The following is a 57033-nucleotide window of genomic DNA, read 5'->3' as shown; positions in this document are numbered from 1 at the left end:
GCGGTGGAAACTCGACCGCCGTGCGGCCCCACACCAGCTGCACCAACTCCAGCACCACATACGACAGGCCAAAGGTGACCAGCAATTCAGGCACGTGGCCAAAGGGGTGAACTTTGCGCAGCGTCAGCCGCTCAAACAAAGCACCACAGGCCCCAACCAAAAGGGGGGCAATGACCAGCGCAGGCCAAAAGCCGACCCACTGCGAGATGGTGTAACCAAAATAAGCACCCACCATGTAAAAGCTGGCGTGTGCGAAGTTGAGCACGCCCATCATGCTGAAAATCAGCGTCAGCCCGGAGCTGAGCATGAACAGCAACAGCCCGTAACTGAGGCCGTTGAGCATGGAGATGATGAAAAACTCCATCACGAACTTTCCAGACCCTGCAAGGTCTAACTGCGTTACCGAAAGTGGGTTGGCCCACGGCCAACCCGGTCTCAATGGGGCCTGACAGCCCAAAAAAAAGCCCGATGAACCCTCAGGGGATCGGGCCTTGGCCCATCCGCCAAACCCTGGGCAACCCGGGCGGGTCACTCAGCGGTATGTGGCGGCAGGGGCAGCGCCTCAGCCAGGTCGCTTCATCTGGCAGCTGGTGGGCGTGCTGGAGACGTAAGACGGAAATTCCTTGACGGGGGCCAAGGTCATGCCGGTGTTTTCAGGGCTGTAGGGGTATTTTTTGTCGGCTTTTTGCCAAACGGTCATCCACAAGGGTTGCTGCAGCTGGTGGTCTGCTTTGCGGATTTCCACTTCACCGTGGTAGCTCTTGAACTTCAGGCCCGACATGGCGGCAGCCACTTTGACCGGGTCGGTCGACTTGGCTTTGGCCATGGCCTCACCCAAGGCGCTGTAAATGGAGACCACTGAGCCGGTATAGAAGTCATCGTTGAACTTCTGCTTGAACTCGGCCATCCACTTGCCCATGTCGCCGCCCATGTTGTAGTGGTTGTAAGAGATCTGGAACACGCGACCAGCACCGCCCTGACCCAGTGCGGTCGGTGTGCCGGTGACACCGGTGTAGTACGTGTAGAACTTGCCGGTGTAGCCGCCTTCGTTGGCCGCCTTGACCAGCAAGGCCAAGTCAGAACCCCAGTTGCCGGTGATCACGGTGTCGGCACCCGAAGCCTTGATCTTGGCAATGTAGGGCGAGAAGTCACGTACCTGGGCCAGTGGGTGCAGGTCTTCACCCACGATTTGGACGTCGGTGCGCTTGCGGGCCAGGTTTTCCTTGGCAAACTTGGCGACCTGGTGACCGTGTGAATAGTTCTGGTTGAACAGGTAGACCTTCTTGATGTCCTTGTCGTCCTTCATGAACGTGGTCATGGCCTCGATCTTCATCGAGGTATCAGCATCAAAGCGGAAGTGCCAGTAGCTGCACTTGCTGTTGGTGAAATCTGGGTCCACAGCGGAGTGGTTCAGGAAAATGATTTCTTTGCCAGGGTTGCGCTCGTTGTGCTTGTTCACGGCTTCGATCAGCGCACCGGCCACAGAGGAACCGTTGCCTTGAGTGATGTAGCGCACACCTTGGTCCATGGCGGCCTTGAGCGCGTTCAAGCTCTCTGCAGGGCTCAATTTGTTGTCAATGCCAATCACTTCGAACTTGACGCCCGCTGGGTTGGTCTTGCTGAACTTCTCGGCAAAAAACTGGAAGCTCTTGAGCTGGTTGCTGCCCACTGGGGCCATCAGGCCTGACAAAGGATCGATCCATGCGATTTTGACGGTTTCGCCCTTTTGCGCATAAGCGCCCAGGGAGCAAGCAGCCAAAGCGGCTGCGGCGATCAAACGGTGGGTGGTTTTCATTCAAGGTCTCCTGCGTTGTGAATCTGAACGATGTCAGCGTAACCGTTGCTGACACAAATGCGCTCGGGGTTTGCACCTATAGATACGGCCCACAAATAGGTTGATTTCTCGCCTGTTTCATGCGATCATTGCGCATGGATAAAGACGATGCGAGAAAACTAAGTTCTGCCGAGCAACATGAGAGGCGTCGGCAGGTGATTCGTGCTTACAAGCGTGGACGAACCAAGGCGCAGATCGCCGCTGACGTTGGCTTGAGCCACACGGCGGTGGGTCGAGTGATTTCGCGCTATGAGGCCGGAGGTCTTGCCGCGCTGGCGCCGCGCACACGCGGGCGACGCAGCGGCGAGAATCGTGCTCTGACAGACCAGCAGGCACAGGCCATCCGTCGGATCATCTGTGACCAACGCCCCGAACAGCTGAAGATGGATTTTGCGCTGTGGAGCCGCTCGGCGGTGATGCAGCTGATCGAGCGCGAGTGCGGCATCACGTTGCATGTGCGCTCGGTGGGCAAGTACCTAGCCCGCTGGGGCTTCACGCCGCAAAAGCCGATTAAGCGCGCCTATGAGCAATCACCGGCGGCGGTAAAGACTTGGCTTGACGAGACCTATCCGGCCATCGCCGAGCGCGCCAAGGCCCAGGGCGGCGAGATTCATTGGGGCGACGAAACCGCACTGGTAAACACCGACGTGCGCGGCAGAAGTTACGCGCCCCGAGGCAAGACGCCGGTGACAATGGCCATTGGCGGCACCCGGCACAAGCTCTCCATGATTGCCAGCGTCACCAACCAGGGCAAGGCGCGCTGGATGATCATTGATGAGGCGTTCAATTCGGACAAGCTGATCGAGTTTTTAGAGGCGCTTATTAAGGATGCGGGCAAGAAAGTATTCCTGATTCTGGACAACCTGCGCGTGCATCACAGCAAACCCGTGAAGGCCTGGCTGGCTGAGCGCAGCGACAAGATTGAGGTGTTTTATTTGCCCAGCTACAGCCCGGAACTGAACCCCGAGGAACGATTGAACGCCGATCTGAAGCACGTCATCGGTCGCAAGGTGCCCATACGTACCAAGCCAAAACTACGCGCCGCCGTCGAGGATCACATGCGCATCGTTGTAGCCGAACCGCAGCGCGTAAAAGCCTATTTCCAAGACCCCCATGTCAAGTATGCTGCATGAATCTATTTGAGGGCCGAATCAATAATGCTTATCACCCGCGCGACTTGCCCGAACGATTTGTCACCGTGCGGATTTGACAAACATCAAAGACCTGGCAACACGTAGTCGGCCAATTGCTCGCGCAGCTTGGTCTTGAGCATCTTGCCGGTGCCGCCCAATGGAATGGCATCAACAAAGACCACATCGTCTGGAATCTGCCACTTGGCGGTCTTGCCTTCATAAAAAGCAATCAACGCTTCGCGGCTGACTTCAGCGCCGGGTTTTTTGACCACACACACAATCGGCCGCTCGTCCCACTTGGGGTGACGCATGCCAATGCAAGCGGCCATGGCCACGGCCGGGTGCGCCATGGCGATGTTTTCCACATCGATGGAGCTGATCCACTCGCCGCCGGACTTGATCACATCCTTGCTGCGGTCGGTGATTTGCATGAAGCCGTCGGCGTCGATGGTGGCCACGTCGCCCGTTGGGAACCAGCCGTCCACCAAAGGGTTGCCGCCTTCTTGCTTGTAATAAGAGGCGATCACCCAAGGGCCTTTGACCAGCAGATCACCTGCGGCTTTGCCATCGTGTGGCAAGGTTTGGCCTTGCGCGTCCACGATCTTCATGTCGATGCCAAAGATGCAGCGACCTTGCTTCAAGCGCAGTTTCATCTGCTGCTCGGCAGGCAGGCTCAGGTGCTTGTTTTTCAGAGTGCAGACCGTGCCCAGAGGGCTGAGCTCGGTCATGCCCCAAGCATGCAGCACGTCCACGTTGTAGCTTTGGCGGAAGGCGTCGATCATGGCGGGCGGGCAAGCCGAGCCGCCAATCACGGTGCGGTTGAGGGTGCTGAACTTCAGGCCTGCGGGGGCCATGTGGCCCAACAGCATTTGCCACACAGTGGGCACGCCCGCGGCGAAGGTCACGCCTTCCGATTCAATCAACTCGTAAACTGATTTGCCGTCCAGCGCCGGGCCGGGGAACACCAGTTTGGCGCCAGCCATGGCCGCGCTGTAGGGGATGCCCCAAGCGTTGACGTGGAACATGGGCACCACGGGCAAGATCGAATCCCGTGCCGAAATGCACATCGAGTCGGGCAATGCAGCCGCATAGGCGTGCAGCACGGTGGAGCGATGGCTGTACAAAGCGCCCTTGGGGTTGCCCGTGGTGCCGCTGGTGTAGCACAGGCTACAGGCGGTGTTTTCGTCGAGTTGCGGCCAGGTGTAAGTGCTGCTTTGTTGGCCCATCCAAGCTTCGTAACTCACAAGGTTCGGGATGCCGGTGTCTGCCGGCATTTTGTCTGCGTCGCACAAAGCCACATAGTGCGTCACGGTTTGGCAATGCTTGTGCAAGGCCTGCACCAAAGGCAAAAACGTCATGTCAAAACACAACACCTGGTCTTCGGCGTGGTTGGCGATCCAGGCCATCTGCTCCGGGTGCAGGCGCGGGTTGATGGTGTGCAGCACTCGGCCCGAGCCGCTCACGCCAAAGTACAGCTCCAAGTGGCGGTAACCGTTCCAGGCCAAGGTGGCAATCCGTGCGCCCTGCGGCACCTTTTGGGCATCCAAAGCGTTGGCCACTTGTCTCGAGCGGCGGGCCACATCGGCCCAAGCGTAACGGTGGATATCGCCCTCCACGCGGCGCGAGACGATCTCGCTGTCACCGTGGTGCTTTTCAGCAAAGTCGATCAGAGAAGAAATCAGCAATGATTGCTGTTGCATCAATCCCAGCATGGGGCGCTCCTGTCAGGTGGGTGGTTTTCAAGCGATTCATTGTGCACCCGAGTTCGACCAGACACGGACCTAAAACCCGCCAAACAGCGGGTACTTGTCAAGGGCGTGACAATCGGTACCCATGTCATCTGCCCCTTTGGAATCCCCCGCCAGCGTTCCGCACGACGTGCCCGTGCTGGACTGGACGCACCGCCTGACCCAGCTGGGCCCCCGGTTTTTCACCCACTTGCAGCCCACACCTGTGGCCGCGCCGCGCTGGGCTGCCCGCAATGAAGCTTTGCGCGCCGAGTTGGGCTGGCCCAGCGCGCTGTTTGACGACGATCACCTGCAAGCCTTCGCCGGCAATGCGCTCATGGTCGGCTCACAACCCTTGGCCACGGTCTACAGCGGGCACCAATTTGGCCAATGGGCGGGTCAGCTGGGCGACGGCCGCGCCATCTGGCTGGGCGAAGCCGAATCCACCCAAGGCCCCCAAGAAATCCAGCTCAAGGGCGCGGGGCGCACGCCCTATTCGCGCGGCGGCGATGGTCGTGCCGTGCTGCGCTCCAGCATCCGCGAGTATTTGTGCAGCGAAGCCATGTACGGTTTGGGCATTCCCACCACCCGGGCTTTGAGCCTGGTCGCTTCACCTGAGCCTGTACGCCGAGAAACCATGGAGAACGCTGCCGTGGTGGCCCGCGTGGCCCCCAGCTTCTTGCGCTTTGGTCATTTTGAACACTTTTCAGCCCAAGGCGACACCGACAGCCTGCGCGCCCTGGCCGACCATGCCATAGCCCACCACATGCCCGAGTGCCGCGAGCGCGCCGCGCTGTGGCAGGGCAATGTGTACGCGGCGCTGCTGGACGAGGTGCAAGAACGCACCGCCAAACTGTTGGCGCAGTGGCAGGCTGTGGGCTTTTGCCACGGCGTCATGAACACCGACAACATGAGCCTCTTGGGCCTGACGATCGACTACGGCCCTTTCCAGTTCATGGACAGCTTTGACCCCGGTCACATTTGCAACCATTCAGACCATCAGGGCCGTTACGCCTATGGCCGCCAGCCCAATGTGGCGTACTGGAATTTGTACTGCCTGGCCCAGGCCTTGGCCCCGTTGATTGACGACCAAGAGCTGACGCTGCAGGTGCTGGAGGGCTACAAAACCCTGTTCCCCCGCTACCTGGGCGATGCCATGCGCGCTAAGTTAGGCCTGGTCGGCGACTTGGCCCCGGAATCCGAGCGCGAAGCCGACTGGACGCTGGTCGAGGACCTGATGCAGTGCATGGCGGCCGAAAAAGTGGACTTCACGGTGTTCTGGCGGCAACTCAGCCAAGCAGTAGTCAACCAATCAACCGATTCTGCTCTGACAGATGCAGGTTGGAGTGCGGTGACCGATCTGGTGCTGGATCGCCCTCGCCTTCTGACCTGGCTGGCGCGCTACACCGAGCGGGCAGGTCAAAGCCACTTCGCAGCCATGGGCCAGCAGATGCTGCGCACCAACCCGAAGTTCGTGCTGCGCAACCACCTGGCCGAAATCGCCATCCGTCAAGCGCAGGCGGGTGACTTCTCGGAAATAGACACCCTGTACAACTTGCTACAGTCACCCTACAACGAGCATCCGGGCATGCAAGCCTATGCCGACTTGCCGCCCGACTGGGCGGGCCAACTGGAAATCAGCTGTTCATCATGAGCAAAATCGAAAAATCCGCACAAGAGTGGCGCGAGCTGCTGGCCGCAAAAGGCGCAGAACCGGTGGCCTTTGCCGTCACACGCCAAGCCGCCACCGAGCGCCCGTTTACCGGCAAATACGAGGGCCATTGGGCCAGCGGCATTTACCGCTGCATCTGTTGCGACGCCGAATTGTTCAAATCGGACACCAAATTCGACGCCGGCTGCGGCTGGCCCAGTTTCTCGCAAGCCTCAACCGACGGTGCCATTGAAGAGCGCGTGGACACCAGCCACGGCATGCGCCGCGTGGAAACCGTGTGCGCGCAGTGCGGCGCGCACCTGGGCCATGTGTTCGAAGATGGACCTGCCCCCACGGGCTTGCGCTACTGCATGAACTCCGCTTCGTTAGACTTCGAGCCTTCCTGACCCCACACGACTTCACTTTTGGTGCAGCCTGCGCACCCATTTCATGAAATTCATCCTCGACTTTTTCCCCATCCTGCTGTTTTTTGGCGCGTACAAGATGGGCGACATCTACACCGCCACCGCCGTGCTGATGGGCGCGACCGTGCTGCAAACGGCCATCATTTACAAAATGGACGGCAAGCTGCAGACCATGCACAAGATCACGCTGGTCTTGGTACTGGGCTTTGGTGCCCTGACGCTGGGCTTGCATGACGAGCGCTTCATCAAGTGGAAACCCACCTTGCTGTACTCGGGCCTGGCGATTGCCTTGGCCGTGGCGCACTGGTTGTTGAAGAAAAACTTCCTGCACATGCTGCTGGGCACGCAATTGCAGCTGCCGCACGCCGTTTGGAACCGCTTGAACCTGTCGTGGATGTTGTATTGCCTTTTCATGGCCGCCATCAACGCCTATGTGGCGCACTACTTCAGCACCGAAGACTGGGTCAACTTCAAGCTCTGGGGCTACGTGTTCCCGGTGGTCTTCATTTTGGGACAGGGCCTGTACATCTCGCGCTATTTGCCCAAAGACGAGGACAAACAGCCATGAACCAGACAACTTTGCCCCTGAGCACCCAAATTCATGCCCGCCTGACCGAGCTTTTGCAACCCACCGAACTGCGAGTCATCGACGAAAGCGCTGCGCACGCGGGCCACATGGGTGCCAACGACAGTGGCCAAGGCACCCACATGCGGGTGTGCATTGCCTCACCCAAGTTTGTCGGCATCAGCCGCGTTCAGCGCCACCGCCTTGTGTATGATGCGTTGCAAGATTTCATTGACCAAGGCTTGCACGCCTTGGCGATTGAGCTGATCTGAACCGGGCCGTCACCCTTGGGTGGCAGCCCCTTTTTTTGAACCCTAGCCCCATCTCTGACACCCTGTCTCTTAGGAAAACACGATGAAAAAGCAAATGCTCAGCGCCGCTTTGGTGGCCTTGCTGGCGTCACCCGTTCTGGCGCAAAACTTGGCCGTGGTCAACGGCAAGCCAGTTCCTTCGTCGCGCGTCAAAGCGCTGCAGCAGCAAGTCGAAGCCTCAGGTCGCCCCGTCACGCCTGAAGTGCTGGACCAAATCAAGCAAGAGTTGATTGCCCGTGAGGTCTTCATGCAAGAAGCCAAAAAGCGCGGTCTGGATGCTTCTGATGAGTACAAAACCCAGATCGAATTGGCTCGCCAAACCATTTTGATTCGTCAATTGTTTGCCGACTATCAGAAAAAAAATCCAGTCACTGAAGCAGACATCCAGGCGGAATATGACAAGTTCGTCAAGGAAAACGGCGGCAAGGAGTACCGCGCTCGCCACATCCTGGTGGAAAAGGAAGACGAAGCCAAAGCGCTGATCGCCGAGATCAAAAAAGGTGCCAAGTTTGAAGACCTGGCCAAGAAAGCATCCAAAGACCCAGGCTCCGGTGCCAACGGTGGTGACCTGGATTGGGCCGCAGCGGGCAGCTATGTGCCTGAATTCTCTGGTGCCATGGTCAAACTGGACAAGGGCCAGATGACCGACGCCCCCGTCAAGAGCCAGTTCGGTTTTCACATCATCCGTGTGGATGACGTGCGTGATGCGCAGTTGCCCAAGCTGGAAGAAGTCAAACCCCAGATTTCACAGCAACTGCAACAGCAAAAGCTGAGCACCTACCAAGAAGGCCTGCGTGCCAAGGCCAAGATCCAATGATCTGAATCTGCCTGTATTCAAAAACGCGACTTCGGTCGCGTTTTTTGTTTGCGCGGTGCTCGGATGTGGGGCATTGAGAGGATTCAATTGGCGCCGTTGGGCAAAAGGCTTGGGCGCGGGCTGGGGTTCAGAGGCGCTTCGCTTTGCCACATCACCCCATCCCGCGCCCAAGCCTTTTGTGGGGCGTATCTGGAGGCGCACCCCAAAATGCCGGGCCCTTCAGCCTTCGCATATCTTCGCTGACCAGCAACTGAAGGCAGCACTGAAAATCCCACCTGAACAGGAACCACGAACACCCACGCCCTGAAGTGGTGGGCACTGGCCGGGGCGATGTGGCAAAGCGAAGCGCCTCTGAGCCCCGGCCAGTGCCCGCCAATTCAGGGCTCCCCAAAAGTTACAGGGCCACCCAAGAGTTACAGGGCTCCCGCATGCCTGAAAGACACAAGCTGGGATAATCCCAGCCCATGCAGCCTCACTACCTCGAACTCCTCGCCCCCGCCCGCACCTTCGACATCGGCATCGAAGCCATCAACCATGGTGCGGACGCGGTCTACATCGGCGGCCCGTCGTTTGGGGCACGCTCCACGGCGGACAACTCGGTGCAAGACATCGCCAAGCTGGTGCAATATGCCCACCGCTTCCACAGCCGCATTTTTGTCACGCTCAACACCATCTTGCGCGACGATGAATTGGAAGGCGCACGCAAACTGGCATGGCAGTTGTATGACGCAGGCGTGGACGCGCTGATCGTGCAAGACATGGGCCTGCTGGAGATCGACATGCCGCCCATCCAGCTGCACGCCAGCACCCAGACCGACATTCGAACGCCCGAAAAAGCCAAATTCTTGCAAGACGCGGGCTTGAGCCAAATCGTGTTGGCCCGCGAACTGACGCTGCCGCAGATCAGCGCAATCCGTGATGTGATCGACACCGAACGCACCGTGATCGAGTTTTTTGTGCACGGCGCTTTGTGTGTGGCCTACAGCGGCCAGTGTTTCATCAGTCATGCGCACACCGGGCGCAGTGCCAACCGGGGCGATTGCTCGCAGGCTTGCCGCTTGCCTTACGAAGTCAAAGACGCACAAGGCCGAATCCTGGCGCACGACAAGCATGTGCTGAGCATGAAGGACAACAACCAGAGCGAGAATCTGCGTGATCTGGTGGACGCGGGCATCCGCAGTTTCAAGATCGAAGGCCGTTACAAAGACATGGCCTATGTGAAAAACATCACGGCCCATTACCGCAAACTCTTTGACGAAGTGCTGACCGAACGCCCCGAACTGGCTGCCGCTTCGCATGGCCGCACCACCTTCAGCTTCGAGCCCGATCCGAACCAGAACTTCAACCGCGAGTTCACCGATTACTTTGTGCAGGGCCGCAAGGAAGACATTGGCGCGTTTGACACCCCCAAAAACCCCGGCCAGCCGATTGGCTGGGTCAGCAAAGTCATGCCGGAGCATGTTGAGATCACCACCGATGACCCCGCCACCGAGCTGCACAACGGCGACGGGCTTTGCTACTACGACCTGCAAAAAGAACTGGTGGGCTTGCAGATCAACCGCGCCGAGGCCGCCAAAGCCAAGGGGGTGTGGCGTCTGTTTCCCAAAGACCCGATGGACGGCTTCAAAGACTTGCGCCAAGGCGTTCAGGTCAACCGCAACCGCGACATGAGCTGGGTGCGCACATTGGACAAAAAATCAGCCGAGCGGCGCATGGGCGTGTGGATGCAATTGGCCGAAACAAGCAGCGGTCTGCAACTGACCCTGACCGACGAAGCAGGCCACACCGGCACAGCGCAAATGGCCATCGCCTGGCAAGCCCCAAAAGACGCGGCCCAAGCCGAGGACAAACTCAAAACCGCCTTGGGCAAACTGGGCGACACCCTGTTCGAGCCACTCGATGTGCAACTCGCCCTGCCCCGCCCCTGGTTCGTGCCGCCTTCACAGCTCAATGCCTTGCGCCGCGACGCTGTGCAGGCACTCGAAAACGCCCGCACCCAAGGTCTGCACCGCCTGCCGCGCGCGGTGCCGGTGGAGCCGCCCGTGGCTTACCCCGAAGACACACTCACCTACCTGGCCAATGTGTTCAACCAAAAAGCCCGCGACTTTTACGCCAAGCACGGCGTCAAGGTCATCGATGCGGCCTATGAAAGCCAGGAAGAGTTGGGCGAAGTCAGCCTGATGATCACCAAGCACTGCGTGCGCTTTAGCCTCAGCCTCTGCCCCAAACAAGCCAAAGGCGTGACGGGCGTGCAAGGCACGGTGAAGGCCGAGCCCATGCAGCTCATCAACGGCAAAGAAAAACTCACCCTGCGCTTTGACTGCAAGCCCTGCGAAATGCATGTGGTGGGCAAGATCAAAAAGTCGGTGCTCAATGCCGTGCCCGAAAGCCCGGTGCAATTTTACAAATCACGGCCTGTGGTGGGCCTGCACTGATTCACCAGAATCAGTCCAGCCAATCCCAAGCTTGCAGCTTGTAAGTTCCATCCAGCTGCCGCCAAACCTCGGCTTTGCTGTTTCGGGCGGCCCCGTCCAGCGTCACTTCCAGGTTCAGTTCAAAAAGGGTCCCCGCCACCACTTGCTGACGGGCCAGGCTGACCTCTTTGAAAAGCACCCGCGCCTTGTTTTGCACCGCAAAGCGCGCAGCTTCTTGCACATCGGGGTTGAAAGCGTCGGTTGGGGCCCATGCACCCGCCCTGACTTGGGTGGGCGGTACTTCCGAAGGCTTGTCGGGACTGCAAGCACTGACGCAAACCAAAGCCAAGAAAAACAAGACTTTCAACAAAGTCGATTCCAATCTCTCAACCCAACGGTTTGAAGAGTTCGTTCAAGTCCGACTCGCCAAAGAGTGGCTCTTTGCGCTGTACCGCGCCCGCATACATGTCTTGTGCCAGTTGGGCTTTGCGCTCTTGCAGGGCCAGCATGCGTTCTTCAATCGTGCCCTGGGCCACGAGTTTGAGCACCCAAACACTTTGGGTTTGGCCAATGCGGTGGGCCCGGTCGGTGGCTTGGTTTTCCACGGCAGGGTTCCACCACGGGTCGTAATGGATCACGGTGTCGGCCTGCGGCAGGTTCAGGCCCACGCCCCCTGCTTTCAGACTGATCAGGAACAGCGGCACTTGCCCGCTGGTGAACTGGTCAATGATGGCGTCGCGGTTTTTGCTTTGACCGGTGAGTTTGACCCAAGGGATGCCCAAGCGCGGCAGCTCTTGCTCGATCAAGCCCAGCATTTGGGTGAACTGCGAGAACAGCAAAATCTTGCGCCCCTCGGCCACCATCTCGGGCAGCATGTCCAGCAGTTGCTCCAGTTTGGCCGATTGCTGCACTTGGCTGGCCGCGCCCAACTTGAGCAAACGCGGATCGCAACACACTTGGCGCAGTTTGAGCAGCGCATCCAGAATGGTGATTTGAGATTTGGCCAAACCCTGTGCGTTCAGGGCATCGCGCACGGTTTTTTCCATGCCCAAACGGATGGTTTCGTACAGGTCAGCCTGTTGACCTTGCAGCGGCACCGGCATCAGGGTTTCAACCTTGGGCGGCAGCTCGCTGGCCACCACGTCCTTGGTGCGGCGCAGCATGAAGGGCGTGATGCGCTTGCGCAGTTGGTCCATTTTTTTGCTGTTGCCTTGGCGCTCAATGGGGTTGCGAAACAGCTCGCCAAAGCGCTTTTGGCTGCCCAAAAAGCCAGGCATCAAGAAGTGAAAGAGGCTCCACAACTCGCCCAAATGGTTTTCCATGGGTGTGCCCGACAGGCACAGGCGGTGCGCAGCGGGAATGTCGCCCACGGTTTGCGCCGCGTGCGTGTTGGCGTTCTTGATGTTTTGCGCTTCGTCCAGCACCAGCAAGTGCCAGTCAATCGCCATCCACAGCTCACGATCGCGGTGTAGCAAAGAGTACGGCGTGAGGACAATGTCAAAGCCACTCAGGTCTTGCGCGGTCTCATGCCGCAACAGGCCGTGGTGAATGTGGGTTCGCAGACCGGGGCAAAAGCGCGCCGCTTCGCGCTGCCAGTTGCCCAGCAAGCTCACGGGGGCCACGATCAACGCGGGTTGCGTGAGGCGTCCGGCTTCTTTCTCGGTCAGGATGTGCGCCAGCGTCTGCAGGGTTTTGCCTAAGCCCATGTCGTCGGCCAAGATGCCGGCCAATTGATGCGTGCGCAAAAACTGCAACCAGTTCAGGCCCTGCTGCTGGTATGGCCGCAAGATGGCTTGCAATCCAACGGGAACGGGCACCTCGGGCAGTCTTTCAAGACCGCGCATTTGCTGTACCAGATTCATCAGACTCTGAGCGCCCGCCCAGGCTACGCCCTCCCCCAACGAGGCCGCGGTGCGCAGGGCTTCGAGGCGCGACAGTCGCAGCTCATCTCCGCTCCAGTCGTGTCCACGCTCGGAGACCAGCTCCATCAAGGTGGTCAGCCATGGCTCAATTTTGGCAGTGGGCAACTTGACGAAGCCCTCGCCTTGCAGGTCGGGCAGGTACAAATACGGCGGCAAAGCGGCCTTTTCACCCTCGTCAGTCGCGCTGCTGATTTTCGCCAGCGTTGTCAAAATGGTGGGCACCCAAGGCAGGATGTTCACCCGTTTGCCGTCGATGTCCATGCCCAGCGACAAGTCAAACCAAGGCGAGGTTTCTGGCGCTTCCTCGTCACCGGACAAGTCGATGTGCACGTCGTCTGCCTGGCGCAACCAGGGGGTAGCGCCCGAGATGAAGTTCACATCCAGACCCACTTGGCGCAGCGGCGCAAAGTCGTTTTCGATCCACTCCAGCCAGGGCTGCTGCGACTGCTCGGGCGGCAACACCAGCATGTTGGCGTCGAAAGTGACCAGCCCCAAAGCAGCGACCGAATCCCAGACTTTGCGCTCAGTGGGCAGGTCGCGCAGCAACATGCGCGCTTGCAGGCCTTGCCCGACCAGGACGCGGTTTTGGGTACCCGGCCAAAAGCCGCGGTGGCCGTCGTAGTCAAAGGTCAATTCGGCCAAAAAGAGCCCCTGCAAACCACGGTCTGCAGGTTTCACGGGCGCGATGTCGAGCACGGCACGGGGCTTGACGCCGCGGATTTCGGGCATCTTCTGGATCACGGGCGGCAAAGGCACGGGGCCCAAGCGCTCCAGCAATTGGTTTTGGAACTTGAACGCCACGCTTTCGGGCATCACGGGCGAGTTGGACAACACTTGCAGCTCGTTGGCGCTCAGGCCCTGCGTGTCCAATGGGCCACAAAGGCCTTGCACCGTGTCCATGAAAAATGGCGGCTGGTTCAAACCGTACACCACACCTGCGCGCAGCGCTTGCATGCTCAACTGCCAGCCATCGGGCAAGTGGTCTTGGCCCTTAACCTCGCGCCACGTTCCCACCAATGCTTCTGGCGCGTCTTGCCAGCGCAAGGCGATGCCATCGTCCGAGACCAAACGACCGGTTTGGCTGCACAGCTGCAACAACAATTGGCCTGGCATGCCCTGCAGCTTGACCTCACTTTGGAAGCCGTAGGAGCTGAAGCTGCTGGCTGCGGGACAAGCTTTCAAGAGGTCAAAAATATCGCGGTCCAGCGGACTGCTGGTTTGCCAGATCGGGTCGTGCGGTGAAGGTTCGCTGCTCAGCTTTTTGGCTTTACCCCACTCCCCATTGCGCTTTTGTGCGGCGCGTTTCACAGCCAAGTGAAAGACGGGTTTGTAAGCGGTTTGCACCACAGACAGGCTGTAGACAAACTGATCGTGCGTGCTGCCTGGCAAGGTGTAAGCGGCTGGACCGTTGGCGTTTTCCAGGCGTGTCAGCCAGTCACGCACTTGGTATTCGGCGTGGCTCAGGGCCCGCTCTTTTTCCATTTGCGAGCGGCGCTCCAGCGCCTCGGGTGAGGGGCCGTTTGGTCCCCATTCGTTGAGCAGCGCCAAGCCTTGCATGGAGGCCAAGATGCCCAGAGCCGCACCGTGCTTGCAATAACGCCCTACCGGGCAAGTGCAGCCGCTGCGCCACTCGCTCAGGTTGCCGCCCGCGCTGACGCGCAGCTCGGCATTGACCGAATAGGGAAGCACCTCATTGCCTTGCACTTGGCCCTGCAAACGCCAGCCGTCGCCATCGGGCGAAAGCTGTGAAGACAAAACCTTGTCTTGCAGGTACAGCGTGGTACCGCGGGACCAAGCGCCCTGGTCAAAGTAAAAAGCCAGTTGCGAAGGCGGGAACCACTGAGCCGGGTTGTTGGACTTCATGCGGGGCAGCTCAACCCACCCACTTGCGGGCGTTTTGCCACACGCGCAGCCACGGGCTGCTGGAGGCGATGTCGCCACTCGTCCAGCTCATCTGCACATTGCGGAACACGCGCTCGGGGTGCGGCATCATGGCCGTGAAACGCCCGTCGGCGGTGGTCACGGCTGTCAGACCGCCCGCGCTGCCGTTGGGGTTGAAGGGGTATTGCTCGGTGGCCTGGCCGTGGTTGTCCACAAAGCGCATCGCGCCAATGGCTTGCGCTGCGCTGCCCCGGTGTTTGAAGTTGGCAAAGCCTTCACCGTGCGCCACGGCAATCGGCAAGCGGCTGCCCGCCATGCCTTGCAAGAACAGACTGGGCGATTCCAGCACTTCGACCATGGACAGGCGCGCTTCAAAGCGTTCGCTCTGGTTGGTGGTGAAACGCGGCCAGTCTTGCGCGCCAGGGATGATGTCGGCGAGTTCCGCAAACATCTGGCAGCCGTTGCACACACCCAAACCAAAAGTATCGGTGCGGCCAAAGAAGCCTTTGAACTGATCCGCCAGCGCCGGGTTGAAGGTGATGCTGCGCGCCCAGCCAATGCCTGCGCCCAGCGTGTCGCCGTAGCTGAAGCCGCCGCAAGCCACCAGACCCTGGAAGTCGGCCAACTTGGCGCGGCCAGACTGCAAATCGGTCATGTGCACGTCGTGCGACTCGAAGCCCGCTTTGTGGAAGGCGTAGGCCATTTCCACATGCGAGTTGACGCCCTGCTCGCGCAAGATCGCCACCTTGGGGCGCGACAAATTCAGGAACGGCGCGGCCACGTTTTCGGCAGGGTCAAAGCTCAGCGCCACATGCATGCCGGGGTCGCTGGCCTGGCCTGCGGCGGCGTGTTCGGCGTCGGCGCAAGCGGGGTTGTCGCGCTGTTGGCAAATCTTCCAGCTCACGCTGTCCCAGACCTGGTGCAAGTCTTCGAGCTTGGCGGTGAACACCTCTTTGGTGTCGCGCCAGATGCTCAGTTCGCCCACGCCTTTTTGGATGGTCGATTGAGTCGGACGGGTCTTGCCGATCACATGCGTGTGTTTGGACAAGCCGTGTTCGCGCAGGGTTTGCAGAACGTCATTGCGCTCAGCCGTGCGCACTTGCAGCACCACGCCCAGCTCTTCATTGAACAGGGCTTTGAGCGTGAGTTCCTCGCGGCGGGCGCTGACCTGGCCTGCCCAGTTCTTGGCGTCGCCGTGGTCGGCGCGGCTGTCAGAAATGCCGTCGCCCTCGGTGACCAGCATGTCCACATTGAGCGCCACGCCCACATGGCCTGCAAAAGCCATCTCGGCCACTGCCGCCAGCAAGCCGCCGTCACTGCGGTCGTGGTAGGCTAGGATCTGGCCCTTGGCGCGCAAGGCGTTCACGGCGTTGACCAGGCTGACCAAGGTTTGCGGATCTTCCAGATCGGGCACCTGGTCGCCAAACTGGTCCAGGACTTGGCCGAGCACGCTGCCGCCCATGCGGTTGTGGCCTTGGCCCAGGTCGATCAGCAGCAGGCTGGTGTCATCGGTCTTTGCGTCCAGCTGCGGCGTCAAAGTGCCGCGCACGTCAGGCAAGCTGGCGAAGGCGGTGATGATCAGGCTGACGGGTGAGGTCACTTTATGGGTCTGACAATCGGCTTGCCACTGCGTGCGCATCGACAAGCTGTCTTTGCCAACAGGGATCGAGATGTCGAGCGCAGGGCACAGTTCCATGCCCACGGCCTTGACGGTTTCGTAAAGCGCGGCGTCTTCGCCCGGTTCGCCGCAAGCGGCCATCCAGTTGGCCGACATCTTGACGCGGGGCAGCTCAATCGGCGCGGCCAGCAAATTGGTAATGGCCTCGGCCACGGCCATGCGGCCCGAGGCGGCGGCGTTGAGCGAGGCCAGCGGTGTGCGCTCGCCCATGCTCACGGCTTCACCGGCAAAGCCTTGGTAGTCGGCCAGGGTCACGGCCACATCGGCTACAGGCACTTGCCAGGGGCCGACCATCTGGTCGCGGTGCGTCAGGCCGCCCACAGCGCGGTCGCCGATGGTGATCAAAAAGCGTTTGGACGCCACGGTGGGGTGGCTCAGCACGTCGATCACGGCTTTTTGCAAACTCACGCCCGTCAAGTCCATGGCGGGCGACTGGCGAGTGACGGTCTTCACATCGCGGTGCATCTTGGGCGGCTTGCCCAGCAGCACGTCCATGGGCATGTTGACGGGTGATTCGCTGCCTTTGTCTTCCAGCACCAGTTGGCGGTCTTCGGTGGCCACACCGATCACCGCAAACGGGCAACGCTCGCGCTCGCAAAAGGCGGTGAACTGGTCCAGCGATTCGGGCGCGATTGCCATCACATAACGTTCCTGGCTCTCGTTGGACCAGATTTCTTTGGGCGACAGGCCGGACTCTTCGAGCTTGACGGCGCGCAAATCAAAACGTGCGCCTCGGCCCGCGTCGTTGGTCAGTTCGGGGAAAGCGTTGGACAAACCGCCTGCGCCCACATCGTGGATGGCCAAAATTGGGTTGTTCGCGCCCTGCGCCCAACAGTGGTTGATGACCTCTTGCGCACGGCGCTCGATCTCGGGGTTACCGCGCTGCACCGAATCAAAGTCGAGGTTAGCGGCGTTGGTGCCGGTGGCCATGGAGCTGGCCGCGCTGCCGCCCATGCCGATGCGCATGCCGGGGCCGCCCAATTGAATGAGCAAGCTGCCCGCAGGGAATTCGATCTTTTTGGTTTGCTCAGCATCGATCTGGCCCAGACCGCCCGCGATCATGATGGGCTTGTGGTAACCGCGCACCACACCGTCCACAGTCTGTTCGTATTCGCGGAAATAACCCAGCAAGTTGGGGCGACCAAACTCGTTGTTGAACGCCGCGCCACCCAAGGGCCCCTCGGTAATGATCTGCAAGGGGCTCGCGATGTGCTCGGGCTTGCCGCCCGGCTGGTCGCTCAAACCACCCCAGAGTTTGGACACGGTGAAGCCCGACAAACCCGCCTTGGGCTTGGAGCCGCGCCCGGTGGCGCCCTCGTCGCGAATCTCGCCACCCGCGCCGGTGGATGCGCCCGGAAAAGGCGAAATCGCAGTCGGGTGGTTGTGGGTTTCCACCTTCATCAGCACATGGTGCAAGGCTTGTTCGCTCTGATAAGCGGCGCCCTGCCCTGAAGTTTTCGCCACAAAGCGCTCCACCGTGTGGCCTTCCATCACCGAAGCGTTGTCCGAATAGGCCACCACCGTGTGCTGGGGGCTGAGCTGATGCGTGTTGCGGATCATGCCGAACAGACTCTTGGGCTGGGCCACGCCGTCGATGGTGAACTCGGCGTTGAAAATCTTATGGCGGCAGTGCTCGCTGTTGGCCTGCGCGAACATCATCAACTCCACATCGGTGGGGTTGCGCTTCAAACCCGTGAAAGCGGTGACCAAGTAGTCAATTTCGTCTTCTGCCAGAGCCAGGCCCCAGGTCTTGTTGGCTGTTTCGAGTGCAGCGCGGCCACCGCCGAGCACGTCCACATGGTCCATGGGCGCGGGGTCGAGTGCCGTGAACAAAGCAGCTGCCTCATCTCGGCTGGGCATGGCCGACTCGGTCATGCGGTCGTGCAGCACAGCGGCCACTTGGCCCAATTGCTCTGCAGTCAATTTGGCTGTGCTGAGCAAGCCCGACTTCATCACCAAGCGGTATTCGGTCAGGCGCTCCACGCGGCGCACATCAAAACCGCAGTTGTGGGCAATGTCGGTGGCCTTGGAGGCCCAAGGCGAGACGGTACCTAAGCGGGGGCTGACCAAGATCACGGGGCCGTCCACCGGTCCGGCATAGGGCTCGCCGTACGTCAGGAGTGCGGAAAGAGTCTGTTTTTGGGCCTCAGCCAAAGGCGCGGTCGTGGCGACCAGGTGGACAAAACGGGCCGAAATGCCCTGGATTTGCGGCGAAATGGCGGCCAAACGGGGCAAAAGTTGGGCAATTCGAAAGTCGCTGAGGGCGCTGGCGCCTTCAAAAGTCGTGATGTGCAGGGACACGGGGTGGCCTTGTAAAGAGACAGAAAACCGTCATTCCGGGGCCGCTGACTGGGGCTGGCCGGCAAAGGCGATATTTTAACGGTGTAAACCCTGATCTGGAGGAGCGATGGACCGATTCAGGACTCTCTTTTTCAAGAAGCAAAAAGCCGTTCAGCAGATGCAACACGACTTTTTGGTTACCCGGCAAATTGACCGTTCAACCCAGCACCGAAGTCGCTTCCATCTCGCGCCGAATTTTGTAGGCGTGGGTGCTGGTGTCCATGGCCACGTCGTCCCAGGTCAGGCTTTGGCCCTTGGCCACAGGGCGAATGACTTTCACGCCGTGCGCCAAGCCCAGGGGCACGCCGCCCATGCGTTTGGAAGTGGCGGCGGGCAGCAGCTTGCCCCAGACGGTGTAACCGCCCTCGCCGTCCAGCATGTCGCCGGGCTTCAAGTCGCGTTTGGCCGTGGCCACCACGTCGGCGTTCCAGCCGATGGCCACACCGGTGGGTTCGTTGCGCAAGGCGACACTGGCCACACTCACGCCCACTTCCAGGCCAATCAGGTGCCAGCGTTTGTAGAGCGTGAAGTAGCGGCCCGAGGGATCGGTGTGGGCGTTGTACTCCTCAAAGCAGTTCTTGATGTAGTCGGTCTCGGCTTCCACCGTGACCCACACGCCCATGCGGATGTCGTAAGGGATTTTCCGGCCGTCGGTCTCCAAGCTAGAGATGACCTCGACCATGCCCTTGCGCTCGAGCACGCCACCTTCCGAGATCGGGCGGGTGACGTAAGGGATGTCTTCCACACTGGCCGGTGGGTAGAGCAAACCGTTGCTGGGCACGCCCAAACCCGTGGCGTTGGACACGGCGGTGCTTTCAATCGAAGGCTTGGAGCCGTCCAAAAAGCTGTTGAACATTTTGGGGTTGAGGCCCCCGCGCTCGGCTTGTTCGGGCGTGAGGCCGTAATAGCCCCACACAGTTTCGGGGGTGGACTCGCAAAAGTGCGGCAGCCATTTGTGGCCCCGGCCTGCGGCCACGACCGGAAAGCCGCAGGTGCGTGCCCAGTCCACCAAATCGCAAATGAGCGCGGGCTGATCGCCAAAGGCGAGCGAATACACCACACCCGCCAGTTGAGCGCGGGTGGCGAGCAAAGGGCCACAAAACGCGTCGGCTTCCACCGTCACGTTGACCACATGCTTGTGATTCGCGAAGGCTTCCAGGATGTGGTCCACCGCATGCAAGGGCGATCCTGTGCACTCGACGACCACGTCCACCGCCGGGTGGCGCACCAGGCTTTGCCAGTCGTCGCCCACATGGGTGGTGCCGTTTTTCACGGCCTCGTCCAAGCTGCTGGCGGTCAGGCGCTCCGGGTTCCAGCCCACGCGGGCCAGGTTGGCGCGGGCGCCGTCGGGCGACAGGTCGGCAATGCCGACCAAATGCACGCCAGGGGTGCGCGGGATTTGCGCCAGGTACATGGAGCCGAATTTGCCCGCGCCGATCAGGCCGATGCGGATGGGGCGGTTTTCGGCCGCGCGTTGCAGGAGTTTGGCGTGCAGGTTCATACGGAGGCTTTCGGTTCATTCAATCAGGGTGCAGTTCAGCAAGCCATCTGATCCTGCTGATTCTTGAACTCACTTTACCCCCTCCCCGCGGATCTGGGTCGCCGCTGGATCCTCCATCAAGTCTCCCGCGTGACCCACCATCTATAACGGTTGCGTGCCCCTGCCAAAGCACGCAGGATCGCTCAATGGGATAATTAGGCCCATGAGCATAACCATCAAAAACGACCAAGACATCGAAGGCATGCGTGTGGCCTGTCGCTTGGCTGCCGAAGTTCTCGATTACATCGAGCCCTTTGTCAAACCCGGTATCACGACCAACGAAATTGACAAACTCTGCCACGACTACATGGTCAATGTGCAGCAGTGCATTCCGGCCCCCCTCAATTACGCGCCGGGCGGCTACAAGCCCTACCCCAAGTCAATCTGCACCTCCATCAATCACCAGGTCTGTCACGGCATTCCCAACGACAAACCCCTCAAAAAGGGTGACTCGCTGAATATCGACATCACCACCATCAAGGATGGCTGGCACGGTGACACCAGCCGCATGTTCCATGTAGGCGAAGCCTCGATCGCAGCCAAACGTCTGGCCAGCCTGACACACGATGCCATGTGGAAAGGCATCGAACAGGTTCGACCCGGCGCCCACTTGGGCGACATTGGTCACGCGATCCAGAAATTTGCCGAAGGCCACGGCTTTTCGGTGGTGCGTGAATTCTGTGGGCATGGCATTGGCCGAGGCTTTCACGAAGAGCCTCAAGTGCTGCATTACGGCAAGCCTGGCACCCTGGTCGAATTGGTGCCCGGCATGATCTTCACCATTGAGCCCATGATCAACGCGGGCAAACGGGACATCAAGGAAATGGGTGATGGCTGGACCATTGTGACCAAGGACCACTCTCTGTCGGCCCAGTGGGAACACACCGTGCTGGTGACCGAAACCGGGTACGAGGTACTGACCATTTCCGCCGGCATGCCACCACTGCCCGCCTTCATCCAAGACAAAACCACGGCCTGACATGAGCGACCAGGCCCAACAGGCCAGCCTGGCCACCTTGCGTGACACCTACAAACGCGACAAGGCGGCGGTTTTGCAAACACTGGCCAACAGCGGCGCGGCGGTTCGAGGCCTCAAGCAAACCCTGCGGCAGCTGTCCATTTTGGCTGACGGCTTGCTGATCCAGTTGTGGCAAAACGCCGGTTTTTCTCCCGAACTGAGCCTGGTCGCTGTGGGTGGTTTTGGCCGGGCCGAGTTGTTTCCGTCGTCCGATGTGGATGTGCTGGTGCTGCTCCCCGATGGCCAATCACCCGAGCTTTCGCCCGAATTGCAGGAACAGCTGGAGCGTTTCATTGGCAGCTGCTGGGACACGGGTCTGGAGATTGGCTCCAGCGTCCGCACCCTGAACGAGTGCCTCGCCGAATCGGCCAAAGACATCACGGTGCAGACTTCGCTGCTGGAGTCACGGCGGGTGACCGGCAACACGCGCTTGTTCACCGAGTTTCAGAAGCAGTTCCAAGCGGCCATGGACCCGCAGGCTTTTTTGGTGGCCAAAACACTGGAAATGCACCAGCGCCATACCAAGTACGAAGACACGCCCTATGCGCTGGAGCCCAACTGCAAGGAATCACCCGGCGGGCTGCGCGATTTGCAGGTGATTTTGTGGGTTGCCCGCGCAGCGGGTCTGGGCCACAGCTGGGACGAACTGGCCCGCAAAGGCTTGGCCACAGCGCTGGAAGCACGGCAGATCAAGCGCAACGAAGCGCTGCTGGGCCTGATCCGCGCACGCTTGCATTTACAAGCCCGGCGACGCGAAGACCGGCTGGTGTTTGACCTGCAGACCAATGTGGCCGAATCCTTTGGCTACAGCTCTGACGTGACACCCGAAGGGCGTTTGGCCTTGCGTGCAAGCGAAAAACTGATGCGCCAATACTATTGGGCGGCCAAGGCGGTGACGCAGCTCAATCAGATTTTGTTGCTCAACATCGAAGACCGGCTCAAAACCGATCGGGGTGAATCGGTCAGTGACTTCCGCCCCTTGAACGAGCGATTTTTTGAAAAAGCGGGCCTGATCGAAGTGGCCAGCGACGACCTGTACCAAAAGCACCCACATGCCATTTTGGAAACCTTTTTGCTGTATCAGCTCACGCCGGGCGTAAAAGGCTTGTCGGCCCGCACCCTGCGGGCGCTGTACAACGTGCGGGCCATCATGAACGGGCGTTTTCGCGCCGACCCGGTCAATCGGCAGACGTTTTTGCAAATTTTGCAACAGCCCCAAGGCATCATGCACGCGATGCGGCTGATGAACGAAACGTCAGTGTTGGGGCGCTACCTGTGGGTATTTCGCCGCATCGTGGGCCAGATGCAGCATGACCTGTTCCATGCTTATACGGTGGACCAACACATCCTGATGGTGCTGCGCAATGTGCGGCGCTTTTTCATGGCCGAACATGCCCACGAATACCCTTTTTGCTCCCAACTGGCCGCAGGCTGGGACAAGCCCTGGATTTTGTACACCGCAGCCCTGTTTCACGACATCGCCAAAGGCCGGGGCGGTGACCACTCCAAACTCGGCATCACCGAAGTTCGTACCTTCTGTCGCCAGCACTTGGTCGATAAAAACGACGCGCAATTGATCGAGTTTTTGGTGGGCGAACACCTGACCATGAGCCATGTGGCACAAAAGGAAGATCTCAGCGACCCGGAAGTCATCTCCCGGTTTGCCCAACGAGTGGGCAACGAGCGACGCCTGACAGCCCTGTATTTGCTGACCGTGGCCGACATCCGTGGCACCAGCCCCAAGGTGTGGAACGCCTGGAAAGGCAAGCTGCTGGAAGACTTGTACAAATCGACCCTGCGCGTGCTGGGAGGGCGGGCACCTGATGCCAATGCAGAGGTGGAAGCCCGCAAACGTGAAGCCTTGATTGAACTGGCGCGGCAAGCCCAACCGCACGAAGGGCACAAGGCCTTGTGGGACACGCTGGACGTGGGCTACTTCATGCGTCACGACGCCTCGGACATCGCCTGGCATGCGCGCCAGTTGTCGCGCCATGTGGCTCTGCCTGCTCCCGGCCAGCCCCGCACCATCGTTCGGGCCCGCATCTCGCCATTGGGTGAAGGCCTGCAGGTGCTCGTGTACACCCCCGATCAGCCGGACCTGTTTGCACGCATTTGCGGTCATTTTGACCAATCGGGTTTCAGCATCCTGGATGCCAAGATCCACACCACCCGAACAGGCTGGGCGCTGGACACCTTCCAGATCGTCACGTCCATGCTGCCCGAACATTACCGGGAACTGATGACCATGGTTGAGTCAGGCTTGGCGCAGACCCTGGAAAAGCAAAGCCCCCTGCCCGCCCCCACACGCGGCCGGGTGTCACGACGCGTCAAGAGCTTTCCGGTCACGCCACGGGTCAGCCTGCAGCCCGACGACAAAGGTCAGAACTGGCTGCTGAGCATTTCAGCCAGTGACCGCATTGGCTTGCTCTACAGCATCGCCAGCGTCCTTGCCCGCCACGGCATTCACCTGCAGCTGGCGAAAATCAGCACCTTGGGCGAACGCGTCGAAGACACATTCCTGATCAGCGGCGCAGAGTTGCAACAAAACAAGGCTCAAATCGAGATCGAGACCGAGTTGCTGGCGGCCCTGCAGGCTTAACCTTTCTTGCGCGGCGGCAAACCCGTGTGCTGCGTCAGCAACTGCCCCTTCTTGGGTTGTCCCATGCGCTTGGGCGCCGTCGACAAAGACACCGATGCCTTGGCTCCAACTCCCGTGCTGTTTTTGCGGCGGGCGCTCTGATAGCCTTCTTCGGCCAGCGGTTGCCAGTTCGGGATCAGGTGGTGTTTGCCGTTGCCAATCAAATCTGACCGGCCCATGGCTTTCAGGGCTTCGCGCAGCAGGGGCCAGTTGTTGGCGTCGTGGTAGCGCAAAAACGCTTTGTGCAGGCGGCGGCGTTTGTCGCCTTTGACCACGTCCACTTTTTCGCTGTCGCGGGTGATTTTGCGCAGCGGGTTGCGGGTGGAGTGGTACATGGCCGTGGCCGTGGCCATGGGGCTGGGGTAAAAGGTTTGCACCTGGTCGGCTCGGAAGCCGTTCTTTTTCAGCCAGACGGCCAGGTTCATCATGTCTTCGTCGCTGGTGCCCGGGTGGGCGGCGATGAAGTAAGGGATGAGAAACTGCTTTTTACCGGCCTCTTCGCTGTACTTGTCAAACATCGACTTGAAGCGGTCGTAGGTGCCGATGCCCGGCTTCATCATCTTGGACAGCGGGCCGCCCTCGGTGTGCTCGGGCGCAATCTTGAGGTAGCCGCCTACATGGTGCTGCACCAGCTCTTTCACGTATTCGGGCGACTGCACAGCCAGGTCGTAGCGCAGGCCGGAGCCGATCAAGATCTTCTTGATGCCCTTCAAGTTCCGCGCCCGGCGGTACATGTTGATCAGCGGGCCGTGGTCGGTGGTCAGGTTCTGGCAGATGCCGGGGAACACACAACTGGGTTTGCGGCAGGCGGATTCGATCTCGGGGCTGCGGCAGCCCAAGCGGTACATGTTGGCCGTGGGGCCACCCAGGTCAGAGATGACGCCGGTGAAACCTTTGACCTTGTCGCGGATGTCTTCCACCTCGCGGATGACGGATTCTTCGGAGCGGCTTTGAATGATGCGGCCTTCGTGCTCGGTGATGGAGCAGAAGGTGCAGCCGCCAAAGCAGCCGCGCATGATGTTCACGGAAAAACGGATCATCTCCCAGGCGGGGATCTTGGTCGCGTGGTCGTGGCTGCCGTTTTCATCGGCATAGCGCGGGTGTGGGCTGCGGGCGTACGGCAGGTCAAACACATGGTCCATCTCGGCGGTTGTGAGCGGGATGGGGGGTGGTGTGATCCAGACGTCGCGGGCGGTGTGACCTTCGCCATGCGCCTGCACCAAGCAGCGGGCGTTGCCGGGATTGGTTTCCAGGTGCAGCACGCGGTTGGCGTGCGCGTAGAGCACCGCGTCAGATTTAACCTGCTCGTAGCTGGGCAGGCGAATCACGCTTTTGTCACGCGGGGGTACTTTGTGGGTGCCTTTGCCCCGAAGACCAGATGAAAGGGCGGGGTTGGGCACAAAGGTCAGCGGCTGAATGATGGGCTGAATAGCGGCTTGCACGGTGCGGGCTTGGGCCACGGCGGCGGACAAATCGGCTTCAACGTTTTTAGCGTTGTGGCCCTCGGCCACTTCTTTGGCTTCTTCCTCGCGGGCGCAAGTGGCGCCCTGCTCTCGGGCTTGGTCCGAAATCATCAAATACGGGTTGATGTGCGCTTCCACATGGCCGGGGGTGTCCACACTGGTAGAGTCGATTTCGAACCAACCCTCTGGCGTTTCGCGACGCACAAAGGCGGTGCCGCGCACGTCGGTGATCTGCTGCACCGGCTCGCGGGCGGCCAGGCGGTGGGCGATCTCGACAATCGCACGTTCTGCGTTGCCGTACAGCAGCAGGTCGCATTTGCTGTCCACCACCACCGAGCGGCGGACTTTGTCAGACCAATAGTCGTAATGCGCGATGCGGCGCAAGCTGCCTTCGATGCCACCCAGCACGATGGGCACTTCGGGGAAGGCTTCCCGGCAGCGCTGGCTGTAGACGATGGCGGCGCGGTCGGGCCGCTTGCCGCCCACATCACCCGCGGTGTAAGCGTCGTCGGTGCGAATTTTGCGGTCCGCCGTGTAGCGGTTGATCATGGAGTCCATGTTGCCGCTGGTCACGCCCCAAAACAGGTTGGGTTGGCCGAGTTCTTTGAAGGCCTCGGCGCTGGTCCAGTCGGGCTGGGCGATGATGCCGACGCGGAAACCCTGGTTTTCCAGCATACGGCCAATGACCGACATGCCAAAGCTGGGGTGGTCCACATAGGCGTCGCCGGTGACGATGATGATGTCGCAGCTGTCCCAGCCCAGTTGGGTCATTTCGGCGCGGCTCATCGGCAAAAACGGGGCCGTGCCAAAGCGCTGCGCCCAGTACTTGCGGTAAGTGGTCAGCGGTTTGGCGTCGCGCGGAAAGAAAGAGACGTCGGTGAAGGCGTTCATGGGCTAGGTATCGGGGATAACCCGCTAGTGTAGGGGTTTGGGCTTGCACTTGATAGGCCAGCGGGTATTCATAAAACAAGCAAGGGACTGCGCTTCCACGACAATCCCGAGATGCCTTTTTCCCTCGTCACCCCCGCCCACCACGAGCTGGTCATCAAAAAAAGCCGCTTCATTGCTTGCATCGAACCTGTGAGCGGGCGTGCGCAGGCGCAGGCGCGAGTGGCACAGCTCAAGGCCGAACACCCCGACGCCGCGCATGTGTGTTGGGCTTTGCTGGCGGGCGGCCAATCCGCAGCCCACGACGATGGCGAACCCGGCGGCACGGCGGGTCGCCCAATGCTGGAGGTGCTCCGGCATCAAGACTTGGAAGGGGTGATGGCCTCCGTTGTGCGCTACTTTGGTGGTACCAAGCTGGGGGCGGGCGGCTTGGTTCGGGCTTACACCGATGCTGTGGCACAAGCCCTGCTGACGGCTGAAAAGGTACAGCGAATCGAGCAGACCCAACTGGCCTGCAGCGTGCCCTATGCGCTCGAAGGCTTGGTACGCCGCGAACTGGAGCTTGCAAAAGCCCAGTTGCAGGGTGTGGTTCACGGGAGCGTGGTGTCCTTTACCTTTGCACTGCCCGAAACCCACGTCGACACGCTGGTAGAACGCCTGAGCGAAAGCGGTCACGGCCAGCTGGTGTGGCTGGACGCCAAGCTGCCCGAGTAAGGCCACGAGGATAATGCCGCCCATGCCCGAAAACGACTCGCTGAACCGACCAAGCTCCAAAACCGATCTTTTTGTGTCCTTCTCCCTGTTGGCCTTGCAAGGCTTTGGCGGGGTGTTGGCCGTGGTCCAGCGCGAGCTGGTCGAGAAAAAACGCTGGATGACACGCGAGCAATTTGTCGAAGACTGGGCGGTTGCCCAAATCATGCCGGGCCCGAATGTGGTCAATCTGTCCTTGATGATCGGCGGACGTTACTTTGGCTTGCCAGGCGCATTGGCGGGCTTGGCGGGCATGCTGGCCGCGCCACTGGTGGTTGTTTTGTTGCTGGCTGCAGCCTTCGCAGGGGTATCTGATGCGCTTTGGGCGAAAGGCGCTTTGCGCGGCATAGGCGCGGTGTCGGCCGGATTGATCGCTGCCGTGGGCCTGAAACTGATCAGTGCCTTGCGCCATAACCCCATGGGCAAGCCGGTTTGTGTCGTCTTGGCAGCAGCCAGTTTTGCGGGTGTGGGCTTGCTGCGTTGGCCCTTGGTTTATGTGCTGCTGAGCACAGGACTTGTGGCCTGTGGATGGGCCTATTGGCAACTGCTCCAACAGGCCCGCCGCTCGGCCAACGCCCTATGAACCCGGTACTGCAACTCACCGCCACGGATTGGCTGAACCTTTTTAACCATTTTGCAGCCTTGTCACTGCTGGCCGTGGGCGGTGCGATCACCACCGCGCCGGACATGCACCGCTACTTGGTGGACGAAACACACTGGTTGAGCGAGGCGCAATTCACCTCCTCCATCGCTCTGGCGCAAGCTGCACCGGGGCCCAATGTCTTGTTTGTGGCCTTGATGGGCTGGAATGTCGGCATGAATGCCGGGGCCAGCTTGGGCGGGGGCTGGCTCAGTGCGGGCATGGGCAGTCTCGGGGTGATGGTGTCCATGCTGGGCATCATGCTGCCCTCATCCATCCTGACCTACACGGCCACGCGCTGGGCACACAAACACCGCGAAAACCTGGGCATTCGGGCCTTCAAATCGGGCATGTCTCCCATCGTGATTGCACTTTTGCTGGCCACAGCTTGGTTGCTGACCCTCAGCAACGACCAGCCTGCTCGTGACTGGCCTTTGTACGCCTTGACAGCGTTCACGACCTTGGTGGTTTGGCGCACCCGCATCCACATGCTCTGGCTGATTGGCCTTGGCGCCCTGCTCGGCAGCTTGGGCTGGCTTTGAGTCGAGTCAGCGCGGGTTTTCGAAGAAGACCGAATTCGAGTAATCGCTGACCTCGAAGTACACCTTTTTCTCATCGGGGTCGGCGATCATGTTCAGGTTTTCATCCAACACACCGTAGCCGTATCTGTAGGCGCGAGGCGCTTTGTCATCCGTGCCCAAGGCTGTGCTGATCTTGTCCACTTTCAAAAAGCGGCGCACCAGCTTGTCGCCGGCATAGACCTCCAGCACCCCGTTGGTGCCGGTCCAGTTCTGGATGTCTCGGCTGATCTTGTTTTGTTGCTCTTGGGTGCAGGCGGTCAGCCAGCTGGCGGTCATGAGTACGGCGATCAGTGCGATGCGGGTGGTCGTGGGTTTCATGGTGCAACTCCTGTGTCAATGGTCATGGTGTCAGCGGTAGGATCAAGCCCTCCTAAAGAAATCCGGGCGTTTCACCCAAAATCAAGAGCGCTGACGCAGCGCTTCGTAAAGACACACGCCACTGGCGACCGACACGTTCAGGCTCTCGACCGCGCCGCGCATGGGAATGCTCACCAGCTCGTCGCAGTTCTTGCGCGTCAACTGGCGCATGCCCGCGCCCTCAGCGCCCAGCACCAAGGCGGTGGGTACCTTCAAATCGGCTTGGTAAATGTTGCGCGGTGCATCGTCGCTGGTGCCCACGATCCAGATGTCACGCTCCTTGAGCTCACCCAAGGTGCGCGCCAAGTTGGTGACCATGAAATAAGGCATGGTTTCGGCGGCACCGCTGGCCACTTTGGCCACGGTGGCATTGATGCCAGCCGCGTGGTCTTTGGGGGCGATGACCGCGTGGGCGCCGGCACCATCGGCCACACGCAAACACGCGCCCAGGTTGTGCGGGTCGGTCACGCCATCCAGCACCAAAAGCAAAGGCGGGCCTTCCACGGTGTCGAGCAAATCGTCCAGCGAGTGGTTTTGAGGCATGGGTGAAACCATGGCCACAACGCCTTGGTGGCCGTGGCCACCGGCCAGCTTGGCCAGGCGCTCACCGTCCGATTCGATCATGCGCATGCCCGAATCGCGGGCCTTGTCGATGAACTGGCGCATGCGCGCATCGCGGCGTGTGACCTCGTAATGGATTTCAACAACGGATTGGGGGGCGATCTTGAGGCGAACGCCCACGGCATGGAAGCCGAACAGCACTTTGTGGGATGACATCCGAGGATTATCGTTGGTCGCAGCCTGCAGAGGGGCCCCATTGCGCAAACGGGCCCGAGTTTCAGGCCTGGCTCGCTGCAGGCTCCGTCAAGCAGCCGGCCTGAATCACCAAGCTGCGCTCGCACTTGGCGGCCAGCTGGCGGTCGTGCGTGACCAAGACCAAAGTCGTGCCCTGCTCGCGGTTGAGCGCGAACATCAAGTCCATGATGGCCTCGCCCGTGGCGTGGTCCAGGCTACCGGTGGGCTCGTCGGCCAGCAGCACATCGGGCTGCACCACAAAGGCACGGGCCAGCGCCACGCGCTGTTGCTCACCGCCGCTGAGCACTTTGGGCAAGTGCTTCAAGCGCTCACCCAGGCCCACGCGTTGCAGCATAGCCGTGGCGGTGCTGCGGGCATCGGGCCGATCGGCCAGCTCCAGGGGCAACATCACGTTTTCGAGCGCCGTCAGGTTGGGCATGAGCTGAAAGCTCTGGAACACAAAACCCACATGCTGGGCTCGCACGGCAGCACGTTCGTCTTCGGACAAATCGAACAGCGATTGCCCCGCCAACACCACTTGCCCGGTGCTGGGTGTGTCCAATCCGGCCAGGATTGCCAGCAGTGTGCTTTTGCCCGAGCCGGAAGCACCGACAATGGCCGCTGTTTCCCCCGCGTTCAATGAGAAATCGATATCGCGCAAAATGCGCAGTTCGCCGCTGGCGTCTTGCACCGTTTTGGAGACGCCACGCACGGCAATGATGGATTCAGGCATGCACAAACCTTTGTTGAGACGACGCCACTTTAACTGGACCTTGCTGGCCCTTGCCAGCTGGGGATTTGCCGCGCCAGCGCTGGCGGTCTCCGGACCGCGGATTTTGGTGGTGGGCGATTCGCTCAGCGCCGAATATGGCCTGGCCCGCGGCACCGGCTGGGTGGCCTTGCTGCAAAAGCAACTCGCTCAGGAAAAGCCAGGAGTAGAAATCATCAACGCCAGCATCAGTGGCGACACCACCTCGGGCGGACGCTCTCGCCTGCCCGCCTTGCTGCAGCGCCACCAACCCAGCCATGTGGTCATCGAGCTGGGGGGCAACGACGCGCTGCGCGGCCTGCCGATGACCCTGACACAAGACAACTTGCTGAACATGACCAAGCAAGCCCAAGCCGCCGGGGCCAAGGTGCTGCTCTTGGGCATGCAAATGCCGCCCAACTACGGCCCCGAGATGGCGCGGCAGTTTGAAGCCGCCTACGCCCAGGTGGCCAAAAGCCAAAAGGCGGCGCTGGTGCCTTTCTTTTTGAAAGGCGTAGGCGACGATGCCGAGCCGTTGAAATGGTTCCAGGCCGACCGCATCCACCCCAACGAAGCCGCGCAGCCGCGCATGCTGGCCAATGTTTGGCCCACTTTGAAGAAACAATTGAAATGAGCCTTCACCTGATCTCTGCTGCCGAAGCCATGGCCCGACTGAACGAGTTTGACGCCATCCTGGATGCGCGCTCTGAAGGCGAACACGCCGAAGACCACCTGCCCGGCGCTTTGAGCTGGCCATCGCTCAACAACGAAGAACGCATCAAGGTGGGCACGCTGTACAAACAGGTCAACCCCTTTGAGGCGCAAAAAGTCGGCGCAGCGCTGGTGGCCAAAAACATCGCCCGCCACATCGAAACCCAGGTGATGGACAAGCCGCGCAACTGGCAGCCGCTGGTGTACTGCTGGCGCGGGGGCAAGCGCAGCAACTCGCTGGCGCTGATCCTGGGGCAAATCGGCTTCAAGGTGCACCTGATCGAAGGCGGCTACAAGGCGTTTCGCAAAGAGGTGATGGAAGACACGCCACGCCAAGCCCAGCGCCTGCAATTCAAAGTGCTGTGTGGACCCACGGGTTCGGGCAAAACACGCTTGCTGCAAGCCTTGGCGCAAGAAGGAGCACAGGTGCTCGATCTGGAAGCGATTGCATGCCACCGCAGCTCCGTGCTGGGCCTGATCCCCGGCACGCCGCAGCCTACGCAAAAAGCTTTTGACACGCAGGTCTGGGACGCGTTGAGGGGCTTCAGTGCGGAACGTCCGGTGTTTGTGGAGGCCGAAAGCAAAAAAGTGGGCAATCTGGCGGTGCCCGATGCGCTGATGACGGCCATGCGAGCCAGCCCCTGCTTGCGGGTGGACCTGTCGCTGGAGAATCGGGTGAACTTGCTACTGGAAGACTATGCGTTTTTCACGCAAGACCGCGCCCTGTTTGCCGATCGGCTGGAGCGCTTGACTGCGCTGCGCGGCAAAGCCGTGGTGCAAGGCTGGCAAGAAAGAATCGAGCGGGGGGAAATGCGCGAGGTGGTAACCGAGTTGCTCTCAGGCCACTACGACCCGGGCTACGAAACCTCCACCGGCAACAACTTTGTGCATTACGCCCAAGCCCCTCTGGTCACGCCTGCGAGCCACAGCATGGCAGACATGCTGGTTCTGGCGCGTGAATTGCTGCAAGGGTGATAAGCGTCCGGTGATTCAAGCAGCGGGCGTGGAAGAGTCGGTCGCAATGGGCGCTGCAGTGTCGTCATCGCCCGCCTCGCCATCGACCTCAGAGCCATCTTCCGGCAGCAGGCCTGATTTGCGGTCGGACTTGGCCTTGAGCTTGTCTTCTTTTTTGCGTTTCTTGGCCAGTTCTTTCTGGCGTTTTTCGAATCCGTAGTTGGGTGTGGCCAAGATGGCTCCTTTAAATTGAGCTGCCCAATGTAACAGCTTCTTCAGGGCTTTCTTCCCACTCGACACTGCCGCGGTAAGCATGCCAGCTGGCGTGCCCCAACCAAGGCCCCACGACGATGATGCCCAGCGCCCAAGGCCACAGGGCCGCCAGCACCAGCAAGCTCAGCAGCAGACCCCACAGCAGCATCACGCCCGGGTGCGAAAAAACCACCCGCATGCTGGTGATCACCGCCGATATCGCATCGGTGTCGCGGTCCAAAATCATGGGGATCGACACCACCGACAGGCCATAAACCAAGGCCGCAAACACGCCGCCCACCGCCAGATAGACCATCAAAAATTCGATGTTTTGCGGGTTGAACACCGCCTCGAGCACGCCCGTGGTCGAGGGCATACCGGTGTTGAAGAACACCGCAAACACCACCAGCGACGCCCTGCCCCACAGCAACTCCAGCACCATCAGCACCAGCACCAACATGGCCATGCTCTTGATGTGCTGGTCCCAACACATCAAGGAACTGGACATCTCGGGCACTTCGCCCAACTCGCGTTTGCGGCTGACCTCGTACAAGCCCATGGCCAAAAATGGCCCCACCAGCAAGCAACCCGAGACAAGAGACAAGGTGTACTCGGGCTTGTGCTTGAACACCATGGCCAGCACCTGCGCCATGCCCCAAAAACACAGGCCGTAAAACAAAGCAATACCCGGGTGCTGGCGCATGTCCTTCAGGCCCCGCGCCAACCAGCGAAAAGGATCTGACCAACCCAAGTGCCGCATGCGCGAGCGCGGACTCACGGGCGGCGGGGGCACATAGGGCGTAGCCATGGTGGGCAAATCTGAATCTTGCGCAGCTTCTAGAGTGTTGGATTCGGCGTTCATGGGACAAATCAATCTGAAAGTGCAAAGGTTTTCAGATTAGCCCCACCGGTACGTTTTGAACAGTCAGGAAACCCCCAAGGGCGCGTGTCTTAGGGCACAAAAGTGTCCACTCTGTCACCTGCGTGATCAGGCCATGGGCAAATGCGCTTGCACAGATTGATGAAGGTCAAAAATCAAGTCTTGCGCCGACTCCAGACCGGTCGAAAAACGCACCAGTGTGCCGGCCTTCAAATGGCCGGGCCAAGCCTGGCGCATCGAGGCGATGTCATAAGGCACCACCAGGCTCACCGGGCCTCCCCAGCTGTAGCCGATCTTGAAGAGTTTCAGCCCGTCACAAAACGCGTCCACCTGGGCTTGGCTGAAACGCGCATCGATCATGACGCTGAACAAGCCTGCGGCCAGGCCCGTGCCAGGCACGCGATCACACAGGGCTTGCCAATGGGCATGACCGGGTGCGCCGTCGAAGGCCGGGTGCATCAGTTGCGCGCATTGCGACTGGGTTTGCCACCAAGCGGCCAAAGCGCGGGCGGTCTGGTCATGCGCGGCATAACGCAGCCCAATGCTGGGCAAGGAACGCAACACAGTTTCAGCGTCGTTGGCCGCCACGCCCAGGCCCAAACGCATGTGGCAAAGTTTGATTTGGAGGTGCAAAGCCGCGTCGCGCGTGATGACGCTGCCCATCAACACGTCACCGCCGCCGCTGGGATATTTGGTGAGCGCATGGGCGCTGATGTCCACCGCCAGGCTGCCCTCCCCGCCCGTGCCATCGCCCAGCAAATCAAAAGGCTTGAAGGCCAGACCTGCACCCCAGGTGTTGTCCAAGGCACACAAGACACCACGCTCACGGCAACGGCGCACCATCTCGGGCAACTCCGGAAACTCCATGCTCACCGAGCCGGGCGCTTCGAGCCACACCAGGCGCGTGCTGGGCGTGATCTGGCGGGACAAATCCTCGGGGTCCATCGGGTCGTAAAAACGGTGCGTGATGCCGAAGTGGCGCAACTCGCCATCGGCCAAGGCTTTGTTGGGGCCGTAAGCGTTGTCCGGAATCAGGACTTCGTCGCCGGTTTTCAGGGCTGCCAAGGCCACCAGGGCCAGCGCCGCAAGACCGCTGGGCACCAACACGCATTGCAATCCCCCTTCGAGGCTGCACAGGCGTTCTTCGAGCAAATAGGTGGTGGGCGTGCCGTGTAGACCATAGGTGTAGGCTGATTTGTCTTTCCACTCGCGCTGACGCATGTCGGCCACTGTGGGAAAGTACACCGTCGAGGCCTTGAAGACGCCTGGCTGGGGCGCGTCAAAACCGGCAGGCGGTGTGTAGGGGTGGTGTATCAGGCCAGTCGAGATGCCCAAGGGTAAGGATGTTGTCGGTTCGTCTTGCATCCGCGCATCCTAATGCAAACAGCCTCCAGAAGGAGGCTGTGATCAGTGCAGGCGACTAAGCGAGGACGCTCAGACGCTCCACTTTTCCAGCAGCTTCTCGGGGCGCATGTTGTCATACGGCTCAAAGGGCTGGTGAATCCAAGGGTTGGTCGGCAAATCGTCGACCGAGTAATCGGCCTTGAAACTGGACACGCCCTTGGTCCAGATCACGGCCGTGCGCAATTCGGTCACAGGCTTGTAGTTGTTTTTGAGCTGGTCGACCACTGCACGCAAGGTGTGGCCGGTGTCGGCCAAATCGTCCACCAACAATACTTTGCCAGCAATCTCGCCTTTGGGTGTGGTGATGTAGCGGGCGATGTCCAAGTGGCCCTGCACCGTGCCGGCTTCGGCGCGGTAAGAGCTGGTGGACATGATGGCCAAAGGCTTGTCGAAAATGCGCGACAGGATGTCACCTGGGCGCATGCCGCCACGGGCCAGGCACAAGATGTTGTCGAATTCCCAGCCGGATTGGTGGATTTTGATGGCGAGTTTTTCGATGAGGTTGTGGTACTCGTCGTAGCTCACGTACAGGTGCTTGCCGTCTTCGGTCAACATGGGGTCACTCCAATAAAACAGGGGTTGAAATCGATGCGTTTTCGGGGCTTGAAAATCAGGCCGCAAAGGGGTTGTGCAGCAAGATCGTGTGGTCACGGTCTGGGCTGGTCGACACCACATGCACGGGCACGCCGGTCACTTGGGCGATGCGGTCCAGGTAGTAGCGGGCCGAAGCTGGCAGTTTGTCCATCTCGGTCACGCCCACGGTGGTCTCGGTCCAGCCGGGAATCACCTCGTAAATCGGCTTGCAACGGGCGATCTCGTCCGCGCCCATGGGCAGGATGTCGATGGTTTCGCCGTCCAATTCGTAGCCCGTGCACAGCAGCAATTCTTTCAGGCCATCGAGCACATCCAGCTTGGTGATGCACAAGCCAGACAAACCATTGACCTGCGCGCTGCGCTTGAGCAAAGCCGCATCGAACCAGCCACAACGGCGTGAGCGGCCGGTGGTCACGCCTTTTTCAGCGCCCACGGTGGACATGTGATAACCGGGTGTGCCTGGGGTCTCCCAGTCCAGCTCGGTCGGGAATGGACCGCCACCCACGCGGGTGCAGTAAGCCTTGGTGATGCCCAGGATGTAGTGCAGCATGCCAGGGCCCACGCCCGCACCGGCCGCGGCATTGCCCGCCACGCAGTTGCTCGACGTCACAAACGGGTAGGTGCCATGGTCCACGTCGAGCAAGGTGCCTTGGGCGCCTTCGAACAGCAAATTGGCACCGGTCTTGTGCGCATCATTCAGTTCGCGCGACACGTCGGCCACCATGGGCAGCAGCTCTTTGGCGTAAGCCATGGCTTCGTTGTAAGTGGTGTCAAAGTCCACAGGCGCAGCACCCAGGATGTTGACCAAAATTTCGTTGTGCAGCGCGAGGTTTTCGCGCAGCTTGGTGGCAAAGCGCTCGGGGTATTTCAGGTCTTGCACACGCAGGGCGCGGCGCGCCACTTTGTCTTCGTAAGCGGGACCAATACCTCGGCCAGTGGTGCCAATCTTGGCGGTCCCGGCTTTTTCTTTGGCGGCTTCACGGCCCACATCCAAAGCGACGTGGTAGGGCAAGATCAGCGGGCAAGCCTCGCTCACGCGCAGGCGTGAACGCACCTCGACACCGGCTTTTTCAAGACCGGCAATTTCTTCGAGCAATTTGGGCACGGACAGCACCACACCGTTGCCGATGTAGCACTTGACGCCTGCGCGCATGATGCCGCTGGGGATCAGGTGCAAGGCGGTTTTCACGCCGTTGATCACCAAAGTGTGGCCCGCGTTGTGGCCTCCTTGGAAACGCACCACACCTTGGGCGCTTTCGGTCAACCAGTCGACCAGCTTGCCTTTGCCCTCGTCGCCCCATTGGGTGCCCACGACGACCACGTTACGGCCTTGTAACTTGTTCATGCTTGAAATGTTCTTTCTCAAAGAGCCTGTACCAACCACTGCCCTGCCGCTTCAATCAACTCGCGGTCGCAATGGAATTCGTCAACTTCGCTTTCATGGCCTGGCAAGACACAGACCACGGTTTCGCCCCTGCTGCGCAGTGCAGCGATGGCCGCACGCAAGGAAGGCGACTGGCCCCAAGGGGCGCGGATGGCAGCACGCAAAGCCAAGGGCTGAACGGCGGCCACCAATTCTTTCAAATCGAGACTGAAACCGACGGCCGGGCGGTCTCGGTCGATGCGGTGGCCAAAGACCGCGCCCACGCCGTCGTAGCGGCCGCCACGGGCCAAGGCGTCCGATGCACCTTTGGCGTAAATGGCAAAGCGCATGCCGCTGTAATAAGCATAACCACGAGAATCGCCCAGGTCGAAACTCACGGCGACCCCCGGTATCTGCTCAGCCAACCAACGCAACTGCGCCAAGGCTTGGGTGATTTCGGGGTGATTGGGCAAGCGCGATGCTGCACGGTCCAGAACGCTGATGTCGCCGTACAAATCGACCAGGGCCCGCAAGCCTTCTTGCGCAGCGGGTGTCAAACCGGCACTCAAATGGGCCAGTGCTGAGGCGTCCTTGCTCGCCAAAGCGGCATGGATGGCATGGCGTTGCTCGTCGCTCAAAGTCTGGTCTTGCAACAAACGGTTCACGATGCGGGCATCGGCCAGATCGACCTGCAGTCCAGTGGAACGGCCAGCGGCCAAGCAGTCCAAGGCCAGTTGCAAGATTTCCAGGTCGGCTTCAGGACCCGCATGACCGTAAATTTCGGCACCCAACTGCAGCGGCTCACGCGTGGCGTGCGGACGTGCCGGGCGGGTGTGCAGCACAGGCCCGCAGTAGCAAAGACGGGTCAGTGCATTGCGTCCCAGCAAGTGCGCGTCGATGCGCGCCACCTGCGGGGTGGTGTCGGCACGCAAACCCAGGGTGCGGCCCGAGAGTTGGTCAACCAGTTTGAAGGTCTGCAAATCCAAGGCTTCACCCGTGCCGGTCAGCAGGGATTCCAAATGCTCCAGCAGCGGCGGCATCACCAGCTCGTAGCCATAGCCACGGGCGGTGTCCAGCAGTTCGCGGCGGAGTTCTTCGATGTGGCGTGCCTCAGAGGGCAAGACATCGGCAACGTGATCCGGGAGGACCCAAGCAGACATGGGGATGGAGGGGGACTGTTAAAAACGAGATTTTACCGGCTGGAAAGCCCGTTTCCGGGTTTGCGCTCAGGAAACAAACCAGAACAGCAACAAGCCGATGATGACCATGGTCATCCCAAAGAAGCGAATTTGCCCGTCATCGAGCTGCAGCAGCTGCTCAAACAGGCGTCGCCAATTCAATGGCGACACCATGGGCATCAAGCCCTCCAGGATGAGCATGAGGCCCAACGCCAGCAGGAGGGTGTCCAGCAAGTTTTACTTCCGAGCAGGCGCGTTGCCGGGTGTGCCACGCATACCCTTGAAGAATTCGGAGCTACCCGGATCCAGCACCATCACGTCACTCTTGCTGGCGAAGCTGGATTTATAGGCCTCCAGACTGCGGTAAAACTGCGCAAACTGGGGATCGCGACCAAATGACTCAGCGTACAAACGGGCCGCTTGGGCATCGCCCTGACCTTTGATCTTCTGTGCATCGCGGTAGGCGTTGGCGATGGTCACCTCGCGTTGACGGTCGGCATCGGCGCGGATTTTTTCTCCTTCAGCACCGCCGGTCGAGCGCAGTTCGTTGGCCACACGCTTGCGCTCGGCTTCCATACGGCGGTAAACCGATTCGGTGATGGTGTCCACATAATCGGCACGGGTGATTCGCACATCCACCACATCAACGCCCCAAGGCTTGGCACCCTTGACCACCACCAGGACGGCTGCTTTGACGTCGTCCATCAGCTCTTCCCGCTTGAGGGACAGCAACTCTTTGACGGTGCGCTTGTTGATTTCTTCTTGGAAGGCATTGCGGACCACGCGGTTGAGCTGGTTGGTACCAGCCTTCTCGTCCAGACCCACGTTACGGATATAGGCCTGCGGATCGGTGATGCGCCAGCGCACATACCAATCGATCACCACACGTTGCTTTTCCGCCGTGAGCATGGGCTCGTTGTCGGGGCTATCCAAGGTCAGCAAGCGCTTGTCGATGTAGTTCACATTTTGAAGCGGCGGCGGCAACTTGAAGTGCAAACCGGGCTCGGTGATGACTTCCTTGATCTGACCCAGGGCGTAAACCACCCCAAACTGGCGCTGATCGACCACAAAAACGGTAGAGCTGAACAGCACAAAAGCCACCAGCAAGCTCGAAATCCACAATCCAATGCGATTCATTTTGTTTGTCCTTATCGTGGATCGCGATCACGCGAACGCTGGAGATCTCGTGAACGAGTGTCCACAGCCCCGTTGTTGGCCGCATTGCCACTGGCCGGTGCGGCTGGAACGTCCACGGCGGGTGGTGCTGTGGCTGCCACTTGCTGCATGATCTTGTCGAGCGGCAGGTACAACAGGTTCGAGCCCTGCTTGCTGTCCACCAGCACCTTGGTCACATTGCTGTAAATCTGCTGCATGGCATCGGTGTACATGCGGTCACGCATGACCTGCGGCGACTTTTGGTATTCGGGCAAGATGGTCTTGAACCGTTGTGCATCACCCTCGGCTTGCGCCACGATGCGTTCGCGGTAAGCGTCGGCTTCTTCTTTCAAGCGCGATGCCGTACCAACAGCGCGAGGCACCACATCGTTGGCATAAGCTTGGGCTTCGTTCTTGGCCCGTTCGCGCTCTTGACCGGCTTTGAGCACGTCGTCAAAAGCCGCCTGTACTTGCTCTGGGGGACGCACGCCGCCTTGCTGCAAATTGATGCCCACCACCTCAATGCCCACTTTGTAGCGATCCAAGATGGTCTGCATTTTTTCTCGCACGCGGGGCGCAATCTGGTCGCGCTCTTCGGCCAAAGCAGAGTCCATTTTCATTTTGCCCACAACCTCGCGCACAGCCGTTTCAGCAGACTGAACCACGGCCTCGGTCGGGTTGCGGCTTTCAAACAGGTAGGCTCGTGCGTCGTTCAATCGGTATTGCACGGCGAACTTGATCTCGACAATGTTTTCGTCCTCGGTCAACATCGCCGATTCGCGCAGACCGGTGGCTTTGATGATGTTGTCGCGGCCAATGTCCACCGATCGGATCTGGGTCACGAACACCAGCTCATGACGTTGAACCGGGTAAGGCATGCGCCAGTTGAAACCAGCACCTACGGTGGAGTGGTACTTACCAAACTGGGTGATCACGGCTTGCTGACCTTCTTGCACGATGAAAAAGCCCGTGCCCAACCAGACCAGCAAGGCAGCCGCCAAAATCACACCCAAGCCCAGGTTCTTGAAGAAAACAGGAATACCAGGCCCACCAGAACCACCGCCTGAGCCACCAGGACCTTGTGGTTTTTGAGGGCCGCCCTTGCCACCAAACAACTGGCCCAGCTTGCGGTTGAAATCGCGCCAGAGTTCGTCCAGATCGGGCGGACCGCTTTGCTGTTGCTGCGAACCACGACCGGGTGGCTGCTGCCAGGATTCTGGCCTGGGGCCCGGTGGCGGCACATCGCCAGCAGGCTTGTTGCCTGAATCAGCGTTGGATTTGTCGTCGTCCCGACCCCAGCGTGGGTCATTCAGATTGAACATGCCTCGGATCTTTGCGGGAAGCAATGACCATCGCAGGGCTGGCAGGTGAAAATTCATGGTGAAGTGTCTTTGTCTGGATGACGAATCCGCATTGTGCCGAATTCGGATGGACTTCAATGCAGATCACCCGGATATTCCCGGGTCAAGTCACGGGGATCTGCGGCTTCAAAAACGTTGGGAGGCAAGGCAGTTTTGACAATGTCAGACAGCGCTGAACGCAACAGGTCCAAACCTTTTCCCGATTGGGCACTCAAAAAAACACGGGGGACAGGCACGCCATCCAGCTCGTATTGATCTTGTAATTCAAGGGGATAACGTTCCGGTGACAGGGCATCGAGTTTGTTGAACACCAACAACTGGGGGACGTTTTCTGCCCCAATCTCGGCCAAAACCTTTTGAACCTCGGCCATCTGCTCCGGAAAATCGGGGTTGGACGCATCCACCACGTGCAGCAGCAAATCCGCCTCGGTGGCTTCTTGGAGTGTGGCCTGGAAAGACTCGACCAGACCGTGAGGCAAATCACGGATGAAACCCACCGTATCGGACAAGGAAACCGAGCGCCCCGCTTCACCCAAATACAGCTGCCGCGTGGTGGTATCCAAAGTGGCAAACAACTGGTCGGCCGCGTAGGCCCGTGCTTTGACCAAGGCATTGAACAAGGTGGACTTGCCCGCGTTGGTGTACCCCACCAGTGAGATGTTGAAGGTATCGCGCCGCTCGCGCTGCCGGCGCTGGGTGTTGCGCTGCTTTTTGACTTTGACCAGTCGCTCTTTGATGCGCTTGATCGAGTCGTTGATCATGCGGCGGTCCAACTCAATCTGGGTCTCGCCAGGACCACCACGCATGCCAATACCGCCGCTTTGACGCTCCAAATGCGACCAGCGGCGCACCAAGCGGGTACTCAGATACTGTTGGCGTGCCAGCTCGACCTGGAGCTTACCCTCGTGGCTGCGCGCACGCTGGCCAAATATTTCCAAAATCAGCAAGGTGCGATCGTTTACCGGCAAACCGATGTGACGTTCCAGATTGCGCTGCTGCGCCGGGCTCAGGGCCTGATCAAACAAGACCTCGACTGCACCGTGCATCAGGGCCAGTTCCTTGATCTCGTCGGCTTTGCCGCTGCCCACAAAAAGCGCGGGGTCGGGCGCCTTGCGTTTGCAGGTCAGGCGGGCCACTGGTTTCAGGCCGCCGGATTCGGCCAAAAGCCCGAGTTCCTGCAGCTCGCCGTCAAAATGCGGCAGCCCAAAGTCAACGCCGACCAGTAAGGTCGGCGCAGCTTGCTTGGAGTTGATGTCAGACAATGTCAGCAACCTGCGGCGACGGTGTCATGTCGCCGAGTGAACAAAAACCGCATCAAGCGGTAATTTCACCCGTTTCGGGGGTGCTGAAGGTGACGGAGCGACCGGGAACGATGGTCGAGATGGCGTGCTTGTAAACCATCTGGGTCACGGTATTGCGCAAGAGCACCACGTATTGGTCAAACGATTCGATCTGGCCTTGCAGTTTGATGCCGTTGACCAAGTAAATAGAGACCGGCACATGCTCTTTACGCAGTGCGTTCAGAAAGGGGTCTTGCAAAAGTTGACCTTTGTTGCTCACGATATTCTCCGTGTTCAGAAGTTTTAAAGCCAAGACCTTACCACAGGGCCACAAGTCGATTCAGAGGAAATCTCAATTTCCTCAAATCTCAACTGGATTCCTTGTCGGCATAAGGATTGGTGGATGTTTTCATCTCAATGCGCAAAGGGGTGCCGGACAAGTTGAAGGCTTTGCGAAAGCGCCCTTCCAGAAAGCGCTTGTAGGTATCGGTGACGTGTTCCAGCGAGTTGCCGTGCACCACGATCACCGGCGGGTTCATGCCGCCTTGGTGGGCGTAACGCAGTTTAGGCCGGAACATCCCTCCGCGCTGTGGACTTTGGAACTGCACGGCTTCGAGCAACAAGCGCGTCAAAATCGGGGTGCTCATTTTGCACATGGCTGCTTTGTGCGCCTGCACAATCGAAGCCCAAACCGGACCCAAGCCTTGTCGCTTCTTGGCCGAGATGAAGTGCATGTTGGCAAAGCTCAAGAACGGCAATCGTGTCTCAATGGAGCGCTGCACCAACTGGCGTTGGTATTCGTCCACCGAATCCCATTTGTTCACGGCCAACACCATGGCACGACCGCTTTCCAACGCATAACCCGCAATATGCGCGTCTTGGTCGGTCACGCCCTGCTCTGCGTCCAGCAACAGAAGTACCACGTTCGCAGATTCGATCGCTTGCAAGGTTTTGACCACCGAGAACTTCTCGATGGCTTCAAAAACTTTGCCCTTGCGGCGCAAACCTGCGGTGTCGATCAACTCAAACTTTTGACCCTGCTTTTCAAACGGAACCGAAATCGCGTCTCGCGTGGTACCCGGCATGTCAAACGCGACCAAGCGCTCTTCGCCCAACCAGGTGTTGATCAGGGTGGACTTGCCCACGTTGGGGCGCCCCGCCACAGCCAACTTGATGACCGATGGATCATCTTCGGTTTCTTCAGGGTCATCGGGCAGGTTCAGCGATTCAAACGCCAACTCCACCAATCCGCGAGTGCCTTGGCCGTGCGCGGCCGAAATGGCGATCACCTCACCCAGACCCAGCTCGTAGAACTCGGTCAGCTGGATGCCTTCGAGCATGCCTTCGGCCTTGTTGGCCACCAGCAAACAGGGTTTGCCGATCTTGCGCAAATATTTGGCGATGTCGTGGTCTTGTGCTGAGAGCCCACCACGTGCGTCCACCACAAAAATGACGATGTCAGCCTCCGCCACGGCCTGCTGGGTCTGCTTGGCCATCTCTTTGTAAATGCCGCTGCTGGCGTCGGGCTCGAAACCACCGGTGTCGATCACAATGAATTCTTGCCGACCTTGTTTGCCATTGCCGTAATGGCGGTCTCGGGTCAGCCCCGCAAAGTCGGCCACGATGGCGTCCCGGCTCTTGGTGAGGCGGTTGAACAACGTGGATTTGCCCACATTAGGGCGGCCAACGAGGGCCAGTACAGGTTTCACTTAAAAATTTTCCGATCCATCATTCAGGGCGAAATCCAAAGACGCCCCCGGCACGTGTCACCACCACCAAAGTCTGACCAGCGACCACAGGCTTACCGGTGATGGCACTGCCATCCGTGCTCAAACGCTGCAAAGCCTGTCCATCCTGCCGAGACAGGAAATGCAGCAAACCATTGTCATCGCCCACAACCACCGAGCGGCCCAAGACCAAAGGCGCACTCAGACCGCGAAATCGCAAGGCGTCCTGCGTCCAAGCAGGCTGTCCGCCCTGACGCTGCCATGCCAGCACCTTGCTGTCGGACTCAACGCCATACACCAGCGTGTCATCCCCATCCAGGCCTTCATGGCCTTGTGCTGGGCGTGTCCACAAAGTGGTGCCCCGATTGGCATCCACGCAGGCCACAGAGGACTGGAAGGCGCGCACGCACAGGGTTTGAGCTTGACGGCTGGCCCCGGCGACCAGGTCCACCAAGCGCTCTACTTCATTCGTGCCACGCGACGAGCCCACCAGGGCTTCCCAAAGAACGCCGCCAGTATTGGGGTTCAGAGCAGCCAAACGACCACCCCAACCCGCCAGCAAGGTATCGCCAAACGACATCAACAAACCGGCTTGCTGCAACACGAGGGGATCTCCGGTGCGCTGCTGGCTCCAGAGTTTCTGGCCCGAAGCACCGTCGAGCGCGGTGACCGCACGGTCCGCCGTCAACACGAACACGCGGGCACCAGCGACCACAGGTGCGGTGTAAGACAAGGCTGGCAAACGGTAGCGCCAAACGACCTTGCCCGACTCAATGGCAACCACCTCGTTGCTTCGGGTAATCACCGCAAAACGCTGACCGTCACCGCTGATACCCGCCTGGATGGGGCTGTCAAGTTGGAGTCGCCAAACGTCTTTGCCACTGGAGGCATTGATCAAGGCCACCTGCCCTTGGGTGGAAGCCACCGCCACCTGATCGCCGTGCACAGAAGCGAACAAGGGAGAAGTGACTGGACCCACGGTGCTGGACCAAGCTTTTTGCACGGCCACTTGGCCACTGACTGCGGGCAACGCGGATGGCTTCGGTTTATCGGGCGAACTGGAGCAGCCCGCAATCGACAAAGCCAAGGCCCCCAACAAGGCCCAACGGGGCCAGGTGTGTGAAAAAACAGTCATCACTTTGATGTCTCCAAAACAGCAGCCGCATCAGGATCGATGCCCAAGGCATTGAGTTTGGCTTGAACCAAACGCCGGTAATCAGGGGTGTCCGCCAGTTTTTTCCAGGCTTGCTGGTATGCCGCAATGGCTTCGCCGCTCTGACCTTTGGCCTGCAGCACATCGCCGCGCAAGTCGGCGGCCAAGCCCGACATCTCGGGCGTGAATTCCAAAGCCAGTTGCTTCAAAGCCTCGTCATAGGCCTTGGCATCGAGCTGCAATGCCGCCAAGCGCAAACGCGCAATGTCTCGGTAGGCTTTGTCAGATGCGCCATTGGCCACCCAACTCAAGGCCTCGCGAGCGGCTTCGGTTTTGCCTTGTGCATGCAGTGCTTTGGCCGCCAAGAGGGCTGATTGCTGGGCAAACTGGGTTCGTCCAAACTTGTCTTTCATGTCGGCGAGGCTGCGTTCCACTCGGGTGACGTCCCCCGAGGCGACGGCACGTTCGACTTCGTCATACAGGGCAGCGGCCTTGGCGGCCTGAGTTCGCTCCCAGTACTGATAACCGTTCCATGCGGCAAAGCTGCCCAAAACAACGATCAGCACCCAGGAGATCAGATTGCCCCAGGTCTTCCAGAAGTGCTTGATCTGGTCAAGTTGTTCTTGTTCATCAAGGTCGAGTGCTTTGGCCATGGTGTGTCTGATGCTGATTGCGCTTTAAAGCGGAGATTGTAGGCTCTGGGCCCAGTCGGTTACTGTGCTCAAAGACTCGGTGCGTTGAGCCCCGGCTCCGTCACGCAGGGATTTGACCGCCACCTGGCCCTTGGCCAATTCTTCGGCCCCAAAAACCAGGGCAAAACGGGCACCCGAGCCATCGGCTTTTTTGAATTGGGACTTCATGCTGCCCATGCCGTCACCACTGCCGGCGTGCATTTGGGCGGACACACCCTGCGCACGCAAGGTTTGCAGCACCTGCATGGCTACAGGCAAGGCAGCCGTTTCAGGAATGATGGCGTAGACATCGGGGGCCAGCTCAGGCAAGGCCTCGCCCTGCTCCTTGATCAGTTCGAGCACGCGCTCAACGCCCAAAGCCCAACCCACGGCGGGTGCGGGCTTGCCGCCCACTTGTTCAATCAGATAGTCGTACCGGCCACCGCCGCAGATGGTGCCTTGCGAGCCCAAGCTGGTGGTGATGAACTCGAACACGGTGAGGTTGTAGTAATCCATGCCGCGCACCAAGCGCGGGTTGATGCTGTAGACCACGCCGTTGGCATCCAAAATCGCTTTGACCGCGTTGAAGTGGGCCAGCGAAGCTTCACCCAGAAAATCAAGCAGACGCGGCGCTGACTCGACCACGCTTTGCATGGCCGGGTTCTTGGTGTCCAGAATGCGCAAGGGGTTGCTGTGCAGTCGGCGCTTGGCTTCTTCGTCCAGCACATCGCTGTGCTGCTCCAGGTGCGCGATCAAGGCGGCGCGGTGGGCTTGGCGCTCAGCGGGTTGACCCAGACTGTTGAGCTCCAGGCGCACGTCTTTCAGGCCCAACACCTTCCACAGGTCATTGGCCAGCAAGATCAGCTCGGCATCGACCTCGGGGCCACCAAAACCCAGCACCTCGGCACCGATCTGGTGGAACTGGCGGTAGCGGCCGCGCTGCGGGCGCTCGTGGCGGAACATGGGGCCCATGTAGTACAGGCGTTTGCCGCCTTCGTACAGCAGGTTGTGCTCGACGACCGACCGCACCAGCCCGGCAGTGCCTTCGGGGCGCAAGGTGAGTTGCTCGCCATTGAGACGGTCTTCAAAGGAGTACATCTCCTTTTCAACGATATCGGTCACTTCGCCCAAGCCGCGCACAAACAAGGCGGTGGGCTCGACAATGGGCAAGCGTACATTGCGGTAGGCGTAACGGGCCATCAAACTGCGGACTTGGCCTTCCAACCACTCCCAGCGGGCAGAGTCAGGCGGCAGGATGTCGTTCATGCCCTTGACGCCCACCAACTTCTGGGCTTTGACTGTCTTGGCCGTGTTTTCTTTCACCGATTCGCTCATTTTTTCTCAGCAGATCCGGAACCAAAACGGTTCTCAATGTAGTTTTCAACCAGCCCTTGGAAATCTTGCGCAATGCCTTCACCACGCAAGGTCAGGCGTTTTTCGCCGTCAATGAAAACGGGCGCAGCGGGCGCTTCACCGGTGCCAGGCAGGCTGATGCCGATGTCAGCGTGTTTGCTTTCACCGGGGCCGTTCACGATGCAGCCCATCACGGCCACCTTGAGGTTTTCCACCCCCGGGTAACGCGCACGCCAGACGGGCATTTGTGCCCGCAAAAAGTCGTCAATTTGTTTGGCCAGCTCCTGGAAGGTGCTGCTGGTGGTGCGGCCGCAGCCAGGGCAAGCGGTGACGCTGGGCACAAAGATGCGCAAGCCCAGCGACTGCAAAATCTCGGACGCGATCACCACCTCTTGCGTGCGGGCTTCGCCTGGCTGAGGTGTGAGCGAGACACGGATGGTGTCGCCGATGCCTTCTTGCAGCAGCACCGACAAAGCGGTGGCCGAAGCCACTGTGCCCTTGGTGCCCATGCCCGCTTCGGTCAGGCCCAGGTGCAAGGCGTAGTCGGTGCGGCGGCCGAGCTCGCGGTAGACCGAAATCAAATCCTGCACGCCCGAGACCTTGCAAGACAAGGCAATTTGGTCTCCATTGAGGCCCATGGCTTCGGCACGCTGGGCCGACGAAATGGCCGACGAAATCAGCGCCTCGTACATGACCTGACGTGCTTCCCAAGGGTTGGCACGTTGGCTGTTGGTGTCCATCAGGTCGGCCAACAACTCCTGGTCGAGGCTGCCCCAGTTCACGCCGATGCGGATGGCCTTGTTGTAGCGCATGGCCGCTTCGATCATCTGGCCGAACTGCACATCGCGTTTGTCGCCCTTGCCCACGTTGCCGGGGTTGATGCGGTATTTGGACAGTGCCTCGGCACACGCCGGGTAGTCGGTCAGCAGGCGGTGGCCGTTGTAATGGAAATCACCAATCAGCGGTACGTCAATGCCCATTTTGTCGAGCTGGTCGCGGATGTGCGGCACGGCTTCGGCGGCTTCTGGCGTGTTGACGGTGATGCGCACCATCTCTGAGCCGGCAATCGCCAGCTCCTTGACCTGGATGGCCGTGCCAATCACGTCCACGGTGTCGGTGTTGGTCATGGACTGCACGCGCACCGGGGCACCACCGCCCACGGTGACGATGCGTGAGCCCCAAACCACTTTGGACTGACGGCTTTTGCGCTGGACGGGCACAGCAATGGCGATGGGAGATGGAGCGCTCATGGTTTCACCTCAAAACGGGCGACGTTGACTTTGGTGTGTGGGATCAGGTCTAAAGGCTGACCCTTGAAACTCACCTGGATGGCATCCGCCCGACCGACCACCACGGAGACAGGCTGGGGCGCTTGCAAGCGTTTTGAATCGCCGGTATTGAGCACACCATTCCATAAAAGCTGGTTTTGGCTGTCCCGCACTTCAATCCAACTGGTATTGAGGGCACTGAAGAGCAATTCAGGCACTGGCGCAGCAGAGGTCACCGCGGGAACCGAGGCTGCTGCTGCGGGCATGCCAGCTGTACCGGGAATGACCGTCGGCAAGGGGACTGGGCCACCCTGCCCCCCTGAAAGCGAAGGATCGGTGATTGCCGGTGCGTTTTGAGGGCTGGCGTCAGCAGCAACTGCCATGACATTCGTGACCGGTTCAGACTTTGGCTCGGGCCCGGGCGAGGCCACGGCAGCAGTCACTGCATCGAGCCAAGCCCATTGTGAAGGGTGAGGCGCCCAAATCAGGACGGCGATCAAGACGACCATGGCACCAGCGGCCCACCAGGCTTTCGTGGACACACCGGCTGATGCCCTGCGCACACGCCCAAGGTCAGCAGGGGCCGCATAGGCATGGCGCACAGCACCATGGGGCTCCAAATAATTGGCAGACATGGGCATCAAAGCCAAAATCGGGGCAGGGTCGACGCGCAATTGGCGGCACATGCTGGCAGCCAAGGCTCGGGCAAAAACTGGGCTTTGGTTTGCAGGGTATTGGTCGGCTTCTAAAGCTTCCAACTGACGCACAGGCACCTTCAAGTTAACCGACAAGACCGCCAGATGCACCCCAACTTGCTGACGTGCGGCCTTCAACAAAGCACCCGCCGTTGAGGGAGAGATGGTCGCGCCCTCAGGCGTTAGCAAAATGGTGTCCGCATTCGTGTTGTCAGGCATCACCGGGCTCCTGGGATTGAACAGAGGAAGCAGGCACCAGTCGGATGGTGCGCTGCTGCGCCATGCGATTTTGCACCTGGGTGCGGTCTTTCACGTCACCGGCCAACTGGCCGCAGGCCGCATCAATGTCGTCACCCCGAGTTTTGCGCACGGTGGTGACCAGCCCAGCATCCTGCAGCTGCTTAGCAAAGGCCTGCACGCGGGCCTGAGGTGAGCGCAGCAAGCCGGAAGCCGGAAAGGGGTTGAAGGGAATCAGGTTGAATTTGCAGCGCAGGCCCTGACGGGCGTGTTTTTGCACCAGATCAATCAGGGCGCTGGCATGCTCAGGCTGGTCATTGACACCATCGAGCATGCAGTATTCAAAAGTGATGAAGTCGCGCGGGGCATGGGCCAAGTAGCCAATACACGCCTGCATGAGTTCATCGAGCGGGTATTTACGGTTGAGCGGCACGAGGTTGTCGCGCAGCGCATCAAAAGGCGCGTGCAATGACACCGCCAAAGCCACTGGGCAATCGCCCGACAAACGCTCGATCATGGGCACCACGCCCGAGGTGGATACCGTGACGCGTCGGCGCGACAGACCGTAGCCGTGGTCGTCGAGCATGGCGCGAAGTGCGGGCACCAAAGCCGAGTAATTTTGCAAGGGTTCGCCCATGCCCATCATCACCACGTTGGAGATGACGCGCTCTTCGGTTTGGAGGTGCTTGCGCAAGAAATGTTCAGCGAACCAGAGCTGGGCCAGGATTTCACCTGTGGTGAGGTTGCGGCTGAAGCCCTGGTGGCCCGTTGAGCAAAAGCGGCAACCTACCGCGCAGCCGGCTTGTGAAGAAATGCACAGCGTACCCCGATCGTCTTCAGGGATGAACACTGATTCGATGGCGTTGCCATCGCCCACGTCAAACAGCCACTTGATGGTGCCGTCGGTGGAGATGTGCTGGCTGATCACGGGCAAGGCAGAAACATGCGCGTGAGATTGGAGCTTTTGGCGCAAGGACTTGGCCAAATCGCTCATCTGATCAAAATCAGCAGCGCCCCGCTGGTGGATCCAGCGAAACAACTGGGTGGCCCGAAAACGCTTTTCGCCCAGCCCCTCACAAAAAACGGCCAAACCTTCCAGGTCGAATTCGAGAAGGTTGGCCGTCATGGGGTCAAGGTCGCGCTGGGGCCGCGACGCTATCAGCGTGGGTAAACGTTCATGCCAGCGAAGAAGAAGGCGACTTCAGCGGCAGCAGTTTCGGGAGCGTCAGAACCGTGCACAGCGTTGGCGTCGATGCTGTCAGCAAAGTCAGCGCGGATGGTGCCAGCGTCGGCTTTCTTAGGATCGGTTGCGCCCATCAGGTCACGGTTCTTAGCAATGGCGTTTTCGCCTTCCAGAGCCTGGATCATCACGGGACCGGAGATCATGAAGTCAACCAAGTCCTTGAAGAAAGGACGTGCACTGTGCACAGCGTAAAACTGTTCGGCTTCGCCGCGCGACAAGTGCGCCATACGGGCAGCGACCACTTTCAGGCCAGCAGCTTCGAAACGGGCATAGATTTGACCGATGACGTTCTTGGCGACTGCGTCGGGCTTGATGATGGAGAGGGTGCGTTCGATGGCCATGGTAATTCCTGTAACGAAAGGGTTTTTAAAAGCAATTTTGCCCTGCGGCAAAGCCATCTATTCTAACCTGAGCGGGCCTGCCAAAAGGCAGTCTTTTGGCACATGGCCCCATGGAAAAGGCTGGAATCAGCGGCTGCGCCCTGCGCCGCCCCGACCGCCTCGGCCAGGACCGCCCGGGGCTTTTTTCAAACGATTGAAACTCTCGGCGCCAATGTACTTGGCCTCGCTTTTCGGGCCATCCGACTTGGCATGCAAACCCGATCCACCGGGAGCCTGGTTGGGTTTGGCCGCCGGCTTGGCCCGCGGCACAGCGGTGCCCGCCCTGCCCTGACCTCCTGTGCGTGGGCGGCGATCGTTGCGGTCGGTGCGTGAGACCGGGCGCGGCGCAGGGGCACGAGTCCGGTCGAGCGTGCCCGCAGCCCGCATGAGCGCACGGATATCGGACTCGTCGAGTTCAAGCCATGCGCCGCGGCGTAAGCCATGCGGCAGCACCATGGCACCGTAGCGGATGCGGATCAGACGGCTGACCGCGTGGCCGACAGCTTCCATCATGCGGCGAACCTCGCGGTTGCGGCCTTCAGAGATGGTGACGCGGTACCAGCAGTTGGAGCCTTCGCCACCGCCGTCCTCGATCGAGCCGAACTGGGCTGGGCCATCGTCAAGGTTGACACCATCGAGCAGTTTTTGCTTTTCGTCTTTGCTGAGTGCCCCGAGAACGCGGACCGCGTATTCACGCTCAAGGCCAAAACGCGGGTGCATCAGCTGGTTGGCCAATTCACCCGAGCTGGTGAACAACAAGAGGCCTTCGGTATTCAGGTCCAAACGCCCCACCGACTGCCATTTGCCGTTTTGCAGACGTGGCAGTTTGCGAAACACCGAGGGACGGTTTTGCGGATCGTCATGGCTGACGATCTCGCCAGCGGGCTTGTGGTAAGCGATCACACGTGCGGGCGGCGGGTCAATCCGGATGTGGATCGGCTTGCCGTTGACCTTGATTTGGTCACCATATTGGACGCGCTGGCCCACGTGGGCGGGCTCATTGTTGACCGAAATACGGCCCTCGGCAATCAGCTTTTCCATCTCCAGGCGTGAACCCATGCCCGCTTGGGCCAACACTTTGTGCAGTTTGGGCGAATCGGTCTGAGGCGCCAAAACACGCTTGCCCAAATCAATGGCAACGTCTTCGGTGGCTTCTTCGTCATCGAATTGCCCCGACACCACATCGGCCAACTCAATGGGCTTGTAAACCGACTCGGCAGGTTCGCCCATCTTGGGTCGGCGGGCTGGAGTGTCAGGTGATGACGAGCGCTTGTCGTCTTGCGGATCTTGATTCATGTATTGGAAGACGCTTCGCCATGCAGCGGACGGTCAGGGTGGTTATCTGATTGCGCAGACAGGCTAGGATCATCGCTGTGATCGGAAAGAGCGCTCGGCGCGCCCGAAGGTTCGTTCAAGCCGACCGTTTCGGCCGGAAATGGGCCTTCGTCCGAGTCGGCCACGATGGGCATCTCGAACGGCAAGGCGTTGATGGCGTCTTCAAGCGACAAGGAGGGCTGAACCGGCAAGTCATCCACCAGACCGGACAAAGCCGAGGTCTGTCCATCGACTTGGGAAAGCATAGGCAACTGATCGAGGGCAGACAGACCCAAATCGTCCAGAAACTGGCGCGTCGTGGCATACAGCCCGGGCCGACCAACGGTCTCACGGTGGCCGATGACTTCGACCCAACCCCGGTCTTCGAGTTGCTTGAGGATTTGCGAGTTGATGGTGACGCCACGGATGTCTTCCATGTCGCCCCGGGTCACTGGTTGACGGTAGGCAATGATGGCCAAGGTTTCCAGCACGGCGCGGGTGTACTTGGGAGGCTTTTCGGGGTGCAAGCGATCGAGGTAAGTGCGCAACTCGGGGCGACTCTGAAATCGCCAGCCGCTGGCCACGCGGATGAGCTCCAGACCCTTCTGAGCCCATTCATTTTGCAGGTCTTGCAGCATTTGCCGCAGGGTGTCGGCCCCGAGCGCATCGTCAAAAAGCACGCGCATGTCGCGCAATGACAAAGGCTGACCCGCCGTGAGCAAGGCCGTTTCCAGGACACGCTTGGCTTGCGCCGTATTCATGTGTCGATCTTTCGGGAAAAAGACGCCTCACGGCGTCAAAGGTGCAGAGGTCATGGTCGCTTCTGCAAAGAAACAACCCCGTTCTGGAGGGCATAGACCACTGGCCAGGCCCTGGATGCGCCCAAACCGGTGATTCGGCTCAAGCTCCCTGAGTGGGTGCATTGTAGCTGAGGCCCCAATCTGACAATGCCCGAGTCATGTCATTGGGCAAAGGCGACCGGATGTCGATCATCTGACCGGTGATGGGGTGTACAAAAGCCAAGTGCCAAGCGTGCAGGGCTTGTCGTTCCATGCCCGCAGCTTTGGCACCGCCGTACACGGCGTCGGCCAGCAAGGGGTGGCCGATGTGGGCCATGTGCACCCGGATTTGGTGGGTGCGTCCGGTATGCAGGGTGCACTCGACCAGACAACCGAGCGCATGGCTGTCCAGCACCTCGATGGTGGTAGCGGCCGTCTTACCAGACTGGTGGGTCAAATCGACCACCGCCATCCGCAGGCGGTTGACGGGGTCACGGCCAATGGCCGCCTCGACGGTACTGGGCGAAGGTGAGACCCATGCTTTGTGCCCAATGGCCAGGTACTGGCGACGCACGTCTCGCGCAGCAATCAGCTGGACCAGCGCATCCATGGCCTGGCGCGTGCGAGCCACCACCATCAAGCCGCTGGTGTCCTTGTCCAAGCGATGCACAATGCCCGCCCGGGGCACCTCACTGGCCAGTGGATCCAGCGCCAACAAACCATTGAGCAGCGTGCCGCGCCAATTACCGGGTGCTGGGTGAACCACCAGCCCTGCAGGCTTGTTGATCACACGCAGGTGGGCGTCTTCATACACCACATCGATGGGCATGTCTTCCGGCACAAAGGCCTGCGACTGGGGCGTGGCCCGCAGAGTGACCACCACCTGATGACCGAGCCGGACTTTGGTCGACACCTTGGTGACCACACGCCCGTCGATCAGTGCATCGCCCTGCTCGATCAGTTGCTGCAAATAACTGCGTGAAAACTCGGGCACCATTTGCGCCAAAGCACGGTCCAGGCGCTGGCCATGCAAGGCCACTGGGACCTGACGGGTCCGCACCTCCTCGTCTGATGCCTCCAGCACACGCTCGCCATCGTCAAGCAAGGCAGAGGGCTCATCCATTTCGGGGTCGGTCGATATAATCAAGGCGTTCAACAGTACAAGGGTGTCACAGATGCGAAGCTTCAGATTATCGATGGTTCCAGCTGGCCTGGTTTTGGCAGCGGGACTGTTCCTCACGGGCTGCGCCAACACCACCAAGGATGTCACGGCTGGCTGGACCCCCGAAAAAATCTACGCTGAAGCGCGTGACGAAGCCAATGCCGGCGCCTGGGACAAGGCCATTGGCTATTACGAAAAGCTCGAAGGCCGTGCTGCTGGCACCGTTATGGCGCAACAAGCCCAGCTCGACAAGGCCTATGCCCAATACAAAACCGGCGACAAAATCCAGGCCATCGCCACGCTGGACCGCTTCATTCGTTTGCACCCGGCCAGCCCAGCGCTGGACTATGCGATCTACCTCAAGGGTTTGGTGAACTTCAACGACAACTTGGGCTTGTTCTCGTTCCTGACCAAGCAAGACTTGTCCGAGCGTGATCAAAAAGCGGCCAAAGACTCCTACGAGTCCTTCAAAGAGCTGACCACACGTTTTCCCGAGTCCAAATACAGCTCCGAAGCACGCCAGCGCATGCTGCACATCGTGAACGCCCTGGCGGCCTACGAAGTGCACGTGGCCCGCTACTACGCCAGCCGCGGTGCCCATGTGGCTGCGGTCAACCGCGCTCAACAGGCGATTGCCGAATACCAAGGCGTGCCAGCGGTCGAAGAAGCTCTCGCGATTTTGGTCAGCTCCTACGACGCCATGGGCATGAACGCTCTGCGAGACGATGCCAAGCGTGTTCTGGAAAAGAATTTTCCCCAGTCCGATTACCTCAAGGCCGAAGGGGTCAAGAAGTCATCGAGTTGGTGGCGTCTGTGGTGAGCTGACGCAAAGTCGACAAAAATTCGGCATGCCCGCTCAGGCGGCGCATTTCCGGCAGTCCGCGAACCAGCCTGCGGCCATACGACATGGTGGCTAGGCGTGTATCGCACACCACCAAAACACCCCGGTCGGTTTCACTGCGGATCAAGCGCCCTGCGCCTTGCTTGAGGGACACCGCGGCTTCTGGCAGCGCATGGTCGGCAAAAGCGCTGCGACCTTCGCGTGTGATCCGTTGACTTCTGGCCTCAAACAGGGGGTCACCCGGCGGCGGGAAGGGCAGCTTGTCGATCACGACCAGCTGCAAAGCCTCACCGGGCACATCAAAGCCCTCCCAAAATGAGGCCGAGGCCACCAGAACACAACCCGCACGACCATCTCCGCCACCTTCGCGAAAGCGCTCCATCAAGCGCCGCTTGGGACTTTGTCCTTGCACCAGCACTTCGACGTTCGCTGACGGGTCCAGGCGGGTTTGCAAATATTCTCCAATGCTGCGCATGGCGTTCAGTGTGGTGGTCAGCACCAGGGTTCTGCCGCCCAGCAACTCCACGGCTTCGACCACCAGCTGCGCCACATGCCCCGCGTGCCCGGGGTCTCCCGGTTTGGGCAGGTGCTCGGGCACGTACAGGGCCGCTTGTTGGGCGTAATCAAACGGACTGGTGACTTGCATGACCTGCGCAGATGTCAGGCCGCAAGGCTCGGTGAACCATCGCAAACTGGGTTCATCACCCAAGGTGGCCGATGTGAAAATCCAGGCGCGTTGGCCGACACCCACACCAGCTTCGCTGCTGCCCTGCATCGCATTGGACGAACCAGGCGCGCCGATGGATGCATGCCGGGGGTCGCCCGCCATCAAGGCCTCCAAAGAGTCCGGGTCTGGCATGTGCTGGCTGCCAGCATCACTGACACCCAAGACTGGGGACACTGCCCCAGGTTTGGTCAATGCCGAGAAAGCTTGGGCGATGTCCAACGGCGATTCGATCAAGCGCAGCTGAGCGCTGACTTCGGCCCAACGTACCCCTTCAGGATCGGGCGCTTGCGAGAACAAATGCGCTTTTTGGGCCAACTCGGTGGCCCGTTCGTGTAAGCGCTGAAAATCCGGGGCCAGCTCAGTGACCATCTCCAAACCCGTTTGCAACTGCCCCAAAGCCTGGACCAACTGTGCCAAAGCGGAGGTCCAATCTCCAGCCTCGACGCCCTCGGGAATGGCCTCGGTCCAGCGCAAACGCACCGAGCCCCGGTGCATGCCCGCCGCCAAGCGCAAATCGCGAGATGTTTTTTCCAGTCGGTCGGCCAGGGCATGCCAATCCACCAAACCCCGCGCCAATTGCAAACCGGTGGCCAGCACGTCGCGGGACAACTCCAGCAACTGCACGGTCGAAAATTGCTTGCCCAAGAAGTTCACACCAATCTCGTTGAGCTGGTGCGCTTCGTCAAAAACGGTCACTCGCACCGTGGGCAACAACTCGGCCACACCGGATTCGCGTACCGCCATGTCGGCAAAAAACAAGTGGTGGTTGATGACGACCACGTCCGATGCCATCGCCTCTTTGCGCGCCAGGTTCACATGGCATGCGCGGTAGCTGGGGCAGCTGGAGCCCAAACAGTTGTCGCGTGTAGACGTGACCAGCGGCCACAAGGCAGAACGCTCGTCCAGGCCCGTCAGCTCGGCCATGTCACCCGTGCGTGTAGATTGGGACCATGTTTCGATCTTGGCCAGTGCCTTCTGCGCACCTGGCTGAGCCGACTCGGCGCTGTGCCTGGCTTGCTGCATGCGGTGCAAACACAGGTAGTTGGATCGACCCTTGAGCAAGGCCACTCGAATGGGAAGCCCCAAAACTTCGACCAGACGCGGAATGTCGCGGGAAAACAATTGGTCTTGCAGTGCCTTGGTCGCCGTGGACACCAAGGCCCGCTGACCGCTGAGCAGAACCGGCACCAGATAGGCATAAGTTTTGCCCACGCCCGTGCCCGCCTCCACCACCAGCTGGCCGCCCTGCTCCAGGGTTTGCGTGACGGCCATCGCCATGTCGGTTTGCCCTTGACGTGGCTGAAAACCAGGCACCGACTGGGACAATGCGCCATGGCTGGACAGGGTTTCGGAGACCCTTTGCAGCAGCAAGCTCAAGCAGGCTCCTTGGGCTCAAGCATCCATTGCAACCTGGCCATTTGGTCACGCAAAGCCAAACGCCTTTTTTTGAGCCGCCGCAGCAAAAGCTCGTCCAAAGGCTGCGCAGCGAGCACCGCTTGGTCTATCAAAGCGTCCAGATCAGCATGCGCCATCTGGCATTCGATCAACTGGCGCTGGGGCGAACGCAGATCTTGGGCAGAGGCGTCCATCATGGCGGCGTGGGCTGACCCGTTTGCTTGCCTTGCAAGCGCAGATCGCGCTGCTCGGTTCGCCACTGACGCTCTTGGGCATTGAGCAGCAGATCTTGTTGACGCAAGGGCTCGAGTGCGGCCCGACGGATTTTCCGGGCGTCACTCAGGCAGGCGTTGACAGCAAATTTTTGCCAACAGGCTTTGGCTTCTTGCTCATAGACTGCCATGACCTCAGCACGTTGGCTGGCCAGAGCTTCCCGTTGCACGCAGATGAACTCAGGCTCACCCACCAAGGATTGTGCGCCCAGCCAGGACGTCGTCAACGCGGTCAAAGCCGCCAATGCAAAGTGTTTCATGTGAGGTGTGTGTCCACGGTCCGATGCTCAAGCGCCAAGAACTCGCTCGACTGCATCTCGTGCAGGCGCGACACTGTGCGCGGAAACTCATGTGACATGGGCCCAGAGGTGTACAGCCCTTCGGGGGGCACCGCCGCTGACATGATCAGCTTGACCCGGCGGTCGTACAGCACATCGATCAACCAAGTAAAGCGCCGCGCCTCAGACGCCATGCTGACGGGCATGTGGGGCACATTGCTGAGCAGCACCGTGTGGTACTGCGTAGCGATTTCAAGGTAATCGTTTTGCGAACGCGGACCGCCGCAAAT

52 protein-coding genes (2 of these 52 running past the window's edge) are annotated in these 57033 nt (G+C 60.0%); 15 read left to right on the top strand and 37 right to left on the bottom strand.

Annotated elements, in window-relative coordinates:
* Positions 1 to 364 carry the start of a branched-chain amino acid ABC transporter permease gene (locus tag ACZ5SR_RS08590; RefSeq protein ID WP_464448343.1) on the bottom strand. 671 nt of this gene lie to the left of the window's left edge, so only the first 364 of its 1035 coding nucleotides appear in the window; the start codon lies at positions 362 to 364; its stop codon lies beyond the left edge, outside the window.
* Between the two features lie 198 nt (positions 365 to 562).
* Entirely contained in the window at positions 563 to 1795 is a 1233-nt protein-coding gene (locus ACZ5SR_RS08585) for a branched-chain amino acid ABC transporter substrate-binding protein (protein ID WP_464448342.1), read from the bottom strand.
* Positions 1796 to 1929: 134 nt separating this feature from the next.
* Here ACZ5SR_RS08585 and ACZ5SR_RS08580 point away from each other — a divergent pair, with 134 nt between their 5' ends.
* A complete protein-coding gene (locus ACZ5SR_RS08580) occupies positions 1930 to 2967 on the top strand; it encodes an IS630 family transposase (RefSeq protein WP_464451001.1) in 1038 nt (345 codons plus the stop codon).
* An 83-nt stretch (positions 2968 to 3050) separates the two neighbouring features.
* On the opposite strand, the gene ACZ5SR_RS08575 is transcribed toward ACZ5SR_RS08580, so the two are convergent.
* Entirely contained in the window at positions 3051 to 4679 is a 1629-nt protein-coding gene (locus ACZ5SR_RS08575) for a 3-(methylthio)propionyl-CoA ligase (protein ID WP_464448341.1), read from the bottom strand.
* Between the two features lie 121 nt (positions 4680 to 4800).
* On the opposite strand from ACZ5SR_RS08575, the gene ACZ5SR_RS08570 reads away from it, so the two are divergent.
* The 6 genes from ACZ5SR_RS08570 (at position 4801) to ACZ5SR_RS08545 (ending at position 10898) form a co-directional block, all read left to right on the top strand.
* Positions 4801 to 6348 (top strand): protein adenylyltransferase SelO, encoded by a 1548-nt coding sequence (locus ACZ5SR_RS08570; protein ID WP_464448340.1) that lies wholly within the window; start codon positions 4801 to 4803, stop codon positions 6346 to 6348.
* Positions 6345 to 6752, top strand: a complete 408-nt coding sequence (gene msrB / locus ACZ5SR_RS08565) for a peptide-methionine (R)-S-oxide reductase MsrB (RefSeq protein ID WP_464448339.1) — start codon at positions 6345 to 6347, stop codon at positions 6750 to 6752. The genes ACZ5SR_RS08570 and msrB overlap by 4 nt, the downstream gene beginning before the upstream one ends.
* A gap of 43 nt (positions 6753 to 6795) precedes the next feature.
* The gene (locus ACZ5SR_RS08560) at positions 6796 to 7338 is read left to right on the top strand and encodes a septation protein A (RefSeq protein WP_464448338.1); all 543 of its coding nucleotides are present in this window, start codon (positions 6796 to 6798) and stop codon (positions 7336 to 7338) included.
* Entirely contained in the window at positions 7335 to 7607 is a 273-nt protein-coding gene (locus ACZ5SR_RS08555) for a BolA family protein (RefSeq protein WP_464448337.1), read from the top strand. The genes ACZ5SR_RS08560 and ACZ5SR_RS08555 overlap by 4 nt, the downstream gene beginning before the upstream one ends.
* Before the next feature lie 82 nt (positions 7608 to 7689).
* Positions 7690 to 8463, top strand: a complete 774-nt coding sequence (locus tag ACZ5SR_RS08550) for a peptidylprolyl isomerase (RefSeq protein WP_396429127.1) — start codon at positions 7690 to 7692, stop codon at positions 8461 to 8463.
* A gap of 464 nt (positions 8464 to 8927) precedes the next feature.
* Positions 8928 to 10898, top strand: a complete 1971-nt coding sequence (locus ACZ5SR_RS08545; RefSeq protein ID WP_464448336.1) for a peptidase U32 family protein — start codon at positions 8928 to 8930, stop codon at positions 10896 to 10898.
* A 10-nt stretch (positions 10899 to 10908) separates the two neighbouring features.
* Here the strand turns inward: ACZ5SR_RS08545 and ACZ5SR_RS08540 are convergent, their stop codons facing one another.
* The 4 genes from ACZ5SR_RS08540 to ACZ5SR_RS08525 all read right to left on the bottom strand — a co-directional run bounded on the left by ACZ5SR_RS08540 (position 10909) and on the right by ACZ5SR_RS08525 (position 20199).
* Positions 10909 to 11244 carry a cystatin family protein gene (locus ACZ5SR_RS08540; protein WP_464448335.1) on the bottom strand — a complete coding sequence of 112 codons (336 nt, stop codon included), beginning with the start codon at positions 11242 to 11244 and terminating at the stop codon, positions 10909 to 10911.
* A gap of 19 nt (positions 11245 to 11263) precedes the next feature.
* The gene (locus tag ACZ5SR_RS08535) at positions 11264 to 14662 is read right to left on the bottom strand and encodes a DEAD/DEAH box helicase (RefSeq protein WP_464448334.1); all 3399 of its coding nucleotides are present in this window, start codon (positions 14660 to 14662) and stop codon (positions 11264 to 11266) included.
* 10 nt (positions 14663 to 14672) lie between these two features.
* Positions 14673 to 18659, bottom strand: coding sequence for a phosphoribosylformylglycinamidine synthase (gene purL, locus ACZ5SR_RS08530; protein WP_464448333.1), 3987 nt, complete (start codon positions 18657 to 18659; stop codon positions 14673 to 14675).
* Between the two features lie 196 nt (positions 18660 to 18855).
* Positions 18856 to 20199, bottom strand: a complete 1344-nt coding sequence (locus ACZ5SR_RS08525; RefSeq protein WP_464448332.1) for an NAD(P)H-dependent oxidoreductase — start codon at positions 20197 to 20199, stop codon at positions 18856 to 18858.
* A gap of 202 nt (positions 20200 to 20401) precedes the next feature.
* Here ACZ5SR_RS08525 and map point away from each other — a divergent pair, with 202 nt between their 5' ends.
* Both map and ACZ5SR_RS08515 read left to right on the top strand, forming a co-directional pair.
* On the top strand, positions 20402 to 21217 hold the full coding sequence (map, locus tag ACZ5SR_RS08520) for a type I methionyl aminopeptidase (RefSeq protein WP_464448331.1): 816 nt from the start codon (positions 20402 to 20404) through the stop codon (positions 21215 to 21217).
* Position 21218: 1 nt separating this feature from the next.
* Complete coding sequence (locus tag ACZ5SR_RS08515) at positions 21219 to 23855, top strand: [protein-PII] uridylyltransferase (protein WP_464448330.1); 2637 nt, start codon at positions 21219 to 21221, stop codon at positions 23853 to 23855.
* Here ACZ5SR_RS08515 and ACZ5SR_RS08510 read toward each other — a convergent pair.
* Entirely contained in the window at positions 23852 to 26248 is a 2397-nt protein-coding gene (locus ACZ5SR_RS08510) for a YgiQ family radical SAM protein (protein ID WP_464448329.1), read from the bottom strand. The genes ACZ5SR_RS08515 and ACZ5SR_RS08510 overlap by 4 nt on opposite strands.
* Before the next feature lie 111 nt (positions 26249 to 26359).
* Here ACZ5SR_RS08510 and ACZ5SR_RS08505 point away from each other — a divergent pair, with 111 nt between their 5' ends.
* Genes ACZ5SR_RS08505 through ACZ5SR_RS08495 form a run of 3 tightly spaced genes read left to right on the top strand, consistent with a single transcriptional unit; the run spans position 26360 to position 28177 of the window.
* Entirely contained in the window at positions 26360 to 26959 is a 600-nt protein-coding gene (locus ACZ5SR_RS08505) for an IMPACT family protein (protein ID WP_464448328.1), read from the top strand.
* A 13-nt stretch (positions 26960 to 26972) separates the two neighbouring features.
* Positions 26973 to 27578: a chromate transporter gene (locus ACZ5SR_RS08500; protein WP_464448327.1), complete on the top strand. Its 606-nt coding sequence runs from the start codon at positions 26973 to 26975 to the stop codon at positions 27576 to 27578.
* Positions 27575 to 28177 (top strand): chromate transporter, encoded by a 603-nt coding sequence (locus ACZ5SR_RS08495; protein ID WP_464448326.1) that lies wholly within the window; start codon positions 27575 to 27577, stop codon positions 28175 to 28177. The genes ACZ5SR_RS08500 and ACZ5SR_RS08495 overlap by 4 nt, the downstream gene beginning before the upstream one ends.
* Before the next feature lie 6 nt (positions 28178 to 28183).
* On the opposite strand, the gene ACZ5SR_RS08490 is transcribed toward ACZ5SR_RS08495, so the two are convergent.
* The 3 genes from ACZ5SR_RS08490 to ACZ5SR_RS08480 form a co-directional block, all read right to left on the bottom strand.
* Positions 28184 to 28534 (bottom strand): hypothetical protein, encoded by a 351-nt coding sequence (locus ACZ5SR_RS08490; protein WP_464448325.1) that lies wholly within the window; start codon positions 28532 to 28534, stop codon positions 28184 to 28186.
* An 81-nt stretch (positions 28535 to 28615) separates the two neighbouring features.
* Entirely contained in the window at positions 28616 to 29350 is a 735-nt protein-coding gene (gene rlmB, locus ACZ5SR_RS08485; RefSeq protein WP_464448324.1) for a 23S rRNA (guanosine(2251)-2'-O)-methyltransferase RlmB, read from the bottom strand.
* 61 nt (positions 29351 to 29411) lie between these two features.
* A complete protein-coding gene (locus tag ACZ5SR_RS08480) occupies positions 29412 to 30101 on the bottom strand; it encodes an ABC transporter ATP-binding protein (protein WP_464448323.1) in 690 nt (229 codons plus the stop codon).
* Between ACZ5SR_RS08480 and ACZ5SR_RS08475 the strand changes: the two genes are divergently transcribed.
* Together ACZ5SR_RS08475 and mnmH are read left to right on the top strand one after the other, a co-directional pair.
* Complete coding sequence (locus tag ACZ5SR_RS08475; RefSeq protein ID WP_464448322.1) at positions 30100 to 30750, top strand: arylesterase; 651 nt, start codon at positions 30100 to 30102, stop codon at positions 30748 to 30750. The two genes, ACZ5SR_RS08480 and ACZ5SR_RS08475, sit on opposite strands and share 2 nt — an antisense overlap.
* Positions 30747 to 31802, top strand: coding sequence for a tRNA 2-selenouridine(34) synthase MnmH (mnmH, locus tag ACZ5SR_RS08470; protein WP_464448321.1), 1056 nt, complete (start codon positions 30747 to 30749; stop codon positions 31800 to 31802). The genes ACZ5SR_RS08475 and mnmH overlap by 4 nt, the downstream gene beginning before the upstream one ends.
* A 15-nt stretch (positions 31803 to 31817) precedes the next feature.
* Here the strand turns inward: mnmH and ACZ5SR_RS08465 are convergent, their stop codons facing one another.
* From ACZ5SR_RS08465 to ACZ5SR_RS08360, 22 genes are all read right to left on the bottom strand, one after another.
* Positions 31818 to 32015, bottom strand: a complete 198-nt coding sequence (locus tag ACZ5SR_RS08465; protein WP_464448320.1) for a hypothetical protein — start codon at positions 32013 to 32015, stop codon at positions 31818 to 31820.
* A 10-nt stretch (positions 32016 to 32025) separates the two neighbouring features.
* A complete protein-coding gene (locus tag ACZ5SR_RS08460) occupies positions 32026 to 32895 on the bottom strand; it encodes a DUF2189 domain-containing protein (protein ID WP_464448319.1) in 870 nt (289 codons plus the stop codon).
* Between the two features lie 126 nt (positions 32896 to 33021).
* A complete protein-coding gene (locus tag ACZ5SR_RS08455; RefSeq protein WP_464448318.1) occupies positions 33022 to 34278 on the bottom strand; it encodes a PLP-dependent transferase in 1257 nt (418 codons plus the stop codon).
* A 69-nt stretch (positions 34279 to 34347) separates the two neighbouring features.
* Positions 34348 to 34872, bottom strand: a complete 525-nt coding sequence (locus ACZ5SR_RS08450; protein WP_100171374.1) for a phosphoribosyltransferase — start codon at positions 34870 to 34872, stop codon at positions 34348 to 34350.
* Positions 34873 to 34927: 55 nt separating this feature from the next.
* Positions 34928 to 36256 (bottom strand): adenylosuccinate synthase, encoded by a 1329-nt coding sequence (locus ACZ5SR_RS08445; RefSeq protein WP_464448317.1) that lies wholly within the window; start codon positions 36254 to 36256, stop codon positions 34928 to 34930.
* A 17-nt stretch (positions 36257 to 36273) separates the two neighbouring features.
* Positions 36274 to 37434, bottom strand: a complete 1161-nt coding sequence (locus tag ACZ5SR_RS08440) for an ATP phosphoribosyltransferase regulatory subunit (protein ID WP_464448316.1) — start codon at positions 37432 to 37434, stop codon at positions 36274 to 36276.
* Between the two features lie 66 nt (positions 37435 to 37500).
* On the bottom strand, positions 37501 to 37686 hold the full coding sequence (locus ACZ5SR_RS08435) for a DUF2065 domain-containing protein (protein WP_464448315.1): 186 nt from the start codon (positions 37684 to 37686) through the stop codon (positions 37501 to 37503).
* Positions 37687 to 37689: 3 nt separating this feature from the next.
* Complete coding sequence (hflC, locus tag ACZ5SR_RS08430) at positions 37690 to 38589, bottom strand: protease modulator HflC (RefSeq protein ID WP_464448314.1); 900 nt, start codon at positions 38587 to 38589, stop codon at positions 37690 to 37692.
* An 11-nt stretch (positions 38590 to 38600) separates the two neighbouring features.
* The gene (hflK, locus tag ACZ5SR_RS08425; RefSeq protein ID WP_464448313.1) at positions 38601 to 39986 is read right to left on the bottom strand and encodes an FtsH protease activity modulator HflK; all 1386 of its coding nucleotides are present in this window, start codon (positions 39984 to 39986) and stop codon (positions 38601 to 38603) included.
* 56 nt (positions 39987 to 40042) lie between these two features.
* Positions 40043 to 41230: a GTPase HflX gene (gene hflX / locus ACZ5SR_RS08420; RefSeq protein ID WP_464448312.1), complete on the bottom strand. Its 1188-nt coding sequence runs from the start codon at positions 41228 to 41230 to the stop codon at positions 40043 to 40045.
* A gap of 52 nt (positions 41231 to 41282) precedes the next feature.
* A complete protein-coding gene (gene hfq / locus ACZ5SR_RS08415) occupies positions 41283 to 41528 on the bottom strand; it encodes an RNA chaperone Hfq (RefSeq protein ID WP_019429044.1) in 246 nt (81 codons plus the stop codon).
* An 88-nt stretch (positions 41529 to 41616) separates the two neighbouring features.
* Positions 41617 to 42957, bottom strand: a complete 1341-nt coding sequence (gene der / locus ACZ5SR_RS08410) for a ribosome biogenesis GTPase Der (RefSeq protein ID WP_464448311.1) — start codon at positions 42955 to 42957, stop codon at positions 41617 to 41619.
* Positions 42958 to 42976: 19 nt separating this feature from the next.
* Positions 42977 to 44110 (bottom strand): outer membrane protein assembly factor BamB, encoded by a 1134-nt coding sequence (bamB, locus tag ACZ5SR_RS08405; RefSeq protein ID WP_464448310.1) that lies wholly within the window; start codon positions 44108 to 44110, stop codon positions 42977 to 42979.
* Entirely contained in the window at positions 44110 to 44781 is a 672-nt protein-coding gene (locus ACZ5SR_RS08400) for a YfgM family protein (RefSeq protein ID WP_464448309.1), read from the bottom strand. Before ACZ5SR_RS08400 ends, bamB begins: the two co-directional genes overlap by 1 nt.
* Positions 44782 to 44805: 24 nt before the next feature.
* Positions 44806 to 46134, bottom strand: a complete 1329-nt coding sequence (hisS, locus tag ACZ5SR_RS08395) for a histidine--tRNA ligase (protein WP_464448308.1) — start codon at positions 46132 to 46134, stop codon at positions 44806 to 44808.
* Positions 46131 to 47402 carry a flavodoxin-dependent (E)-4-hydroxy-3-methylbut-2-enyl-diphosphate synthase gene (gene ispG, locus ACZ5SR_RS08390; RefSeq protein ID WP_464448307.1) on the bottom strand — a complete coding sequence of 424 codons (1272 nt, stop codon included), beginning with the start codon at positions 47400 to 47402 and terminating at the stop codon, positions 46131 to 46133. The genes hisS and ispG overlap by 4 nt, the downstream gene beginning before the upstream one ends.
* Positions 47399 to 48334, bottom strand: coding sequence for a helix-turn-helix domain-containing protein (locus tag ACZ5SR_RS08385; RefSeq protein WP_464448306.1), 936 nt, complete (start codon positions 48332 to 48334; stop codon positions 47399 to 47401). The genes ispG and ACZ5SR_RS08385 overlap by 4 nt, the downstream gene beginning before the upstream one ends.
* The gene (gene rlmN, locus ACZ5SR_RS08380; protein ID WP_464448305.1) at positions 48327 to 49478 is read right to left on the bottom strand and encodes a dual-specificity RNA methyltransferase RlmN; all 1152 of its coding nucleotides are present in this window, start codon (positions 49476 to 49478) and stop codon (positions 48327 to 48329) included. The genes ACZ5SR_RS08385 and rlmN overlap by 8 nt, the downstream gene beginning before the upstream one ends.
* A gap of 32 nt (positions 49479 to 49510) precedes the next feature.
* Positions 49511 to 49936: a nucleoside-diphosphate kinase gene (gene ndk / locus ACZ5SR_RS08375; RefSeq protein WP_464448304.1), complete on the bottom strand. Its 426-nt coding sequence runs from the start codon at positions 49934 to 49936 to the stop codon at positions 49511 to 49513.
* 126 nt (positions 49937 to 50062) lie between these two features.
* On the bottom strand, positions 50063 to 51271 hold the full coding sequence (locus ACZ5SR_RS08370) for a pseudouridine synthase (protein ID WP_464448303.1): 1209 nt from the start codon (positions 51269 to 51271) through the stop codon (positions 50063 to 50065).
* Complete coding sequence (scpB, locus tag ACZ5SR_RS08365) at positions 51268 to 52050, bottom strand: SMC-Scp complex subunit ScpB (RefSeq protein ID WP_464448302.1); 783 nt, start codon at positions 52048 to 52050, stop codon at positions 51268 to 51270. The genes ACZ5SR_RS08370 and scpB overlap by 4 nt, the downstream gene beginning before the upstream one ends.
* Before the next feature lie 139 nt (positions 52051 to 52189).
* On the bottom strand, positions 52190 to 53191 hold the full coding sequence (locus ACZ5SR_RS08360) for an RluA family pseudouridine synthase (RefSeq protein ID WP_464448301.1): 1002 nt from the start codon (positions 53189 to 53191) through the stop codon (positions 52190 to 52192).
* 52 nt (positions 53192 to 53243) lie between these two features.
* Here ACZ5SR_RS08360 and ACZ5SR_RS08355 point away from each other — a divergent pair, with 52 nt between their 5' ends.
* A complete protein-coding gene (locus ACZ5SR_RS08355) occupies positions 53244 to 54050 on the top strand; it encodes an outer membrane protein assembly factor BamD (protein ID WP_464448300.1) in 807 nt (268 codons plus the stop codon).
* On the opposite strand, the gene ACZ5SR_RS08350 is transcribed toward ACZ5SR_RS08355, so the two are convergent.
* From ACZ5SR_RS08350 to zapE, 4 genes are all read right to left on the bottom strand, one after another.
* Positions 54016 to 56076 carry an ATP-dependent DNA helicase gene (locus ACZ5SR_RS08350; RefSeq protein WP_464451034.1) on the bottom strand — a complete coding sequence of 687 codons (2061 nt, stop codon included), beginning with the start codon at positions 56074 to 56076 and terminating at the stop codon, positions 54016 to 54018. The genes ACZ5SR_RS08355 and ACZ5SR_RS08350 overlap by 35 nt on opposite strands.
* Positions 56077 to 56171: 95 nt before the next feature.
* Positions 56172 to 56390, bottom strand: a complete 219-nt coding sequence (locus ACZ5SR_RS08345; RefSeq protein ID WP_464448299.1) for a DUF465 domain-containing protein — start codon at positions 56388 to 56390, stop codon at positions 56172 to 56174.
* The gene (locus tag ACZ5SR_RS08340; RefSeq protein ID WP_464448298.1) at positions 56387 to 56725 is read right to left on the bottom strand and encodes a hypothetical protein; all 339 of its coding nucleotides are present in this window, start codon (positions 56723 to 56725) and stop codon (positions 56387 to 56389) included. The genes ACZ5SR_RS08345 and ACZ5SR_RS08340 overlap by 4 nt, the downstream gene beginning before the upstream one ends.
* Positions 56722 to 57033: the 3' end of a cell division protein ZapE gene (zapE, locus tag ACZ5SR_RS08335; protein ID WP_464448297.1), read on the bottom strand. The gene runs 786 nt beyond the window's last position; 312 of the gene's 1098 nt are visible here — the last part of the coding sequence; the start codon falls outside the window, past its right edge; it ends in the stop codon at positions 56722 to 56724. The genes ACZ5SR_RS08340 and zapE overlap by 4 nt, the downstream gene beginning before the upstream one ends.

It is taken from the genome of Limnohabitans sp. TEGF002 (assembly GCF_055395845.1).
Note: the sequence above shows the minus strand (reverse complement) of the source record. Positions and strands in the feature narration are given on the sequence as shown.

Excerpts from the sequence above, each read along its gene's own strand:
- ACZ5SR_RS08585 (WP_464448342.1), bottom strand. The coding sequence starts at position 1,795 with ATGAAAACCACCCACCGTTTGATCGCCGCAGCCGCTTTGGCTGCTTGC.
- ACZ5SR_RS08580 (WP_464451001.1), top strand. The coding sequence starts at position 1,930 with ATGGATAAAGACGATGCGAGAAAACTAAGTTCTGCCGAGCAACATGAG.
- ACZ5SR_RS08575 (WP_464448341.1), bottom strand. The coding sequence starts at position 4,679 with ATGCTGGGATTGATGCAACAGCAATCATTGCTGATTTCTTCTCTGATC.
- ACZ5SR_RS08570 (WP_464448340.1), top strand. The coding sequence starts at position 4,801 with ATGTCATCTGCCCCTTTGGAATCCCCCGCCAGCGTTCCGCACGACGTG.
- msrB (WP_464448339.1), top strand. The coding sequence starts at position 6,345 with ATGAGCAAAATCGAAAAATCCGCACAAGAGTGGCGCGAGCTGCTGGCC.
- ACZ5SR_RS08560 (WP_464448338.1), top strand. The coding sequence starts at position 6,796 with ATGAAATTCATCCTCGACTTTTTCCCCATCCTGCTGTTTTTTGGCGCG.
- ACZ5SR_RS08555 (WP_464448337.1), top strand. The coding sequence starts at position 7,335 with ATGAACCAGACAACTTTGCCCCTGAGCACCCAAATTCATGCCCGCCTG.
- ACZ5SR_RS08550 (WP_396429127.1), top strand. The coding sequence starts at position 7,690 with ATGAAAAAGCAAATGCTCAGCGCCGCTTTGGTGGCCTTGCTGGCGTCA.
- ACZ5SR_RS08545 (WP_464448336.1), top strand. The coding sequence starts at position 8,928 with ATGCAGCCTCACTACCTCGAACTCCTCGCCCCCGCCCGCACCTTCGAC.
- ACZ5SR_RS08535 (WP_464448334.1), bottom strand. The coding sequence starts at position 14,662 with ATGAAGTCCAACAACCCGGCTCAGTGGTTCCCGCCTTCGCAACTGGCT.
- ACZ5SR_RS08525 (WP_464448332.1), bottom strand. The coding sequence starts at position 20,199 with ATGAACCTGCACGCCAAACTCCTGCAACGCGCGGCCGAAAACCGCCCC.
- map (WP_464448331.1), top strand. The coding sequence starts at position 20,402 with ATGAGCATAACCATCAAAAACGACCAAGACATCGAAGGCATGCGTGTG.
- ACZ5SR_RS08515 (WP_464448330.1), top strand. The coding sequence starts at position 21,219 with ATGAGCGACCAGGCCCAACAGGCCAGCCTGGCCACCTTGCGTGACACC.
- ACZ5SR_RS08510 (WP_464448329.1), bottom strand. The coding sequence starts at position 26,248 with ATGAACGCCTTCACCGACGTCTCTTTCTTTCCGCGCGACGCCAAACCG.
- ACZ5SR_RS08505 (WP_464448328.1), top strand. The coding sequence starts at position 26,360 with ATGCCTTTTTCCCTCGTCACCCCCGCCCACCACGAGCTGGTCATCAAA.
- ACZ5SR_RS08500 (WP_464448327.1), top strand. The coding sequence starts at position 26,973 with ATGCCGCCCATGCCCGAAAACGACTCGCTGAACCGACCAAGCTCCAAA.
- ACZ5SR_RS08495 (WP_464448326.1), top strand. The coding sequence starts at position 27,575 with ATGAACCCGGTACTGCAACTCACCGCCACGGATTGGCTGAACCTTTTT.
- ACZ5SR_RS08490 (WP_464448325.1), bottom strand. The coding sequence starts at position 28,534 with ATGAAACCCACGACCACCCGCATCGCACTGATCGCCGTACTCATGACC.
- rlmB (WP_464448324.1), bottom strand. The coding sequence starts at position 29,350 with ATGTCATCCCACAAAGTGCTGTTCGGCTTCCATGCCGTGGGCGTTCGC.
- ACZ5SR_RS08475 (WP_464448322.1), top strand. The coding sequence starts at position 30,100 with ATGCACAAACCTTTGTTGAGACGACGCCACTTTAACTGGACCTTGCTG.
- ACZ5SR_RS08480 (WP_464448323.1), bottom strand. The coding sequence starts at position 30,101 with ATGCCTGAATCCATCATTGCCGTGCGTGGCGTCTCCAAAACGGTGCAA.
- mnmH (WP_464448321.1), top strand. The coding sequence starts at position 30,747 with ATGAGCCTTCACCTGATCTCTGCTGCCGAAGCCATGGCCCGACTGAAC.
- ACZ5SR_RS08460 (WP_464448319.1), bottom strand. The coding sequence starts at position 32,895 with ATGAACGCCGAATCCAACACTCTAGAAGCTGCGCAAGATTCAGATTTG.
- ACZ5SR_RS08455 (WP_464448318.1), bottom strand. The coding sequence starts at position 34,278 with ATGCAAGACGAACCGACAACATCCTTACCCTTGGGCATCTCGACTGGC.
- ACZ5SR_RS08450 (WP_100171374.1), bottom strand. The coding sequence starts at position 34,872 with ATGTTGACCGAAGACGGCAAGCACCTGTACGTGAGCTACGACGAGTAC.
- ACZ5SR_RS08445 (WP_464448317.1), bottom strand. The coding sequence starts at position 36,256 with ATGAACAAGTTACAAGGCCGTAACGTGGTCGTCGTGGGCACCCAATGG.
- ACZ5SR_RS08440 (WP_464448316.1), bottom strand. The coding sequence starts at position 37,434 with ATGTCTGCTTGGGTCCTCCCGGATCACGTTGCCGATGTCTTGCCCTCT.
- hflC (WP_464448314.1), bottom strand. The coding sequence starts at position 38,589 with ATGAATCGCATTGGATTGTGGATTTCGAGCTTGCTGGTGGCTTTTGTG.
- hflK (WP_464448313.1), bottom strand. The coding sequence starts at position 39,986 with ATGAATTTTCACCTGCCAGCCCTGCGATGGTCATTGCTTCCCGCAAAG.
- bamB (WP_464448310.1), bottom strand. The coding sequence starts at position 44,110 with ATGACTGTTTTTTCACACACCTGGCCCCGTTGGGCCTTGTTGGGGGCC.
- ACZ5SR_RS08400 (WP_464448309.1), bottom strand. The coding sequence starts at position 44,781 with ATGGCCAAAGCACTCGACCTTGATGAACAAGAACAACTTGACCAGATC.
- hisS (WP_464448308.1), bottom strand. The coding sequence starts at position 46,134 with ATGAGCGAATCGGTGAAAGAAAACACGGCCAAGACAGTCAAAGCCCAG.
- ispG (WP_464448307.1), bottom strand. The coding sequence starts at position 47,402 with ATGAGCGCTCCATCTCCCATCGCCATTGCTGTGCCCGTCCAGCGCAAA.
- ACZ5SR_RS08385 (WP_464448306.1), bottom strand. The coding sequence starts at position 48,334 with ATGCCTGACAACACGAATGCGGACACCATTTTGCTAACGCCTGAGGGC.
- rlmN (WP_464448305.1), bottom strand. The coding sequence starts at position 49,478 with ATGACGGCCAACCTTCTCGAATTCGACCTGGAAGGTTTGGCCGTTTTT.
- ndk (WP_464448304.1), bottom strand. The coding sequence starts at position 49,936 with ATGGCCATCGAACGCACCCTCTCCATCATCAAGCCCGACGCAGTCGCC.
- ACZ5SR_RS08370 (WP_464448303.1), bottom strand. The coding sequence starts at position 51,271 with ATGAATCAAGATCCGCAAGACGACAAGCGCTCGTCATCACCTGACACT.
- scpB (WP_464448302.1), bottom strand. The coding sequence starts at position 52,050 with ATGAATACGGCGCAAGCCAAGCGTGTCCTGGAAACGGCCTTGCTCACG.
- ACZ5SR_RS08360 (WP_464448301.1), bottom strand. The coding sequence starts at position 53,191 with ATGGATGAGCCCTCTGCCTTGCTTGACGATGGCGAGCGTGTGCTGGAG.
- ACZ5SR_RS08355 (WP_464448300.1), top strand. The coding sequence starts at position 53,244 with ATGCGAAGCTTCAGATTATCGATGGTTCCAGCTGGCCTGGTTTTGGCA.
- ACZ5SR_RS08350 (WP_464451034.1), bottom strand. The coding sequence starts at position 56,076 with ATGGCGATGGCCGTCACGCAAACCCTGGAGCAGGGCGGCCAGCTGGTG.
- ACZ5SR_RS08345 (WP_464448299.1), bottom strand. The coding sequence starts at position 56,390 with ATGATGGACGCCTCTGCCCAAGATCTGCGTTCGCCCCAGCGCCAGTTG.
- ACZ5SR_RS08340 (WP_464448298.1), bottom strand. The coding sequence starts at position 56,725 with ATGAAACACTTTGCATTGGCGGCTTTGACCGCGTTGACGACGTCCTGG.